The sequence below is a fragment of the Streptomyces tamarix genome, assembly GCF_032423885.1.
GTDB lineage: Bacteria > Actinomycetota > Actinomycetes > Streptomycetales > Streptomycetaceae > Streptomyces > Streptomyces tamarix.
In genome coordinates this window covers 114,922-172,592 of sequence record NZ_JAWCTQ010000011.1, presented here as the reverse complement: position 1 = coordinate 172,592, position 57,671 = coordinate 114,922, and the positions used below count along the sequence as shown (strand labels likewise).

At 72.6% G+C, this 57,671-nt stretch carries 43 protein-coding genes and 1 pseudogene (2 of these 44 only partly in view); 24 read left to right on the top strand and 20 right to left on the bottom strand.

Annotated features, from left to right (window positions below; genetic code table 11):
- A protein-coding gene (locus RND61_RS12025; RefSeq protein ID WP_315877867.1) for a magnesium and cobalt transport protein CorA crosses the window boundary here: on the bottom strand, positions 1–879 show its 5' portion. Its footprint begins 237 nt before the window's first position; the window shows 879 of its 1,116 coding nt (coding positions 1–879); the start codon lies at positions 877–879; its stop codon lies off the left edge, out of view.
- Between the two features lie 350 nt (positions 880–1,229).
- Positions 1,230–2,117 carry a helix-turn-helix transcriptional regulator gene (locus tag RND61_RS12020; protein ID WP_391653313.1) on the bottom strand — a complete coding sequence of 296 codons (888 nt, stop codon included), beginning with the start codon at positions 2,115–2,117 and terminating at the stop codon, positions 1,230–1,232.
- A gap of 155 nt (positions 2,118–2,272) precedes the next feature.
- On the opposite strand from RND61_RS12020, the gene RND61_RS12015 reads away from it, so the two are divergent.
- Both RND61_RS12015 and RND61_RS12010 read left to right on the top strand, forming a co-directional pair.
- The gene (locus RND61_RS12015) at positions 2,273–3,976 is read left to right on the top strand and encodes an AMP-binding protein (protein WP_315877865.1); all 1,704 of its coding nucleotides are present in this window, start codon (positions 2,273–2,275) and stop codon (positions 3,974–3,976) included.
- Positions 3,973–5,595: an AMP-binding protein gene (locus tag RND61_RS12010; protein WP_315877864.1), complete on the top strand. Its 1,623-nt coding sequence runs from the start codon at positions 3,973–3,975 to the stop codon at positions 5,593–5,595. Before RND61_RS12015 ends, RND61_RS12010 begins: the two co-directional genes overlap by 4 nt.
- Positions 5,596–5,706: 111 nt before the next feature.
- On the opposite strand, the gene RND61_RS12005 is transcribed toward RND61_RS12010, so the two are convergent.
- On the bottom strand, positions 5,707–6,576 hold the full coding sequence (locus RND61_RS12005) for a hypothetical protein (protein ID WP_391653311.1): 870 nt from the start codon (positions 6,574–6,576) through the stop codon (positions 5,707–5,709).
- A 182-nt stretch (positions 6,577–6,758) separates the two neighbouring features.
- On the opposite strand from RND61_RS12005, the gene gcl reads away from it, so the two are divergent.
- On the top strand, positions 6,759–8,543 hold the full coding sequence (gene gcl, locus RND61_RS12000; RefSeq protein ID WP_315877863.1) for a glyoxylate carboligase: 1,785 nt from the start codon (positions 6,759–6,761) through the stop codon (positions 8,541–8,543).
- 120 nt (positions 8,544–8,663) lie between these two features.
- The gene (locus RND61_RS11995) at positions 8,664–8,834 is read left to right on the top strand and encodes a hypothetical protein (RefSeq protein WP_315877862.1); all 171 of its coding nucleotides are present in this window, start codon (positions 8,664–8,666) and stop codon (positions 8,832–8,834) included.
- 542 nt (positions 8,835–9,376) lie between these two features.
- On the opposite strand, the gene RND61_RS11990 is transcribed toward RND61_RS11995, so the two are convergent.
- The 3 genes from RND61_RS11990 to RND61_RS11980 all read right to left on the bottom strand — a co-directional run bounded on the left by RND61_RS11990 (position 9,377) and on the right by RND61_RS11980 (position 12,850).
- Positions 9,377–10,834 (bottom strand): catalase, encoded by a 1,458-nt coding sequence (locus RND61_RS11990; protein WP_315877861.1) that lies wholly within the window; start codon positions 10,832–10,834, stop codon positions 9,377–9,379.
- Positions 10,835–11,069: 235 nt separating this feature from the next.
- Positions 11,070–11,960 (bottom strand): 2-hydroxy-3-oxopropionate reductase, encoded by an 891-nt coding sequence (locus RND61_RS11985; protein WP_315877860.1) that lies wholly within the window; start codon positions 11,958–11,960, stop codon positions 11,070–11,072.
- A 32-nt stretch (positions 11,961–11,992) separates the two neighbouring features.
- Positions 11,993–12,850, bottom strand: coding sequence for a TIM barrel protein (locus RND61_RS11980; protein WP_315877859.1), 858 nt, complete (start codon positions 12,848–12,850; stop codon positions 11,993–11,995).
- 127 nt (positions 12,851–12,977) lie between these two features.
- On the opposite strand from RND61_RS11980, the gene RND61_RS11975 reads away from it, so the two are divergent.
- The 7 genes from RND61_RS11975 to RND61_RS11945 all read left to right on the top strand — a co-directional run bounded on the left by RND61_RS11975 (position 12,978) and on the right by RND61_RS11945 (position 18,875).
- Positions 12,978–13,229, top strand: a complete 252-nt coding sequence (locus RND61_RS11975; RefSeq protein ID WP_315877858.1) for a hypothetical protein — start codon at positions 12,978–12,980, stop codon at positions 13,227–13,229.
- On the top strand, positions 13,226–13,603 hold the full coding sequence (locus tag RND61_RS11970) for a helix-turn-helix domain-containing protein (protein ID WP_315877857.1): 378 nt from the start codon (positions 13,226–13,228) through the stop codon (positions 13,601–13,603). The genes RND61_RS11975 and RND61_RS11970 overlap by 4 nt, the downstream gene beginning before the upstream one ends.
- A 142-nt stretch (positions 13,604–13,745) precedes the next feature.
- Entirely contained in the window at positions 13,746–14,261 is a 516-nt protein-coding gene (gene uraD / locus RND61_RS11965; protein ID WP_315877856.1) for a 2-oxo-4-hydroxy-4-carboxy-5-ureidoimidazoline decarboxylase, read from the top strand.
- On the top strand, positions 14,258–14,647 hold the full coding sequence (uraH, locus tag RND61_RS11960) for a hydroxyisourate hydrolase (RefSeq protein ID WP_315877855.1): 390 nt from the start codon (positions 14,258–14,260) through the stop codon (positions 14,645–14,647). Before uraD ends, uraH begins: the two co-directional genes overlap by 4 nt.
- Positions 14,648–14,654: 7 nt before the next feature.
- The gene (gene pucL / locus RND61_RS11955; RefSeq protein WP_315877854.1) at positions 14,655–15,578 is read left to right on the top strand and encodes a factor-independent urate hydroxylase; all 924 of its coding nucleotides are present in this window, start codon (positions 14,655–14,657) and stop codon (positions 15,576–15,578) included.
- A 159-nt stretch (positions 15,579–15,737) separates the two neighbouring features.
- Entirely contained in the window at positions 15,738–17,123 is a 1,386-nt protein-coding gene (locus tag RND61_RS11950; RefSeq protein WP_315877853.1) for an 8-oxoguanine deaminase, read from the top strand.
- Positions 17,124–17,396: 273 nt separating this feature from the next.
- Positions 17,397–18,875 (top strand): nucleobase:cation symporter-2 family protein, encoded by a 1,479-nt coding sequence (locus tag RND61_RS11945; protein ID WP_391653303.1) that lies wholly within the window; start codon positions 17,397–17,399, stop codon positions 18,873–18,875.
- Between the two features lie 63 nt (positions 18,876–18,938).
- Here RND61_RS11945 and RND61_RS11940 read toward each other — a convergent pair whose 3' ends face one another.
- From RND61_RS11940 to RND61_RS11930, 3 genes are all read right to left on the bottom strand, one after another.
- On the bottom strand, positions 18,939–19,196 hold the full coding sequence (locus tag RND61_RS11940) for a hypothetical protein (protein WP_315877852.1): 258 nt from the start codon (positions 19,194–19,196) through the stop codon (positions 18,939–18,941).
- Positions 19,197–19,338: 142 nt separating this feature from the next.
- Positions 19,339–19,935, bottom strand: coding sequence for a 3'-5' exonuclease (locus tag RND61_RS11935; protein WP_315877851.1), 597 nt, complete (start codon positions 19,933–19,935; stop codon positions 19,339–19,341).
- A gap of 148 nt (positions 19,936–20,083) precedes the next feature.
- Entirely contained in the window at positions 20,084–20,665 is a 582-nt protein-coding gene (locus tag RND61_RS11930) for a hypothetical protein (protein ID WP_315877850.1), read from the bottom strand.
- 156 nt (positions 20,666–20,821) lie between these two features.
- On the opposite strand from RND61_RS11930, the gene RND61_RS11925 reads away from it, so the two are divergent.
- The 3 genes from RND61_RS11925 to RND61_RS11915 all read left to right on the top strand — a co-directional run bounded on the left by RND61_RS11925 (position 20,822) and on the right by RND61_RS11915 (position 24,100).
- Positions 20,822–21,202, top strand: coding sequence for a hypothetical protein (locus RND61_RS11925; RefSeq protein WP_315877849.1), 381 nt, complete (start codon positions 20,822–20,824; stop codon positions 21,200–21,202).
- Positions 21,203–21,344: 142 nt separating this feature from the next.
- Positions 21,345–22,919: an NnrS multi-domain protein gene (locus RND61_RS11920; protein ID WP_315877848.1), complete on the top strand. Its 1,575-nt coding sequence runs from the start codon at positions 21,345–21,347 to the stop codon at positions 22,917–22,919.
- Positions 22,920–23,095: 176 nt separating this feature from the next.
- The gene (locus RND61_RS11915; RefSeq protein ID WP_315877847.1) at positions 23,096–24,100 is read left to right on the top strand and encodes a hypothetical protein; all 1,005 of its coding nucleotides are present in this window, start codon (positions 23,096–23,098) and stop codon (positions 24,098–24,100) included.
- Between the two features lie 97 nt (positions 24,101–24,197).
- Here the strand turns inward: RND61_RS11915 and aceB are convergent, their stop codons facing one another.
- Both aceB and RND61_RS11905 read right to left on the bottom strand, forming a co-directional pair.
- Complete coding sequence (aceB, locus tag RND61_RS11910; protein WP_315877846.1) at positions 24,198–25,820, bottom strand: malate synthase A; 1,623 nt, start codon at positions 25,818–25,820, stop codon at positions 24,198–24,200.
- A 249-nt stretch (positions 25,821–26,069) separates the two neighbouring features.
- Positions 26,070–26,720: a nucleotidyltransferase family protein gene (locus RND61_RS11905; RefSeq protein ID WP_315877845.1), complete on the bottom strand. Its 651-nt coding sequence runs from the start codon at positions 26,718–26,720 to the stop codon at positions 26,070–26,072.
- A gap of 133 nt (positions 26,721–26,853) precedes the next feature.
- Here RND61_RS11905 and RND61_RS11900 point away from each other — a divergent pair, with 133 nt between their 5' ends.
- On the top strand, positions 26,854–28,761 hold the full coding sequence (locus RND61_RS11900) for a serine/threonine-protein kinase (RefSeq protein WP_315877844.1): 1,908 nt from the start codon (positions 26,854–26,856) through the stop codon (positions 28,759–28,761).
- A gap of 374 nt (positions 28,762–29,135) precedes the next feature.
- Here RND61_RS11900 and RND61_RS11895 read toward each other — a convergent pair whose 3' ends face one another.
- Entirely contained in the window at positions 29,136–29,942 is an 807-nt protein-coding gene (locus RND61_RS11895; protein ID WP_315877843.1) for an IclR family transcriptional regulator, read from the bottom strand.
- A 320-nt stretch (positions 29,943–30,262) separates the two neighbouring features.
- Between RND61_RS11895 and allB the strand changes: the two genes are divergently transcribed.
- The 3 genes from allB (at position 30,263) to RND61_RS11880 (ending at position 33,647) form a co-directional block, all read left to right on the top strand.
- A complete protein-coding gene (allB, locus tag RND61_RS11890; RefSeq protein WP_315877871.1) occupies positions 30,263–31,603 on the top strand; it encodes an allantoinase AllB in 1,341 nt (446 codons plus the stop codon).
- Between the two features lie 5 nt (positions 31,604–31,608).
- The gene (gene alc, locus RND61_RS11885) at positions 31,609–32,745 is read left to right on the top strand and encodes an allantoicase (RefSeq protein WP_315877842.1); all 1,137 of its coding nucleotides are present in this window, start codon (positions 31,609–31,611) and stop codon (positions 32,743–32,745) included.
- 281 nt (positions 32,746–33,026) lie between these two features.
- Positions 33,027–33,647, top strand: coding sequence for a dihydrofolate reductase family protein (locus RND61_RS11880; RefSeq protein WP_315877841.1), 621 nt, complete (start codon positions 33,027–33,029; stop codon positions 33,645–33,647).
- A gap of 48 nt (positions 33,648–33,695) precedes the next feature.
- Here RND61_RS11880 and RND61_RS11875 read toward each other — a convergent pair whose 3' ends face one another.
- Positions 33,696–33,917 carry a hypothetical protein gene (locus RND61_RS11875; RefSeq protein ID WP_315877840.1) on the bottom strand — a complete coding sequence of 74 codons (222 nt, stop codon included), beginning with the start codon at positions 33,915–33,917 and terminating at the stop codon, positions 33,696–33,698.
- 642 nt (positions 33,918–34,559) lie between these two features.
- Between RND61_RS11875 and RND61_RS11870 the strand changes: the two genes are divergently transcribed.
- Genes RND61_RS11870 through RND61_RS11850 form a run of 5 tightly spaced genes read left to right on the top strand, consistent with a single transcriptional unit; the run spans position 34,560 to position 39,262 of the window.
- Positions 34,560–35,579 carry a sugar ABC transporter substrate-binding protein gene (locus RND61_RS11870; RefSeq protein ID WP_315877839.1) on the top strand — a complete coding sequence of 340 codons (1,020 nt, stop codon included), beginning with the start codon at positions 34,560–34,562 and terminating at the stop codon, positions 35,577–35,579.
- On the top strand, positions 35,576–36,631 hold the full coding sequence (locus RND61_RS11865; RefSeq protein WP_315877838.1) for an ABC transporter permease: 1,056 nt from the start codon (positions 35,576–35,578) through the stop codon (positions 36,629–36,631). Before RND61_RS11870 ends, RND61_RS11865 begins: the two co-directional genes overlap by 4 nt.
- Complete coding sequence (locus RND61_RS11860) at positions 36,628–37,497, top strand: ATP-binding cassette domain-containing protein (RefSeq protein ID WP_315877837.1); 870 nt, start codon at positions 36,628–36,630, stop codon at positions 37,495–37,497. The genes RND61_RS11865 and RND61_RS11860 overlap by 4 nt, the downstream gene beginning before the upstream one ends.
- Positions 37,494–38,663 carry an ROK family glucokinase gene (locus tag RND61_RS11855; RefSeq protein WP_315877836.1) on the top strand — a complete coding sequence of 390 codons (1,170 nt, stop codon included), beginning with the start codon at positions 37,494–37,496 and terminating at the stop codon, positions 38,661–38,663. The genes RND61_RS11860 and RND61_RS11855 overlap by 4 nt, the downstream gene beginning before the upstream one ends.
- Positions 38,660–39,262 (top strand): hypothetical protein, encoded by a 603-nt coding sequence (locus tag RND61_RS11850; RefSeq protein WP_315877835.1) that lies wholly within the window; start codon positions 38,660–38,662, stop codon positions 39,260–39,262. The genes RND61_RS11855 and RND61_RS11850 overlap by 4 nt, the downstream gene beginning before the upstream one ends.
- A gap of 209 nt (positions 39,263–39,471) precedes the next feature.
- On the opposite strand, the gene RND61_RS11845 is transcribed toward RND61_RS11850, so the two are convergent.
- The 5 genes from RND61_RS11845 to RND61_RS11825 all read right to left on the bottom strand — a co-directional run bounded on the left by RND61_RS11845 (position 39,472) and on the right by RND61_RS11825 (position 46,975).
- Entirely contained in the window at positions 39,472–40,497 is a 1,026-nt protein-coding gene (locus tag RND61_RS11845) for an arabinan endo-1,5-alpha-L-arabinosidase (RefSeq protein ID WP_315877834.1), read from the bottom strand.
- 693 nt (positions 40,498–41,190) lie between these two features.
- Entirely contained in the window at positions 41,191–44,310 is a 3,120-nt protein-coding gene (locus RND61_RS11840) for an AfsR/SARP family transcriptional regulator (RefSeq protein ID WP_315877833.1), read from the bottom strand.
- A 537-nt stretch (positions 44,311–44,847) separates the two neighbouring features.
- Positions 44,848–45,063 (bottom strand): ferredoxin, encoded by a 216-nt coding sequence (locus tag RND61_RS11835; protein ID WP_315877832.1) that lies wholly within the window; start codon positions 45,061–45,063, stop codon positions 44,848–44,850.
- Positions 45,064–45,067: 4 nt separating this feature from the next.
- Positions 45,068–46,294, bottom strand: a complete 1,227-nt coding sequence (locus tag RND61_RS11830) for a cytochrome P450 (RefSeq protein WP_315877831.1) — start codon at positions 46,292–46,294, stop codon at positions 45,068–45,070.
- 141 nt (positions 46,295–46,435) lie between these two features.
- Complete coding sequence (locus RND61_RS11825; protein WP_315877830.1) at positions 46,436–46,975, bottom strand: hypothetical protein; 540 nt, start codon at positions 46,973–46,975, stop codon at positions 46,436–46,438.
- A 347-nt stretch (positions 46,976–47,322) separates the two neighbouring features.
- Between RND61_RS11825 and RND61_RS11820 the strand changes: the two genes are divergently transcribed.
- Positions 47,323–52,077 carry a glycosyl hydrolase family 18 protein gene (locus tag RND61_RS11820; protein WP_315877829.1) on the top strand — a complete coding sequence of 1,585 codons (4,755 nt, stop codon included), beginning with the start codon at positions 47,323–47,325 and terminating at the stop codon, positions 52,075–52,077.
- Between the two features lie 255 nt (positions 52,078–52,332).
- On the opposite strand, the pseudogene RND61_RS32685 reads toward RND61_RS11820, so the two are convergent.
- Positions 52,333–52,440: pseudogene (locus RND61_RS32685) on the bottom strand (hypothetical protein); the annotation flags it as partial.
- A 360-nt stretch (positions 52,441–52,800) separates the two neighbouring features.
- On the bottom strand, positions 52,801–57,671 hold the 3' portion of the coding sequence (locus tag RND61_RS11810) for a DNRLRE domain-containing protein (RefSeq protein WP_315877870.1). It continues 1,348 nt past the right edge of the window; only the last 4,871 of its 6,219 coding nucleotides appear in the window; its start codon lies off the right edge, out of view; its stop codon occupies positions 52,801–52,803.

The window sequence follows — 57,671 nt, the reverse complement described above, 5'->3', positions numbered from 1 at the left end:
CTGCTGCTGGGTGACCAGGGTCGCGTTGACCGTGAGGATCTCCGTCAGGGCCTGGCGGAAGCCGTCGACGCGTTCGCTGATGTGGGTCACGTGGTCGGCGACGTCGCGGAGGTAGCGCTGGAGTTCCTCGTCCGTGCCGTACTTGGTGAAGCCCGCCATCAGGTTGTGCAGCATGCCGACCAGGGGGCGGGTGGCGCGCTGGAACTCGACCATCTCGCGGGACAGTTCGTAGATGCGGCGGGACACCGCCGGGTCGCCGCGGAACACCTCGGTCTCGATCTCGTCGATGTCGTTCTGCACGCCCGCCACGACCGGGGCGTACCCGTCGACCACCGCGTCCAGGATCGCGTACAGCACCGCCTCCGGGCCCAGGGCCAGCAGGTCCGGGGTGTCCTCCATGCGGCGGCGGACCGCCGAGAGGTCCGGGGCGGGGCCGTGCCGGACGGTGATGAGGAAGTCGGGGCCGACGAAGACGTGCAGCTCGCCGAAGTCGACCTCCTCCTGCGCGTCCATGTAGCGGGCGGCGCGCAGGACGACGAACAGCGTGTCGCCGTACCGCTCCAGCTTCGGCCGCTGGTGGGCCTCCAGGGCGTCCTCGACGGCCAGTTCGTGGAGGTCGAACTCCGCGGCGAGCGACAGCAGTTCCTCCGCGGACGGCCGGTGCAGGCCGATCCACGCCATGCCGTCCGGCTCCTCGCGCAGCCGGCGGAACGTGTCGGAGAGGGACGCCGGGGACGACACCTTGCGGCCGTCCCGGTACAGGGACGCCGCGACGACGCTGCTCCCGGTCTCGCGGGCGGCCGCCGTCGGGGAGGAGGGGTGCGGCGGGACCGGCTCCTGGCCGCGGCGCCGGCTGTGCTTCCTGGAGGGCAGGCTCATCTTCCGGTACTCACCTCCTGCGTGCGGGCCCGTGTGCTGCCGTGGAGCGTGCCGTACGTGCCTCCGCGCACACCCCGTGCAGGATATACGCCCTGGTTTGCCCCGGCATGGCCGGGCTCTTGCGGTCGTGCGGACAGGAGGTGTCCGCACGGCTCGGCAGCGTGCCGCCACGGCGTCGACGGCGCCACCCGTGCGCTCCGCCCGCGCCCTCGACGGTGCCGTCCGCGCCCGGCGGCTCCTCCTCCGGCGTGCTCCGACGGACGCGGAGGGGACCGCGTGCACGCTCGGCGTCCTGGGTGGCGGCACCCCGTACGGCGTCCGGTTCGGCGCCTTCGCCGGGTGGCCCGGCCCTACGGGAGGAGCCCCGCCCGCCGGGCAGCCACCACCGCCTCCAGCCGGGTGTGCGCGTCCAGCTTGCGCATCGCCGACCGCAGGTACCCCTTCACCGTCTCGGGCCGCACTCCCAGGCGCCGGGCCGCGTCGGCGTTGGTCGCGCCCGCCGCCACCGCCGCCAGCACGTCCACCTCCCGGGGCGCCAGCCCCACCCTCGGCGCGCCCGGACCCGTGGCACCCGGACCCGTGGCACCCGGACCCGAAGCCCCCCGGCCCGAAGCCCTCGGATCCGAAACGCCCGGGCCCGAGGCGCCCGCCGCCGTGCCGGAAGCGCCCGCCGACGCGAGCCGCCCGCACACCGCCAGCAGCTCGGCGCGCACCGCCGGGTCCGCGATGCGCGGCGCCAGCGCGCGCAGCTCCCCGTGCGCCTCCCGCACGGCCTCCCACGCCGCCGCGCCTGCACCGGGCACGGGCACCGGCACCGGGGCCGCGAGGCGCCGCACCTCGTCCCGTACCGCCAGCGCCTGCTCCATGTCCCGCGCCGCCGCCACCGCCGCGTCCAGCACCCGGTCGCCCAGCGGCTGCGGGGTGCGCAGCGCCCCGTACAGCACCGCCCGCACCCGGCGGCGCACCACCACCGGCACGGCCAGCACCGACCGCAGGCCCTCGGCGGCGACCGGCTCGTCGTACTCGTGGCTGATGTGCCGCGCCACCGGGTAGTCCGTCACCGCGCACGGCCGGGCCAGCGCCATCGACCGGCCGCCCAGACCGCTCCCGGGGCTGATCGCCAGCCCGCGCAGCACGTCGGACGACGCGCCCGACAGCTCCTCGATCCGCAGCGGGGCCCGGGGCCGCTCGTCGAGCAGCCCGCCGAACGCCACGGGAAGCCCCGTGGCCCGGCGCATCCGGAGCAGCGCCGTCCGCAGTTCGGCCGTGTCACTCCGCCGTTCGCCCACGCGTACCGCTCCCGCCCGCCGCTTCACCCCCGTACGGGGGTAGTGAGACCTGGGTCACTGATTACACGATGGCGCGGACGGGTCCCGCAACGAGGAGGACACAGATGTCGGGTAGCGGCGCGACCGAGCAGTTCCGGGCCGCCCGGGACTTCCTGCTACGGCACCGGGAGGACTACGAGGCGGCGTACGCGGGGTTCGCCTGGCCCCGCCCCGCCCGGTTCAACTGGGCGCTGGACTGGTTCGACGCGATCGCGGACGGCAACCACCGGACGGCGCTGCACATCGTCGAGGAGGACGGCGCCGAGACGCGACTGTCCTTCGCGGAGATGTCCGCCCGCTCCGCCCGCGTCGCCAACTGGCTGCGCGACGCGCACGGCGTACGGGCCGGGGACCGGATCGTCGTGATGCTCGGCAACCAGGCGGAGCTGTGGGAGACCGCTCTCGCCGCGATGAAGCTCCGTGCCGTCGTCATCCCCGCCACGCCGCTCCTGGGCCCGGCCGACCTGCGGGACCGGGTCGAGCGCGGCCGGGCCCGCCACGTGATCGTCCGCGCCGCCGACACGGCGAAGTTCGACGACGTACCGGGGGAGTACACCCGCATCGCCGTCGGCGCCCCGGTGGGGTGCGCCCCGGGCGGGGCGGCGGGCGGCTGGGCGCCGTACGAGGAGGCGTACACGGCCGACCCCGCCTTCGTCCCGGACGGCCCCACCGACGCCTCCGACCCCCTGATGCTGTACTTCACCTCCGGCACCACCGCCCGCCCCAAACTCGTCGAGCACACCCACACCTCGTACCCCGTGGGTCATCTGGCGACGATGTACTGGATCGGCCTGCGCCCCGGCGACGTGCACCTCAACATCTCCTCACCCGGCTGGGCGAAGCACGCCTGGTCCAACCTCTTCGCCCCCTGGAACGCCGAGGCGACCGTCTTCATCCACCACTACACGCGCTTCGACGCCGCCCGCCTCATGGCGGAGATGGACCGGCACGGCGTCACCAGCTTCTGCGCGCCGCCGACCGTCTGGCGGATGCTCATCCAGGCCGACCTGACCGCGCTGCGCACCCCGCCCCGCGAGGTCGTCGCGGCCGGCGAGCCGCTGAACCCGGAGGTCATCGCGGCCGTGCGGCGCGCCTGGGGCGTCACCGTCCGGGACGGCTTCGGGCAGACGGAGACGGCCGTGCAGATCGCCAACAGCCCCGGCCAGCCGCTGAAGCCGGGCTCCATGGGACGGCCCAGCCCCGGCTTCCGCGTCGAACTGCTCGACCCGGTGACGGGGGAGCCCGGCGCCGACGAGGGCGAGATCGCCCTGGACCTGTCGGACGCCCCCGTCGGGGTGATGGCCGGCTACCACGGCGACCCGGAGCGCACCGCCGGGGCCATGGCGGGCGGGTACTACCGCACCGGCGACATCGGCGCCCGCGACGCCGACGGGTACCTCACCTACGTGGGCCGCCGCGACGACGTCTTCAAGAGCTCCGACTACAAGATCTCCCCCTTCGAGCTGGAGAGCGCCCTCCTCGAACACGAGGCCGTCGCCGAGGCCGCCGTCGTGCCCGCACCCGACCCGGTGCGGCTGGCCGTGCCGAAGGCGTACGTCGTCCTCGCCGCGGGCTGGGAGCCGGGACCCGACACCGCGAAGGCGCTGTTCGCGCACGCCCGGGCGGTCCTCGCCCCGTACAAGAGGATCCGGCGCATCGAGTTCGCCGAGCTGCCCAAGACCGTCTCCGGCAAGATCCGCCGCATCGAGCTGCGCGAGCGCACGGCGGAGGGCTCGGCCGACGAGTACCGCGAGGAGGACTTCCGGTGACCCGCGCGAAGCAGCTCTCGTACGCGCACGGCACGGGCGGCACACCGCTCCTCGGCGACACGATCGGCGCCAACCTGGCGCGCGCCGTCGAACGGTTCCCCGACCGGGAGGCGCTCGTCGACGTGGCGTCCGGGCGCCGCTGGACGTACGCCGGGTTCGGCGCCGCCGTCGACGAACTGGCGCGGGCGCTCCTCGCGTCGGGCGTGGAGCGGGGCGACCGGGTCGGCATCTGGGCGGTCAACTGCCCGGAGTGGGTCCTCGTCCAGTACGCCACCGCCCGCGTCGGCGCGATCATGGTGAACATCAACCCCGCCTACCGTGCCCAGGAACTCGCCTACGTCCTCGACCAGGCCGGCGTCAGCCTGCTCGTCGCGTCCCTCGCCCACAAGGCGAGCGACTACCGCGCGCTGGTCGAAGAGGTGCGCGCCCGGTGCCCGGCGCTGCGCGAGACCGTGTACATCGGCGACGCGAGCTGGGACGCGCTGGTCGCCCGCGCCACCCCGGAGCTCTCGGCGGACCTGGCCGCCCGCGAGGCGCTGCTGTCCTGCGACGACCCGGTCAACATCCAGTACACCTCCGGCACGACCGGCTTCCCCAAGGGCGCCACCCTCTCCCACCACAACATCCTCAACAACGGCTTCTCCGTGGGGGAGACGCTCGCCTACACCGAGCGGGACCGGATCTGCCTGCCCGTGCCGTTCTACCACTGCTTCGGCATGGTCATGGGCAACCTGGCGGCCACCTCCCACGGGGCGTGCGTCGTCATCCCCGCGCCCTCCTTCGACCCGGCCGCCACCCTGCGCGCCGTCCAGCAGGAGCGCTGCACCTCCCTGTACGGCGTGCCGACGATGTTCATCGCCGAACTGAACCTGCCGGACTTCGCCGCCCACGACCTCTCCTCCCTGCGCACCGGGATCATGGCCGGGTCGCCGTGCCCGGTGGAGGTGATGAAGCGGGTCGTCGCCGAGATGAACATGGCGGAGGTGTCCATCTGCTACGGCATGACGGAGACCTCGCCCGTCTCCACGCAGACCCGCCGCGACGACGACCTGGAGCGCCGCACCGGCACGGTCGGCCGCGCCCTGCCGCACGTCGAGGTCAAGGTCGTCGACCCGGTGAGCGGGGTGACCCTGCCGCGCGGCGAGGCGGGCGAGCTGCACACCCGCGGGTACGGGGTGATGCTCGGCTACTGGAACGACCCGGAGAGGACCGCCGAGGTGATCGACGCGGCCCGCTGGATGCGCACCGGCGACCTGGCGGTGATGCGCGAGGACGGGTACGTGCGGATCGTCGGCCGGATCAAGGACATGATCATCCGGGGCGGGGAGAACGTCTACCCGAGGGAGATCGAGGAGTTCCTGTACGGCCACCCCAAGATCGCCGACGTGCAGGTGGTGGGCGTGCCCGACGAGCGGTACGGGGAGGAGGTGCTCGCCTGCGTGGTCCCGCGCGACCCGGCCGACCCGCCGACGTACGAGGAGATCGCCGCGTACTGCCGCGACCGGCTGGCGCACTACAAGGTCCCGCGCCGGGTGGAGGTCCTGGACGCCTTCCCGATGACGGTGAGCGGCAAGGTGCGCAAGGTCGAGCTGCGGGAGCGGTACGGGCGCCCCGACTGATCCTCCGGCGCCCCGGGGCCCGTCGGCGCCGGGGCGCCGCGGACGGCCGCGCGCCCGGGGTCCCGGGGGAGCGGCGGGCGCGCGGCACCGGCGGGAGCGTACGCGAACCGCTCACGCCCCGCGCGCGAGGAGGTCGTCGGCGGGGGTGTTCACGGGCTGCGGGGTGCCGGTGAGGTCCATGACGAACAGCGGAAGGCCGACGCCGTCCGCGCGGGCGCGGGAGGTCTCCTCGTACCCGGCGAGCGAGAAGTACACGGCGGCCGACGACGAGGCGAGCCCCTCCAGCCACAGGCACTCGACGGCGCGCAGCGGTACGGGCCGGGTCGTCGGGTCGACCTGGGCGACCAGCCCGGGGCCGCGCAGTTCGACGGCCGGGGTCACGGACGAGCGGCGCTCCTCGGGCTGCACCACCTCCCGGAAGCCCAGCCAGCGCAGGTAGAGCGCGGCGGCGGTCACCACGTCGCGGGCGGTGCGGATGGTGACGGGGTTGAAGGAGGGGCGGGCGGCGGCGGGCGGCTGGGAGGCGTCCCGCACGGTGGAGACGCCCGTGGTGGAGGAGGTGGCGTCGGTGCCCTGGGGGATGCCCGGTCCCGCGGGGCCGTCCGGCGCGCCCGCGGGGCCCGCGGCTTTGGCGCCCGTTCCGGCCGGACCGCCCGGCGCGGGCGGGCGGGGCGGCGACGCGGCCGCCGTCACCGGGCGGACCGGCACGCGCAGCACCGTGCCGCACGGGCAGCCCAGCTCCGGCTGCGGCCACTGGTCCTGGCGCCCGCACGCCCCGCACCGCACCGTCACCCACTCGTCCGTCCAGGTGCGGTGCGTGATCGGCTCGGCGGGGGCGCCGCGCATCAGGGGAGGGACGACGGGCGCTCCGCACGCGCACGGGTAGACGGGCGGCACGTACATGTGCGCACGGCGGCAGGCCGGGCAGCGCACCGGCACGTTCTCTCCCACGGCGATCGCCCCCTTCGTTCCGCCGCCCATCGTCCACCAAGGGCGGACGGATGGGGAGGGCATTCGGCCATCCCTTGACGGGTTCCGGCACACCCGCCTACATTGCTTCCGTATAACAGAAAGAGACTTCCGTATAGCGGAAATTCCATACGGATCGATGCTCTCAGGTGGCGCGACAGAGCCGGATCCGCCAGGCCGAAGCAGGAGCACCCATGCCTCGAATGACCGCCGCCCGAGCGGCAGTGGAGATCCTCAAGCGCGAAGGCGTCACCCACGCGTTCGGTGTGCCGGGCGCGGCGATCAACCCGTTCTACAAGGCCCTCAAGGAGGGGGGCGGCATCGACCACACCCTCGCCCGCCACGTCGAGGGCGCCTCGCACATGGCCGAGGGCTACACCCGTACGCACCCGGGCAACATCGGCGTCTGCATCGGCACGTCGGGCCCGGCCGGCACCGACATGATCACCGGCCTGTACTCGGCCATCGGTGACTCGATCCCGATCCTCTGCATCACCGGCCAGGCGCCGACCCACGTGATCCACAAGGAGGACTTCCAGGCGGTCGACATCGCGTCGATCGCCAAGCCGGTCACCAAGGCGGCCACCACCGTCCTGGAGGCCGCCCAGGTCCCCGGCGTCTTCCAGCAGGCGTTCCACCTGATGCGCTCCGGCCGTCCCGGCCCGGTCCTCATCGACCTGCCCATCGACGTCCAGCTCACCGAGATCGACTTCGACCCGGAGACGTACGAGCCGCTGCCCGTCTACAAGCCGGCCGCGACCCGCGCCCAGATCGAGAAGGCGCTCTCCTTCCTGCTGGAGTCCGAGCGCCCGCTCATCGTCGCCGGCGGCGGCGTCATCGGCGCCGACGCCTCCGGCCTGCTGGCCGAGTTCGCCGAGCTGACCGGCACCCCGGTGATCCCGACCCTGATGGGCTGGGGCGTCATCCCCGACGACCACGAGCTGAACGCCGGCATGGTCGGCGTCCAGACCTCGCACCGCTACGGCAACGCGAACTTCCTGGAGTCCGACTTCGTCCTCGGCATCGGCAACCGCTGGGCCAACCGGCACACCGGTTACAAGCTGGACGTGTACACGAAGGGCCGGAAGTTCGTCCACGTCGACATCGAGCCCACCCAGATCGGCAAGATCTTCGCCCCGGACTACGGCATCGCCTCGGACGCCAAGGCGGCCCTGGAGCTGTTCGTCGAGGTCGCGCGGGAACTGAAGGCCGCCGGCCGGCTCCCGGACCGCTCCGCCTGGATCGCCTCCACGCAGGAGCGCAAGGCCACGCTGCTGCGCCGGACGCACTTCGACGACGTGCCCATGAAGCCGCAGCGCGTGTACGAGGAGATGAACCGGGCGTTCGGGCCCGAGACCCGGTACGTCACCACCATCGGCCTCTCACAGATCGCGGGCGCGCAGATGCTGCACGTCTACAAGCCGCGCCACTGGATCAACTGCGGCCAGGCCGGCCCGCTCGGCTGGACCATCCCGGCCGCGCTCGGCGTCGCCAAGGCCGACCCGGAGGCACAGGTCGTGGCCCTCTCCGGCGACTACGACTTCCAGTTCATGATCGAGGAGCTGGCGGTCGGCGCGCAGCACCGCATCCCGTACGTCCACGTCCTGGTGAACAACTCGTACCTGGGCCTGATCCGCCAGGCGCAGGCCGGCCTGGACATCAACTTCCAGGTCAACCTGGAGTTCGAGAACATCAACTCCCCCGAGCTCGGCGTCTACGGCGTCGACCACGTGAAGGTGGCCGAGGGCCTCGGCTGCAAGGCCATCCGCGTCACCGAGCCCGACCAGCTGCTGCCGGCCTTCGAGGAGGCCAAGAAGCTGGCCGCCGAGCACCGGGTGCCGGTCGTCGTCGAGGCGATCCTGGAGCGGGTCACGAACATCTCGATGAGCCGCACCATGGACATCAGCGACATCACGGAGTGGGAGGAGCTCGCGACCGAGCCCGCCCACGCCCCGACGGCCGTCCGCCCGCTCTCCTGACCCGCCCGCGAAGGAGCTGACCCGCCCGCGGGGGAGCCGAGAAGGCCCCCGCCCCGGACATTCCGGGGCGGGGGCCGTTTTTCGTGCCATGGCCGCGCGAAGGCGGGGTAGCCGTATCGCATGAGTGAGATCGTGGACGCGGACGAACTCCTCCGCCGGCTGCGGGCCGCCCGCGACTGGGCCAGGGTGGAGGAGGAGAACGCCGCCGACGAGACGAAGGCGACGGCCTACCGGGCGGTGCGCACGGTCCTCGACAGACTGGTGGACCCCACTCGCCGGACCGACCACTGACCCCCTCCCCGGCCCGCCGCCGGGGTCACCCCTCCTCCGGCGGCGGGCCCCACGCGGCCGGGCCGGACCGGCGCCACCGGCCTCCGGCACCGGCACGGTCAGCGCGCGTGCCGGCGCCGGGGACCGCCGGACCGGCACGGTCGACGCGCGTGCCGGCGCCAACGGCCGCCGGTGGACATGCGAAAGGGCGCGGAGCCGGGACCGTGGGACCGGCTCCGCGCCCTGGCTCTCGCGGTGGACGCGACAGGGGGAACGGCGAGTGGAAACCGTCCGACGGCGCGAGGCTGGCGCGACAGGGCGTTCGCGCCGCCGGACGGGGCTCATGGGGCGGGAGGTTCGGGGGACCGCGGCGGTGACGCGGAGCCTCCGGGACCCTCCTTCAGGTCAGGAAGGCGAACCGGGGCTCCTTCACCACCGCACTGGCGCGCACACCGCCGCGGTCCTCGCTGTCCGTACCCGCGACCACCCCTCATCCGGGTCGCGGTCCGGACCGCGCACGGCGACGGACCTCCCGTCGGCCGCCGTGCGCAGCTTCACGCCCCTCAGTCCTCGCGCAGGGCGCGGACCGCCTCCTCGACGCGCCGGCCGTACTCCGGGTCGGCGGCGTGGAAGTGGGCGAGGTTCTTCTCGATGACGTCCTCGCGGGAGACCTGCGACAGGCTGCCCGCGATGTTCGCGACGAGCCGGCCCTTCTCCTCCTCCGTCATCAGCCGGTACAACTCGCCGGCCTGGAAGAAGTCGTCGTCCTTGACGTGCGCCGGGGCCGGGTGGGTGCCTGTGTGGCCGCTGACGGCGAGGGCGGCCGACAGGGCCTGGTCGGTCTGGGACGGGCCGCCGTACGAGTTGGGCTCGTAGTTCTTGTCGTGGCGCGAGCCGTTGCGGGTGGCCATGAGGCCGTCCCGGCCGTAGTTGTCGGCGACGGTCGCCCTGGGCGCGTTCACCGGGAGCTGCGTGTGGTTGACGCCGAGGCGGTAGCGGTGGGCGTCCGCGTAGGCGAAGAGGCGGCCCTGGAGCATCTTGTCCGGGGACGGGCCGATGCCGGGCACGAAGTTGTTCGGGGAGAACGCCGCCTGCTCGACCTCGGCGAAGATGTTCTCCGGGTTGCGGTCGAGGACCATCCGGCCGACGCGGCGCAGCGGGTAGTCGGCGTGCGGCCACACCTTCGTCAGGTCGAACGGGTTGAAGCGGTAGTCGGCCGCCTCCGCCACCGGCATGATCTGCACGTACAGCGTCCACGAGGGGTGCACCCCGCGCTCGATCGCCTGGAGCAGGTCCGTCTGGTGGGAGGTGGCGTCGGTGCCGGCGACCTCGGCGGCCTGCTCGGCGGAGAGGCAGCGGATGCCCTGGTTCGTCTTGAAGTGGTACTTGACGAAGAAGGCCTCGCCCTCGGCGTTCGTCCACAGGTAGGTGTGCGAGCCGAAGCCGTCCATGTGGCGGTACGACGCGGGGATGCCGCGGTCGCCGAACAGCCAGGTGACCTGGTGGGTGGCCTCGGGGGAGTGGGCCCAGAAGTCCCAGACGTTGTCCGGCTCCTGCTTGCCCGTGAACGGGTCGCGCTTCTGCGAGTGGATGAAGTCGGGGAACTTGATCGGGTCCTTGATGAAGAACACCGGGGTGTTGTTGCCGACGAGGTCGTAGTTGCCCTCCTCGGTGTAGAACTTCAGCGCGAAGCCGCGGGGGTCGCGCACCGCGTCGGCGCCGCCGAGCGAGTCGGCCACCGTCGAGAACCGCGCGAACAGCTCGGTCCGCTTGCCGACCTCGGAGAGGAAGGCCGCCTTCGTGTACGCGGTGACGTCGTCGGTCACCTCGAAGTGGCCGTACGCGCCGGAGCCGCGGGCGTGCACCACGCGCTCCGGGATGCGCTCCCGGTTGAAGCGGGCGAGCTTCTCGATCAGGTGCTGGTCCTGGATGAGCAGCGGCCCGCCGATGCCGGCGGTGGCGGAGTTCTGGTTGTCGGCGACCGGTGCGCCGGACTCGGTCGTAAGCACGCGCTTCTCCATCGTGACCTGGTGACCTTCCGTACGGGGAGCTGCTGGCGGTGCTCAGGAGCGTAGGTACGCCCCGAGGTGGCGTCAACAGTTTGTTGAAATTGGAGAAAGGGGTTCCGGACGGCGCCGGCGCCTGGGCGCGACAGGACAGGTTGTCAGCGCCGGCGCCGCCGGAAGTCTGGGCCGGCCCGGGACGGGTCAGGAGCGCAAGCCCCGGGCCGGGGGCGCGAGGGCGGGTGAGGGACCGTCAGACCTGCTGGCCGGAGAGGCGCTCCACGGCGCGCAGCAGCGCCGAGTGGTCCAGGCCGCCGTCGCCCTGCGCGCGCAGGGACGCGACCAGTTGGGCGACCACGGCGCCGACGGGCAGGGCGGCGCCGACCGCGCGGGCCGCGTCGGTCACGATGCCCATGTCCTTGTGGTGCAGGTCGATCCGGAAGCCCGGGGCGAAGTCGCGCTGGAGGAAGTTGTCCTTCTTGCGGGTCAGCACGGTGGAGCCGGCCAGACCGCCGTTGAGGACGTCCAGGGCCGCCTTGAGGTCCACGCCGGACTTCTCCAGGAAGACCACGGCCTCGGCGCACGCCTGGATGTTGACGGCGACGATCAGTTGGTTGGCGGCCTTCACCGTCTGGCCGGAGCCGTGCGGGCCGCACAGGACGATGGTCTTGCCGAGTGCCTGGAAGATCGGCAGCGCGCTGTCGAAGTCGGCCTGCTCGCCGCCGACCATGATGGACAGCACGGCCTCGACGGCGCCGGCCTCGCCGCCGGACACGGGGGCGTCCAGGACGCGGATGCCCTTGGCCGCGGCGGCCTTCGCGAGGTCGACCGAGGTCCGCGGGGTGATCGACGACATGTCGATCAGCAGCGCGCCCTCCTTCGCGTTCTCCAGGATGCCGTCGGGGCCGTACGCGATCGCCTCGACCTGCGGGGACGCCGGGACCATCGTGATGACGACGTCCGCGTCGCGGACCGCGTCGGCGAGGGACGCGGCGGCGGTGCCGCCGGCCCGGGCGAGCCGGTCCAGCTTCTCCTGCTCCAGCGTGTAGCCGGTGACCTGGTATCCGGCCTTCAGCAGGTTCTCGGACATGGGGGAGCCCATGATGCCGAGCCCGATCCACGCGATCTTCGGGAGGGTGCTCATGTCGGTCCTCTTTCGGAAGCTCGTACGTAAGGTCAGTCGGCGGCGCGCAGTTCCCGGGGGAGCCAGTCGAAGCCGTCCGCGCCGGGGCGGTCGCCGGCCTTGTACTCCAGGCCGACCCAGCCGTCGTAGCCGCGGTCGCGGAGCCGCAGCAGCAGCGCGGAGAGGTCGAGGTCGCCGGTGCCGGGCGCGCCGCGGCCCGGGTTGTCGGCGATCTGGACGTGACCGGTCTTCGCGGCGTACGCGTCGATCACCGCCTCCAGGTCCTCGCCGTTCATCGACAGGTGGTACAGGTCCAGCAGGAACGCGGCGTTGCCCAGGCCGGTGGCCTCGTTGACCCGGTCGACGACCTCGACCGCGGCCGGGGCGCTCACCAGCGGGTAGCGGGGCGACTCGGGCTCGTTGAGGGCCTCGACCAGCAGGGTCGCGCCGATCCGGTCGGCGGCCCGGGCGGCGAGGACCAGGTTCTCCAGGGCCAGCGCGTCCTGGGCGGCAGGCTCGACGCCGTCGACGCGGTTGCCGTAGAGGGCGTTCAGTGCGGTGCAGCCGACGGAGGCGGCGAAATCGGCGGCCACGTCGATGTTGGCCCGGAAGCGGTCCGACTCCTCACCGGGGACGGACAGGGCGCCGCGGTCCGGGCCGGGGAGCTGCCCGGCGTAGAAGTTCAGCCCCACCAGCCGCGTCCCGGCGTCCTCCAGCGCCTTCTTGAGCGCGTCGAGCTCGCTCTGCGGCGGCGTGGGCGCCTCGGGCCAGGGCCACCACAGCTCCACCGCGGTGAAGCCCGCCGCGGCGGCGGCCGCGGGGCGCTCCAGCAGCGGGAGCTCGGTGAAGAGGATCGACAGGTTCACATCGAAGCGCTGGGCCTTGCCTGCGTCTTCTGAAAAGCGGGCCATGAGGCGGCGCTCCTTCCGTATTGCGGAAGTTCATTTCTGCGTGATGGAAGACTGCAAGTGGAGTGCCCACCTTGTCAAGAGCCACCCGCCGGACGGGCGCCCGCCGCGGCGGCGCTACGGTGAGGTCATGGAGCGATTGAGGGTCGAGTTCACGACCGAACCGTTCGACCTCGACGAGGCGCCGGCCCACGCGGTCGTGGCCCGCGAGGTCATCCAGGGCGCCGAGTTGGACGCCGTCGACGTGGGACCGTTCGGCAACACCGCGGAGGGGCGCGCCGACGCCGTGCTCGCCGCCGTGGACGCCCTGCTGCGCCGCGCGTTGGAGGCCGGCGCGACCCGGGTCTCCCTCCAGGTGAACGTCATCGGGGACAGTCGGTGACCGCGCCGGGAGACCACCCCCTGGTCGCGGCGGTGAAACCGCTCGTGGACGCGATGGGCGGGCGGATGCTCCCGCCCGGCGAGGCGGGGCCCGACGACGTGGTGCTCGCCTGGGAGGGCGAGGACGTGCTCGCCGTACGGCTGCCACAGCTCGCCGACTCCCTGGAGCACATCCTCGCCGCCCTGGAAAGACGGCACGGAATGCCGCTGGCCGAACTCGACCGCAAGAGCAAACAGGAGATCGTCCGCGGCCTTGAGGCACGCGGTGCCTTCTCCGTGCGCCACGGGGTGGAAACCGTGGCCGGCGCCCTCGGCGTCAGCCGGTTCACCGTGTACAACTACCTGAACAGGGAGAACGCCGCCAAGGGCAAGTAGAACCCCAGCCGTCGTCCGGGTGTCCGGGCGGCGGCTTTCGCGTCACCGACTTTTCAACAAAGTGTTGACGCCGTGTTGCCGCAGGGCGTTAGCTATCCGCAGCCCGTCCGACGACAGCGAAAAACAGCCACGGAGGCTCCCCGTGACTTCGAGTACTTCGACACCGGGCCTCACCCGGTTCAACACCTCGGCGGACAGCGACGCGCTCGCCGCCCTGCACGAGGTGTGCGCCAGCTCGGCATGGGGGAGCAAGCTGCTCGCCCAACGCCCGTACGCCACCGCCGAAGCCCTCCTCCTCGCCAGCGACGCCGCCACGGCCGAGCTCTCCGCCGAGGACCTGGCCGAGGCCATGGCAGGGCACCCGCCGATCGGCCGCCCGAAGCCCGGGGACCCCACGTCCGCCCGCGAACAGCGGGGCATGGCCGGGGCCTCCGAGGAGCTCAGGGCCGAGATGCTCGAACTGAACCTGGCCTACCAGGAGAAGTTCGGGCACGTCTTCCTCATCTGCGCCACCGGCCGTACCGGCGAGCAGATGCGCGACGCGCTCCGCGAGCGGATCGCGAACACGCCCGAGCGTGAACGCGGGATCGTCCGCGCCGAATTGGGAAAGATCAACCGTATCAGGCTGACCCGTCTAGTGGAGGAAGACCCCGCATGAGCACCGACACGACCGCATCGGTGTCCACGCACATCCTGGACACCAGCGCCGGCCGCCCCGCCGAGGGCGTGGCCGTCTCCCTCGCGGCCCGCGCGGGCCGCGACGCGGAGTGGGTGGTGCTCGGCGCTTCCGCGACCGACGCGGACGGGCGGTGCAAGGACCTGCCGGCGCCGCCGGAAGGAACGACCCACGTACGCCTCGACTTCGAGACCGGGGCGTACTTCGCCAACAAGCAAGCCGAGGCACAGCAGGACGCCCCCGCGACACGGGACAGCGGCGTGTTCTTCCCCGAGGTGGCGATCACCTTCGCCGTCGTACCGGGCGAGCATTACCACGTTCCGCTGCTGCTCAACCCGTTCGGCTACTCCGTTTACCGAGGGAGCTAGCAGCCACATGCCCACGATTCTCGGCCAGAACCAGTACGGGAAAGCAGAGAACCGCGTCGTAAGGATCACGCGGGACGGCGCGACCCACCACATCAAGGACCTCAACGTCTCCGTCGCCCTCTCCGGCGACATGGAGGACGTGCACTACTCCGGCTCGAACGCCCACGTCCTCCCGACGGACACCACCAAGAACACGGTGTACGCGTTCGCCAAGGAGTACGGCATAGACTCCGCCGAGCAGTTCGGCATCCACCTCGCCCGGCACTTCGTCACCAGCCAGGAGCCCATCCACCGGGCCCGGATCCGGATCGAGGAGTACGCCTGGGAGCGCATCGCCACGTCCGACGCCAACTCCAGGTTCATCGGCGCCGACGAGGTCAAGCACTCCTTCGTCCGCAAGGGCCAGGAGACCCGCCTCACCGAGATCACCTACGACGGCGAGAACTGGCAGGTCATCTCCGGCCTCAAGGACCTCGTCGTCATGAACTCCACCAACTCGGAGTTCTGGGGCTACGTCAAGGACCGGTACACCACCCTCCAGGAGGCGTACGACCGCATCCTGGCCACCCAGGTCTCCGCCCGCTGGCGGTTCAACTGGACCGACGACGAGCAGCGGATGCCCCACTGGGAGAGGTCCTACGAGCAGGTGCGCAAGCACATGCTCCAGGCCTTCGCCGAGACGTACTCCCTGTCGCTGCAGCAGACGCTGTACCAGATGGGCGCGCGCATCATCAACAACCGCTCGGAAATCGACGAGGTGCGCTTCAGCCTCCCCAACAAGCACCACTTCCTCGTCGACCTGGAGCCGTTCGGCCTCAAGAACGACAACGAGGTCTACTTCGCGGCGGACCGCCCGTACGGCCTGATCGAGGCCACCGTCCTGCGGGACGGCGTGGAGCCCCGCATCCCGGTCGACCTGACCAACCTCTGACCCGGACCGGCCGTCCGACCCGCCCCGGCGGGCCGGGCCGGACGGCCGGACGGCCCCCCGACCTTCCCCCTCGGCACCCGCGGCCGGCAGACCGCGGCACTCAAATCTCCAGGGTCCTGCCGTGCCCACCCTCGCCATCCGACACCGGAAGGACGCACCATGGCACCTTCGGCAGCCCAGCGCACCGTGATCGAGAACTGCGCGATCGCCACCGTCGACGCCCAGGACACCGAGTACGCCTCGGGCCACGTCGTCATCGCGGACAACCGGATCGAGTCGGTCGGCGCGGGCCGGGCCCCCGAGGGCCTGGCGGACGTGGTCCGCCGCATCGACGGCACCGGCCACCTGGTGACGCCGGGCCTCGTCAACACCCACCACCACTTCTACCAGTGGATCACCCGCGGCCTGGCCACCGACCACAACCTCTTCGACTGGCTCGTCGCCCTCTACCCCACCTGGGCGCGGATCGACGAGCAGATGGTGCACGCGGCCGCCCAGGGCTCCCTGGCAATGATGGCCCGCGGCGGCGTCACCACCGCCATGGACCACCACTACGTCTTCCCCCGCGGCGCCGGCGACCTGTCCGGCGCGATCGTCAAGGCCGCCGCCGACATGGGCGTGCGCTTCACCCTCGCCCGCGGCTCCATGGACCGCAGCGTCAAGGACGGCGGCCTGCCCCCGGACTTCGCGGTCGAGACCCTCGACGGGGCGCTCGCCGCCACCGAGGAGACCGTCCGCACGCACCACGACGCCTCCTTCGACGCGATGACCCAGGTCGCCGTCGCCCCCTGCTCGCCCTTCTCCGTCTCCACCGAACTGCTCAGGCAGGGCGCGGAACTCGCCCGCCGGCTCGGGGTGCGCCTGCACACCCACGGCTCGGAGACCGTCGAGGAGGAGAAGTTCTGCTACGAACTGTTCGGCGTGGGCCCCACCGCGTACTTCGAGTCGACCGGCTGGCTCGGCGAGGACGTGTGGATGGCGCACTGCGTCCACATGAACGACTCCGACATCGAGGCGTTCGCCCGTACGAAGACGGGCGTGGCCCACTGCCCGTCGTCCAACGCCCGCCTCGCCGCCGGCATCGCCCGCGTCCCCGACATGCTGGCCGCCGGCGTCCCGGTCGGCCTCGGCGTCGACGGCACCGCGTCCAACGAGTCCGGCGAACTCCACACCGAACTGCGCAACGCCCTCCTCGTCAACCGGCTCGGCGCCCACCGCGAGGCCGCGCTGGGCGCCCGCCAGGCACTCCGCCTCGGCACGTACGGCGGCGCCCAGGTCCTCGGCCGCGCCGACCAGATCGGCTCCCTGGAAGCCGGCAAGCTCGCCGACCTCGTGCTGTGGAAGCTGGACACCCTCGCCCACGCCTCCATCGCCGACCCCGTCACCGCACTGGTCTTCGGCGCGGCGGCCCCGGTCACCGCGTCGTTCGTCAACGGCCGGCAGATCGTCGAGGACAACCGGCTGCTGACCGCCGACGAGGACGCCATCGCGCGTTCCACCAGGGACGAGGCCCGGCGCCTCGCCCGCATCGCCGCCCAGGGCTGAGCCCGGGCGCGCACCACAGAAGTCCGGCCGGGGGGGACGGCCCCCGGCCGGTCGCCGCGGACCCCAGCGGGGCCCGCGGCAGCCGGACCGGGGGGTGCCGTACCGCAGAGGTACGCCGCCCCCCGGAACGGTACTGGTCGCCCGCACGCGCATGTACCGCCCCTCGCCTCACCTCCGTACCCCCACCCCCACCCTCCGACCTCCCGGATCACCAGCAGCACCTCCCTGAAACCCGTGTCACCGCCGACGCGTCAACCGACCGGAGGAACCGCCGTGGCCGCCATGCCCAGGTCCCACAACGATGCAGGCAACCAGAACCCCGCCCCCGCCCCCGACACCCCTTCCGCCCCCGCGGGCGGGAAGCATCCGGTCGACGAGACGCTCCCGCCCGTCCGCATGCTCACCAGCGGCCTCCAGCACGTGGCCGCCATGTACGCGGGCGTGGTCGCCCCGCCGCTGATCGTCGGAGCGGCCGTCGGCCTCTCCGCCACCGAACTGACCTTCCTCACCGGCGCCAGCCTCTTCACCGCCGGCCTGGCCACCTTCCTCCAGACCCTCGGCGTCTGGAAGATCGGCGCCCGGCTGCCGTTCGTCAACGGCGTCACCTTCGCCGGCGTCGCCCCCATGCTCGCCATCGTCGACACGACGGACGACAAGGCCGACGCCCTCCCCGTCATCTTCGGCGCGATCATCGTCGCCGGCGCCCTCGGTTTCCTGGCGGCGCCCTGGTTCAGCAAACTCGTCCGCTTCTTCCCGCCCGTCGTCACCGGCACGGTCATCACCCTGATCGGCGTCTCCCTGCTGCCCGTCGCCTTCGGCTGGGCGCAGGGGCCGAACCCCGCCGCCGACGACTACGGCTCCACGACGTACCTGACGCTGGCGGCCGTGACCCTGGTGGTCGTACTGCTGCTGCGCCGCTTCACCCGCGGCTTCGTCAAGCAGATCGCGGTCCTCATCGGCCTCGTCCTCGGCACCCTGATCGCCATACCGTTCGGCGTCACGGACTTCAGCCCGGTCGTCGAGGCGGACCTCGTGGGCTTCCCCACGCCGTTCCACTTCGGCGCCCCGCAGTTCGCCGTCGCCGCGATCATCTCCATGTGCGTGGTCATGCTCGTGTCGATGACCGAGTCCACCGCGGACATGCTGGCGCTCGGCGAGATCGTCGGCAGGCCCGCGGACGAGAGGACCATCGCGGGGGGTCTGCGCGCCGACACCCTCGGCTCGGCGATCAGCCCCTTCTTCAACGGCTTCATGTGCAGCGCCTTCGCCCAGAACATCGGCCTCGTCGCGATGACCCGCATCCGCAGCCGCTTCGTCGTGGCCGTGGGCGGCGGCTTCCTGGTCCTCATGGGCCTGTGTCCCATGGCGGCGTCGCTCATCGCGGTCGTGCCGCGCCCGGTCCTCGGCGGCGCCGGTGTCGTCCTCTTCGGGTCGGTCGCCGCGAGCGGCATCCAGACCCTCGTCCGGGCGGGCCTGGAGAAGGACAACAACGTCCTCATCGTCGCCGTGTCGCTGGCCGTCGGGATCATCCCGATCACCGCGCCGGAGTTCTACCACGCCTTCCCGGAGACCGCGAAGATCATCCTGGACTCCGGCATCTCCACCGGCTGTGTCGCGGCCGTCCTCCTCAACCTCGTCTTCAACCACATCGGTGCCGCGGCCCGCCGCGACTCCGACGACGTGACGGCCCCCATGGAGCCGGGCGACGAGATCACCGAGGTCCGTACGGCGAAACCCGCCCCGGCCCACTGACCCGCGGGTCGGCAGCCGCCACGGCCCCGCGCGACGACGTGCGCGCGGGGCCGGAGCCGTCGGTCACCGGGCCCTGTCGAGCTGCTCCGTCAGCACCGCGACCCGCTGCCGCAGCGCCGCCGTCTCCTCCGACCGCCCGGCCGTGGCGGGCCCCTCCGGTCCCAGGGCCTCCACCAGGACGGCCACCTCCGCCTCGGCCTCGGCGGACCGCCCGGCGTGGAGGAGGTTCAGCACCAGGCCGTACCGGGCGTTCAGCACCATCGGCGCGCCCGGCGGCACGACCGGGGCGAAATCGGCCATGAGCGCGCGCAGTTGCTCCACGACCTCGTCGTGCCGGCACAGCCGGTACAGGAGGTGGGCGCGGCGGTCGAGGAGCCGCAGCCGTTCGTCGTGGGCGCGTTCGCGGGCCGGACCGACCGCCCGCCGTCCCGCTCCCGCACCTCACCGCGGGGGCGGGCCGGTCTCAGCCGGGCGGCGTCCCCTTCCACGCCATGAGGTTGCTGAACAGCTCCGCCTGCTCGATCGCGTCGTCCAGCGCGTGGTGGGTGTGCCGGCGGGTCGACAGCAGCTCGCGCGGCATCGTCCGCTTGGCGACGGCGCGCAGCGGAATGCGCGCCTTGGTGGCGTACAGCGTCTTCATGTCCAGGCACCCCGAGTGCCCGAACGGGCTCTCGCCGGTGAACCGGATCAGGTACCAGTACAGGAACGTCCAGTCGAACGAGGCGGGGTAGCCGCACATCACCGGCTGGGCGCCCCGGCCCACCTCCCGCACCCACGCGGTGAACTCCCGCAGCGCCACCGCCGGTTCGGCGCCCTCGGCGCGCAGCCGCTCCCGGTCCAGGCCGCTGACCGCGAGCGCCTCGGGGACGAAGTCGTCGCTGATCGGCCGCAGTTCCCGGTAGAACGTCGCCGCCTCGGGATCGGCCGGTGCGTACCCGTCGGCGCCCTGCCGACCGGCGACGGCGGCGCCGACGCTGAGCATCGAGTACGGGCCGGGGATGGGCCCGTCGGCCTCGATGTCGACGGAGATGTACAGGCTGGGGCGGGGACGCTGGACCATGCCGCGGAGCATGCCACGGCGCGGGCCCGGGTCCCAGCGGATATCCGGAGCCCGCACCGGCCGGGAGCCGTCGGCTCACTCCCCGCAGGCCGTACCGGCGCCGCCGGACCCCGGGGCGCGGGCGGACCGCCGCCGCGCCCGGCACCCGTCACCGTCCCCCCTCCGCCCGCCGCCGGCACTCCTGGGCGAGCCACGGGTAGGCCTGCGCGATCGCCGCGTAGACCCGCCGCCGCAGCAGCCGCTCCGCCTCCGCCCGCCTCGAGGCGGCGAACAGCCCGTCCAGCAGCGCGTCGTACGACCGCAGCGCGCTCCGCAGGTACCCGACCTGCCACCGGGCCAGGCCCCCGGCCGCCCCGTCGTCCGCCCCGGCCCCGCCGACCTCCCGCCGGTACCGCACCGCCCGCCGCTCCAGCTCCGCGGGCGGCAGGATCGGCACCCGGATCGGCTCGGCCCGCAGCGTCGCCAGCACGGCCCGCCGCCTCCGCTCGGCCGCCACCCGCGGCCCCACCAGCCCCGCGGTCCCGCCGGCCCGCGCGCACACCCCGAACTCCCGCGCCCGCTCGACGGCCTCCACCCGCGCCAGCAGGTACAGCCGCACGGGCGCCCCCGCCCCCTGCCGCGGGCTGCGCCCCTGCACGTCCGGCAGTCCCAGGAAGTCCCGCACCATCCCGTCGGTCCACCCCCGCGACCGCAACCCCTCCAGCGACACGAAGATCGTACGATCTGTCACGACTCCCCCTGATTCGACTACTCACGGTGACGAATCCAGTGAAGCGCACCCCACTGACAACGCCCCCGACGGCCCGCCCGGCTCATACGGGACGCCACCGCCACCCGTCCCCGGAGGAGCGAACCCACCGGACACCCCACCGCGAAGGACCACCACATGACCCTCACCCGCCTCACCCGGAAGGCTCTCACCGCCGCCGTCGGCGCCCTCACCGCGGCGTCCGCCGTCCTCGCCACCGCCGGCAGCGCCACCGCGACCGCCCAGGCGGCGCCCTGCTGGCCCAAGAGCGGCAGCTACTTCTACTGGTGCAACAACATCCCCGGCGCGCCCGTGTACTCGCCGAAGGACTTCAAGACGGTCGTCGGCTACATGCACTCCAACCCGTCGTGGTTCCAGTGCCGCTACGAGTACGGCCCGAACCACGGCGGCCCCCACCCCACGCGCTGGCTCTACACGCAGGCCGACAACGGCGCGTGGGGCCACATGAACGACAACCACATCGCCAGCGAGACCGACCCGGTCCCCGTCTGCCCCTGACCCCGCCCGTCCCCCGGAAGGCCCCGCCCCGCACGGGCGGTACGGGGCGGGGCCTCCCGGCCGTGCGCGCCCGCCGGATAACCTCGTGGCCGCGAGCGGACGGTCTGGGGGAGAGCTGCAGAGGGCGCGGTACGACCAGCGGGTGCTGACCCTGGTGGAGGTGAGGGGCCCCGAGCGGGACCACGACGAGGCGCAGGAGTGGTTCGGGCAGCGCGGCTGGCCCGTGCTGGGCCGCTGGCCCTGCGGCGAGGGCCCCACGGCCGGGGTCCTGCGGGCGCGCTCCGACAGCGTCGTGTTCCTGGTGGAGGTGCGTTTCTTTGGCGCGCGCAACAAGCGGACCGGCCAGGCCGCCGCCTGGCGCGTCGACGGCCTGGCCAGGACCGCCAGGCTCCAGATGTACGTACGCCGCACCGAACTCGTCGACCCGGACCGCGAACACCTGCCGCACTGGCGGGTCGTCACGACCGGCCACCGGCCCGCGCCGCCCCCGGCGCCCCGACCCCGCGCGGCGGCAGTCCGCTTCCGCCTCCTCGCGCACCGGACCCGGCTCATGGAGGCACTCGGCCGCCACGACACCGGCGAGTTCGCCTCCGGGACGCCCTCCGAGGCCCGCCGGCTCGCCCGGACGGCACTGGAACCGGGCGCGCCGCCGCCGACCGGTGTGGACGCCCGCCCGACGGACCGCCGGGGGCGCGGTGGCCGCCCCCTCGACAGGGAGGAGCAGGTCGAGCGCGGCGTGCTGCGCCTCGCCCCCTGGCTGGGCCTGCTGTCCTTCGCCACGGTGGTCGCGCGCGCGGCGCGCGGCGGGGCGGTGGCGTTCTGGGTGCTCGTGGCCGCCGCCTCCCTCCTCGCGGCCCTGCGCGCGGCCGACCGCGTCTCACCGCACCGGAAGGCGGAGGGCCGCGCGGCCTGCCTGGTCGCGGCCGCCGTCCTGGTGACGCTGCTCCACACCGACTACCTGTCCGGCACCTCCGTCGCGCTCACCCCGCTCCAGGCGCTGGTCACCTGCGTGACGCTGTTCACCGTCGCCGGGTGCTACCTGCTGGTGCGGCAGTGGACCTGGGGGGACTGGCTGACCTGGGGCGCCCCCCTGGCCGGCTCGCTCGTCGTCTCCGGTGTCGTCGCGTCCGGCTCGGTGCTCCACGCCTTCTACGCGGACGCCCTGGACCTGAACCCGCAGGACCTCGACGTACCCGGACTGTGGCAGGCGGCCTCGGCCGTGAAGCTCCTCAGCTTCCTCGCCCTCGTCCTCCTGGCCCCGGCGGCGTGGGGCACGCTGAAGCACCTCCACCGCATCCGCCCGCGCGACGGGTCCAACGTCGCGCTGTACGCCCTGCTCCTCGTCGCGATCGTCGTGAGCGTCGGCGGCCTGGCGGCCCAGTCGGCGGCGAGCGCCGCCGAAGCCACCAAGGCGGCCGCCCGCGACCGCCGCACACCGCCCCCGTACTTCGGGGTGAAGCCCAAGTGGACCTGCGTCCGCCCCGTCGTCCCGGCGGACCGCCTCCCCTCCGACGGCGGCGCCCTCGCCTCCCCGGCGGCCCGCCCCTACCTCCTGATCTCCGTCGCCGGCGGCAACGCGGTCCTGTGGGACGCCGACGCCACCCCGGACCCGGGCGCCTTCAAACTCCCCGCGAACCGCCTCCAACTCCTCCCGGCCCCCTCCCCGAACACCGACTGCCGTACCACAGCGGCGAAACCACGCACCGCGCCCCGGTGACGCGACCAGCGGGGCCCGTGCCGGTCCAGGACCGCCCACTTCATGGGCCGTTCGCTGCTTCCGGACACGTGCTCTCCACCATGCACCAGGGCAGGGCCGTCGAGATGTCAGACACCTGTTGCAGAATCGTTCGCACACGCGGTGCGACACTCGGACTCCGAAGAGGTTCACGTCAGATGCTCAAGGTGCTTGTATCCCCCTCGTACGGCAGCGCTGAGGCGCGGAAGCACTGGCACGACACCCTTGACCAAGAGGTCGACTACCGGGACCGCCACCGGCGGCGTCTCCTGACGGAAGCCGTATTGGCGGACTTGGACCGGTCGCATCCGCACGGCAAGGCGCGCTTCTGGGGTGCCAGACCCGCTCACGACAAGAAGATGGCGACGGTCACCTCCGGCGACGTGGTGCTTTTCACCGGTGACAACCAAGTACGGGCGATCGGCGAAGTGGGAGTCATCTTCCGCAACGCCGACTTCGCCGCCTGCCTGTGGCCCCCCAAGGACGGGGCCGAGGGGTGGCACACGGTCTACAGCCTCACCGCGTTCGAGAGGACGGACATTCCGTACGAGGAGCTCAACGAAGTGGTCGGCTACAAGAGCAACCACACCTACCCGGGGCAGCTCCTGCTCACCGGAACACGGGCCCGAGCCGTCTGCGACGCCTTCCTGATCGCTCCGCGGCGTGTGCCGGGTCCCCGGGACGCGGCTCCGGCCGAGCGGTCCGTCCGCATCGCCGCGGCGGAGGAGATGCGCATGGCCCACACCACCTACGAACGACCGCGCGCCAGGCAGTTCGTCCGCCGCAGGGAGGGAGCCCTGGTCCGGGCATACCGTGCGGCCCTCGGGCTGACCGAGGGGAGGCGGTACTACTGCCCTTCGGGGGTCACCGACCTGTACCTGGAGTCACCGGTCGCCGAGTTGGTCGAGGCGAAGGGGGACACGACGCGTTCCCACGTCCGGCAGGCGCTGGCCCAGCTCCTCGACTACGCGCCGTACTGCCCCCGGCCGGACGCGCGGCTGACCGCCCTGTTCCCGTCGCCGCTCGACGCGGCGAACGCGGCGTTCCTGCACCGGTACGGAATCGACTGCGTCCATCAGACCGCCGAAGGGTCTTTCGAGCGTCTGCCCGCGCCGGAGGAGTCGCGGCGGGCGATCGGCGCCTTGATCCGCGGAGGCGTGTGAGAGGACCGGCGAGTCGTACGGACGCCACCGCCCCCGGCGCTGTGCGGCGGCGGGGGGCGGTGGTGGCCCCGGGTGGGGCCGTCGGCCGTCGTGCGGGTCAGCCGACGAGTTGTTCGTAGGCGGGGAGGGTGAGGAAGTCGGCGTAGTCCTCGTCCAGGGAGACCTTCAGGAGGAGGTCGTGGGCCTGCTGCCACCGGCCGGCCGCGAAGGCCTCCTCGCCGAGTTCGGCGCGGATCGCGGCCAGTTCCTCCGCGGCGACCTGACGGGCCAGCTCCGGGGTGGCCTTCTCGCCGTTCTCGAAGACGACGCCGGCGTTGATCCACTGCCAGATCTGGGAGCGGGAGATCTCCGCCGTCGCCGCGTCCTCCATCAGGTTGAAGATGGCGACCGCGCCGAGCCCGCGGAGCCACGCCTCGATGTAGCGGATGCCGACCTGCACCGCGTTGACCAGACCGGCGTACGTCGGGCGGGCGTCCAGGGAGTCGACGGCGATCAGGTCGGCGGCCCGGACGTCGACGTCCTCGCGCAGGCGGTCCTTCTGGTTCGGCCTGTCGCCGAGGACCGCGTCGAAGGAGGCCATGGCGATCGGCACCAGGTCGGGGTGGGCCACCCACGAGCCGTCGAAGCCGTCCGCGGCCTCGCGGTCCTTGTCGGCCTTGACCTTCTCGAACGCGACCCTGTTGACCTCGGGGTCCTTGCGGGACGGGATGAACGCCGCCATGCCGCCGATCGCGTGCGCGCCCCGCTTGTGGCAGGTGCGGACGAGGAGTTCGGTGTACGCCCGCATGAACGGGGCCGTCATGGTGACCGCGTTGCGGTCCGGGAGGACGAACTTGGCGCCGCCGTCGCGGAAGTTCTTGACGATGGAGAAGAGGTAGTCCCAGCGGCCCGCGTTCAGCCCGGAGGCGTGGTCGCGCAGCTCGTACAGGATCTCCTCCATCTCGTACGCGGCCGTGATCGTCTCGATGAGGACGGTCGCGCGGACGGTGCCCCGGTCGATGCCCAGGTGGTCCTGGGCGAAGACGAACACGTCGTTCCAGAGGCGGGCCTCCAGGTGCGACTCGGTCTTCGGGAGGTAGAAGTACGGGCCCTTGCCGAGGCCCTGCAGCCGCCGCGCGTTGTGGAAGAAGTACAGGCCGAAGTCGACCAGGGCGCCCGGCACCGGGCGGCCGTCGCAGACCAGGTGGCGCTCCTCCAGGTGCCAGCCGCGCGGGCGCATGACGACGGTCGCCAGCTCCTCGGCGGGGCGCAGCGCGTACGACTTGCCGGTGCGCGGGTCGGTGAAGTCGATCCTCCGCTCGTAGGCGTCGATCAGGTTGAGCTGGCCGAGGACGACGTTCTCCCAGGTGGGGGCGGACGCGTCCTCGAAGTCGGCGAGCCAGACCTTCGCGCCGGAGTTGAGCGCGTTGATGGTCATCTTGCGATCGGTCGGGCCGGTGATCTCGACCCGGCGGTCGTCGAGGGCGGCCGGGGCCGGGGCGACCTTCCAGCTGTCGTCCTCCCGGATGTGCGCGGTCTCCGGGAGGAAGTCGAGCGTGCTGGTGCGGGCGATCTCGGCGCGGCGCTCGGCGCGGCGGGCGAGGAGCTCGTCACGCCGGGGCGTGAACCGCCGGTGCAGCTCCGCCAGGAAGGCCAGGGCGGCGTCGGTGAGGACCTCCTCCTGCCGGGGCAGGGGCTCGGCATCGACGATGGCCAGCGGAGACGGCGCTGGTGCGGACATGAGCTGTCACTTCCTTCAGCGGGCTTGGCGGTGGCGGCGGTGCGGTGCGGTGCGGCCGCCGGGGCCCATGCGCGCGTGGCACGGGGTGCCGCATGAGCCGCGGGGCGGTCGCGGGCGCCAGTGGACTGACTGGTCCTTCTGATCAGTGGATAATAGTTTCCTCATGGTGGAAGTTCAATGGTTTGTTGATGTCGAGATTCTTCGGGTCGACACAACGTGGCGCTCGGTGCCGCGCCGTGTACGCCCCGTTCACCCCGCCCCTTCAAGGTGCGCCAGATCCGCCGCCGTGTCGATGTCGTACGGCTCCGCCACGTCCCCGCACGGCACGAGCACGACCTCCGCCTCGTGCGCCCGCAGATAGGCCCGTGCCCCCTGGTCGCCCTCCGCGCCCGCCGCGACGTCCGCCCACCGGTCCGCGCCCAGCAGCACCGGGTGCCCGCGCCTCCCGCCGTACGAGGCCGAGGCCAGCGAGCCGCGCCCCCGGTACGCCCCCGCCACCCGCGCCATCGCCTCCGCGCCGATCCCCGGCTGGTCCACCAGCACCACCAGCGCCGCGTCCACCCCGCCGCCCGGCGCCCCCTCCAGCGACGCCAGGCCCGCCCGCAGCGACGAGCCCATGCCCCGCTCCCACTCCGGGTTCTCCACCACCACGCACCCCGCGAGGTCCGCCCGCTCCCGCACGGTCCGGGCTGCGGCGCCCAGCACCACGTGGACCACCCCGCACCCGGCCGCCCGCAGCGCGGCCACCGCGTGCTCCACCAGCGGTCGCCCGCGGTGCTCCAACAGCGCCTTCGGCCGCCCCCCGAGCCGTCTGCCGCCGCCCGCCGCGAGCAGCAGGCCGGCGACCGGCGGTGGGGCGGGAGGGGCCGCTTCGGCGTCGTTCGTTCTCGTACCGTCCATGGGGAGTGCATACCGCACCCGTTCGCGCGTGGAGCCGGGGCACCTCGCTTGGATAGGGTGCGGATCTCCGGCACCGCAGTGCCGTTCCCACACGCACCGCGCGCGGTGAGTCCTTTTCAGGAGACATGGATCGATGAGTGGTGGTCAGCACCATGGGGGGACCGTCTTCCAGCCGCTGGAGGAGGACGACCCGCGCTCCGTCGCGGGGTACCGGCTCGCGGCCCGCCTCGGCGCGGGCGGCATGGGCAAGGTCTATCTGTCGTACACGCCGGGCGGTCGCCCCGTCGCCATCAAGGTGATCCGGCCCGACTTCGCGCAGGACGCCGAGTTCCGGCGCCGCTTCGCCCAGGAGGTCCAGGCCGCGCAGCGCGTCCAGGGCCTCTACACCGCGCCGGTCATCGACGCCGACACCGACGCCCGCGAGCCGTGGCTCGCCACCGCGTACGTCCCCGGGCCCTCCCTCGCCGACGCCGTCCAGAAGCACGGCCCGATGCCCGTCGACACGGTACTGCTGCTCGTCGCCGGCATCGCCGAGGCCCTCCAGGTCATCCACGGCGCGGGCATCGTCCACCGCGACCTGAAGCCCGGCAACGTCCTCCTCGCCTCCGACGGGCCGCGCGTCATCGACTTCGGCATCGCCCGCGCCGCCGACGCCACGTCGCTCACCAGCAGCGGCGTCACCATCGGCACGCCGTCGTTCATGGCCCCCGAGCAGGCCGCCGGCAGCCAGGTGACGCCCGCGACGGACGTCTTCGCGCTCGGGCAGGTCGCCGCGTACGCCTCGCTGGGCAGCCCCGCGTTCGGCGAGGGCACGTCGCACGGCGTGCTCTACCGCATCGTGCACGAGGAGCCCTCGCTGGACGGGCTCCCCGAGCAGTTGCGCGAACTGGTCGGCCGCTGCCTGGCGAAGGACCCGGCCGAACGGCCCTCCGTCGCCGAGGTGCTGACGATGTGTCAGCGGGCCAGCGACCAGACCGCGCTGCGCCGCCCCGACGAGTGGCTGCCCGGCGCGGTCGCGGCCGACATCACCACCCGCGCCGCCGCCCCGGCCCCGGCCGCCGCCACGACGCCGCCCCCGCCGCCCCCGCCGGCCGCGCCGCCCGCGGAGCAGCCCCCGTCCGTCGCCCCGGCCGCCGGTCACGCGACCCCCGCCCCCACGCACCCGGCCACCGCCCACGCCGCGCCCTCCGCGCCGCCGCAGGGCTTCGGCCCCCCGCCGACCACGGGCCCCGGCCACGCCCACACGCCCCCGCCGCACGCCCAGGGGTACCAGACCCCCGCGCCGCACCCGTACGCCCACCCTGTCGTCGGCGCCGCGCCGTACGGCCCGGGCGCCCCCGGTGCGCCCGCCCCGGGCGCGCCGGCCCCCGCGCCGAAGCGCAGGTCCCGTGCCGCGCTGATCGCCGCCGCCGCGGTCGTCGCCTTCGCCGTCGCGGGCGGCGTCACGGCGTACACGCTCCTCAAGGACAACGGGAAGGACGGGCGCGGCGACCAGGCGCAGGGCGCGACCTCCGGCACGCCCGGCACCCCGGCCGCCAGCGCCGACACCACCGGCCAGGACGAGGGCGACCAGGCCGGCGAAGGGACCGGCACGGGCGCCGACGCGGGCGCCGGCGGCGGCACCCCGTCACAGGACGGCGCCACCGCCGCCCCGCCCCAGCCCGTCGACTACAAGGGCATCGACCTCACGGAGGGGTACGAACTGTCCCTCGCGGACGACCCGGTGAAGCCGAAGGAGGACGACGGCGACGTCCGCTACGGCATCTCCGGCATCTCCACGCCCAGCAGCAGCGGCCGCATGGTGCTCCTGCGCAACGGGCAGGCCGGCACGCTGGAGACCTGCCTCGACGAGACGCGCTTCACCACCTCCATCAGCACGTCGCAGATGACCAAGGGTTCCCGCGTGTGCCTGCAGAACGGCGCCGGGGACGTGGCCCTGCTGACCGTCGGCGGCTTCTCGCCCGAGTCCGACCCCAGCGACTACATCACCCTCGACGTGACGGTGTGGCGCGGCGCGATGGACGTGGAGCAGACGAACTGAGCGAGCCGGGCGGCGCCCGGTCCGGCCCCTGCGGCCGACCGCCGCCGCCCGCTCCACGAGGGCCGTCGCCACCGTGGCGGTGGCCCGGGGTCGCGCTCGGTGGCGGCCCGGTGAGGGTTCCCGGGGGCGAGGGGCGTCCCGCGGGCCGCGTACGTGGGGACCGCCGTGCCCCGGCCGCCGGGGTCAGGACGAGGAGGGCGGCGTGTCGGCCAGGGCGGTCGCCACGGCCGCGACCGCGCCCGGCGGTGGCCCGCCACGGCTGCGCCCGGCGGTGGCCCGGGGCCGCGCCCGGTGGCGGCCCGGTGAGGGCTCCCAGGACGAGGGACGCCCCGGGAGCCGCGTACGCGGGGACCGCCGTGCCCCGGCCGCCGGGGTCAGGACGCGGGGGCCGACGTGTTGGCCAGGGCCGTCGACAGGTCGCGGGCCACCTCCTGGAGGACGGGGACGATCCTGTCCGTCGCCGCCTCCGTCACCCGCCCCGCCGGGCCCGAGATGGAGATCGCCGCCGGGGTCGGCGCGTCGGGCACCGACACGGCGAGGCACCGGACCCCTATCTCCTGCTCGTTGTCGTCCACGGCGTACCCCGCCGCCCGCACCTGCTCCAGCGCCGAGAGGAACCCCTCGGGCGTGGTGATGGTCTTCTCCGTCGCCGCCGGCATCCCCGTGCGGGCGAGCAGCGCCCGCACCTCCTCGGGCGGGGTGTGCGCGAGCAGCGCCTTGCCGACGCCCGTGGAGTGCGGCAGCACCCGCCGCCCCACCTCGGTGAACATCCGCATCGAGTGCTTGGACGGGACCTGCGCGACGTACACGATCTCGTCCCCGTCGAGCAGGGCCATGTTCGCCGTCTCGCCCGTCTCCTCGACGAGCCGCGCCAGGTACGGCCGTGCCCAGGTGCCCAGGAGGCGGGAGGCGGACTCGCCGAGGCGGATCAGGCGGGGGCCGAGCGCGTACCGCCGGTTGGCCTGCTGGCGCACGTACCCGCAGGCGACGAGGGTGCGCATCAGCCGGTGGATGGTGGGCAGCGGCAGCCCGCTGCTGGCGGAGAGCTCGCTCAGCCCGACCTCGCCCCCCGCGTCGGCCATCCGCTCCAGGAGGTCGAAGGCACGCTCAAGGGACTGCACGCCGCCCGTGCCGGTGGCGGGCTTGGCGGCGTCGGTGGTGCTGGCGTTGGACGACGGCACGTCAACGGTCCTTTCGAGGCGGATGGACAAGGCAGCAGCCTACCGGGCCGCCCCGCCGGGCACATCGCCCGCGACGGGGCGTCCCGGCCGGTCAGGGCCTGTTTGTCCGTGTGTCCGCGGCGTCGCCCCCCGGGTTTTGGGCGCCTCCCCCGTACGGAGCTACGTTCTTCTGTGCGAAATTCTATTTCCACTTTGTGGAATCTGCCAAGTGGGTCTCCCCGCTCCGGACCCCCCTTGACGCCGCTCGGCGGGCGGGTGAAGACTCCTTCAACAGTTCGTTGAATTTTCGCGGAGGGGAGAGCGTGGACGTGAGCGTGGACGTGAGCGGCGACGTGGATCTGGTACTGCGCTCGACGCGCGTCGTCACCCCGGACGGCACGCGCCCCGCGTCCGTCGCCGTGGCCGGCGGCACCATCGCCGCGGTCCTGCCGCACGATGCCGAAGTGCCCGCCGGGGCCCGGCTGGAGGACGTGGGCGACCACGTCGTCCTCCCCGGCCTGGTCGACACCCACGTCCACGTGAACGACCCCGGCCGCACCGAGTGGGAGGGCTTCTGGACCGCCACCCGCGCCGCGGCCGCCGGCGGCATCACCACCCTCGTCGACATGCCGCTCAACTCGCTGCCCCCCACGACCACCGTGGAACACCTGCGGACCAAGCAGGACGTCGCCCGCTCCAAGGCCCACGTCGACGTGGGCTTCTGGGGCGGCGCCCTCCCGGACAACGTCAAGGACCTGCGTCCGCTGCACGAGGCCGGCGTCTTCGGCTTCAAGTGCTTCCTCTCGCCGTCCGGCGTCGACGAGTTCCCCCAGCTCGACCAGGACCAACTGGCCGTCTCCCTCGCCGAGATAGCCGGCTTCGGCGGCCTGATGATCGTGCACGCCGAGGACCCGCACCACCTCGACGCCGCCCCCAGCAGGAGCTCGGCCAAGTACGCCGACTTCCTCGCCTCCCGCCCCCGCGACGCGGAGAACGCCGCCGTCGAGAACCTCATCGCCCAGGCCCGCCGCCTCGACGCGCGCGTCCACGTCCTGCACCTGTCGTCCGCCGACGCGCTGCCGCTCATCGCCGCCGCCAGGAGCGAGGGCGTCAAGGTCACCGTCGAGACGTGCCCGCACTTCCTCACCCTGACCGCCGAGGAGGTGCCGGACGGGGCGACCGAGTTCAAGTGCTGCCCGCCCATCCGCGAGGCCGCCAACCAGGACGCGCTGTGGCGGGGACTCGCGGACGGCGTCATCGACTGCGTCGTCTCCGACCACTCCCCGTCCACCGCTGACCTCAAGACCCCCGACTTCTCCACCGCCTGGGGCGGCATCTCCTCCCTCCAACTGGGCCTCCCCGCCGTCTGGACCGAGGCCCGCCGGCGCGGCCACACCCTCGACGACGTGGCCCGCTGGATGTCCACCGCCCCCGCCTCCCTCGCGGGACTCGACCGCAAGGGCGCCATCGAGGCCGGCCGCGACGCCGACTTCGCCGTCCTCGCCCCCGACGAGACCTTCACCGTCGACCCGGCGCTGCTGCACCACCGCAACCGGGTCACCGCCTACGCGGGCCGCACCCTGTACGGCGTCGTCACCTCCACCTGGCTGCGCGGCGTACGCATCGCCGACCGCGGCCACCCCGCCGCACCCAGCGGGCGACTGCTCGAAAGGAACAAGTGAATCCCGTGACCGACACCGGAGCCGGCTCCACCGGCATACCGCGCTTCACCGGCGACGCCAGCCCGTACGGCGGCGGCGACCCGTACGCCGACTACCGCACCGCGGACTTCCCCTTCACCGGCCTCGCCGACCTCGCCGACCGGCGCCTCGGCGGCGGTGTCGTCGCCGCCAACGACGAGTTCTTCGCCGAGCGGGAGAACCTCCTCAAGCCGGAGCCCGCGGAGTTCGACCCCGAGCACTTCGGCCACAAGGGCAAGGTCATGGACGGCTGGGAGACCCGCCGGCGGCGCGGCGCCTCCGCCGACCGGCCGCACCCCACCGCCGACGACCACGACTGGGCGCTCGTACGGCTCGGCGCGCCCGGCGTGATCCGCGGCATCGTCGTCGACACCGCCCACTTCCGCGGCAACTACCCGCAGGCCGTCTCCGTCGAGGGCGCGTCCGTGCCCGGCTCGCCCTCGCCCGAGGAACTGCTCGGCCCCGACGTCGAGTGGACCGCCCTCGTCCCGCGCACCGCCGTCGGCGGGCACGCGGCGAACGGCTTCGCCGTCGACGTGGAGCGCCGCTTCACCCACTTGCGCCTCAACCAGCACCCCGACGGCGGCGTCGCCCGCCTCCGCGTGTACGGCGAGGTCGCCCCCGACCCGGCCTGGCTGGGCACGCTCGGCACCTTCGACCTGGTCGCCCTGGAGAACGGCGGCGGCGTCGAGGACGCCTCCGACCGCTTCTACTCGCCCGCCACCAACACCATCCAGCCGGGCCGCTCCCGCAAGATGGACGACGGCTGGGAGACCCGGCGCCGCCGCGACCAGGGCAACGACTGGATCCGCTACCGGCTCGCCGAGCACGCCGAGATCCGCGCCGTCGAGATCGACACCGCCTACCTGAAGGGCAACAGCGCCGGCTGGGCCGCCCTGTCCGTACGCGACGGCGAGGACGGCGCGTGGACCGAGTTCCTGCCCCGGACCCGGCTCCAGCCCGACACCAACCACCGCTTCGTGCTGCCCGCCCCGGCCGTCGGCACCCACGTCCGGATCGACATCTACCCCGACGGCGGCATCTCCCGCCTGCGCCTCTTCGGCTCCCTGACGGAGGAAGGGGCCAAGCGCCTCACCTCCCGCCACCAGGAGCTGGGCGGCTGACCCACCCCCGGCCCGGGCGGCGGACGACACCCGCCCGGGCCGGCGGGCGGGGCGCACGGCCCGACAGCACCGCGCGCCCCGGCCGCCCGGTGGCAGGCCCGCCCGGCGGCGCGGCCTCACCCGCCCGGAGACACGGCCCCGGCCGTCCCCCGCGCCGGGCCGGACCGGCGGGGGTGTTGCTCCTGCGGAGGGACACCCCCGCCGCGTCGCCGCGCGGCGACGGGTTCCGCGGCGCGCGAGGGTCTGAGCTGGTGACGGAACACCGGCGAAAGGCGCGTGCCATGGCTCAGCTCACCCTCACCACCTTCCTCTCCCTCGACGGCGTCATGCAGGCCCCCGGCGGTCGCGACGAGGACCGCAGCGGCGGCTTCGACTACGGCGGCTGGCTCGTCCCCTTCGCGGACGAGGACATGGGCCGCTTCGTCAACGAGGTCTTCGGCCGCGCCGACGCCTTCCTCCTCGGCCGCCGCACGTACGAGATCTTCGCCTCGTACTGGCCGCGGGTCACCGACCCGGACGACCCGGTCGCGAGCCGCCTCAACAACCTGCCCAAGCACGTCGTGTCGCGCACCCTGCAGAAGGCCGAGTGGAACAACTCGCACCTCGTCGAGGGCGACCTCGTCCAGGCGGTCGCCCGGCTGAAGGAGGGCCCCGGCCGAGAGGTCCAGGTCCACGGCAGCGCCCGCCTCGCGCAGGGCCTCATCGCCCACGGCCTGGTCGACGCGCTCAACCTGCTGGTCTTCCCCGTCTTCCTCGGCAGGGGCCGCCGGCTCTTCCCCGACGGCGGCACCCCGATCGCGTTCGAGCTCACCGACCACCGCACCACGTCCACCGGGGCGACCGTCCAGACGTACCGGCCGACCGGCCCGGCCCGGTTCGGCACCTTCGCCCCGGGGGAGTGACCGCCCGGTGCCCGGTGCCCGGTGCCCGGTGCCCGGTGCCCGGGTGCTCTACGCCCGGCCCCGCCGCCCGGCGAGCGCCCAGAGCGCGACACCGGCCGCGGCGAGCACCACGTGCGCGAACAACGGATGGTCCCGCAGCAGCGGCACACCCCCCACCAGGTGGCGCGTGAAGCCCATGAACGCGAACCAGCCGCCGGTCAGTTCGCGCAGGACCCCGCACCCACCCACGACGACCAGGACCGTGCCGAGCAGTTCGATGATCTTCTTCATGCCGTCGATCCTCGGGCACGCGCGGCCGGCGGCGCCTCCACCCCCGGGATGAGCCTCCCGGTGATGAGCCTCTCGGTCCGGAAGTCCGCGCCTCCCCGACTTCGGTAGCCGGCCGCGGAGACCGGGCGGTTCCCCCCCGCCCGGCCGCGTGGCGCGGAGCGCGTGACCGTCGCCCCGGCCGGCCCCGTGCCCGACCCCGCCCGGAACACCCGGCAGCCGGCCCCCAGCCGCCTCGCGGCGCCCGCGCCACCGCCTCCGGCGACGGGGAGGCCGTCCCGGGGCGGCACCGGCCCGTGCCGCGCCGGCGGAACGGCTTCCTCCACGGCGGGACCCCGCCGTACGCGGCGGACCGCGCCGCCACCTCCGCGGCGGGCACCGCACCCGGCACGGCCGTGCCGCCCGCCGTGCCGGGCGCGGTACCGATCGCCGTGCCGCCCGCCGGTCCCTCCCGGGGCTGAGCAGCCGCGCCCGGCCGCGCGGACGAGGGGGTCGCGGCGGCACGCCGCCCCCCGGACCGGGCCCCGGCACACCCGGTGGCCGCCCGCCGGAGCCCCATGACCGATACTTGGGCGGTCGGGAAGGGACGAAACGCCCACCCCCGCAGCGGCAGGACCACAACGGACAGCAGGAGGGCACGGACTCGTGGCAACGGTTCGGACAGGAGTACGCGCGGTCGCCGCCGTGCTGGCGGTGGCACTCGGAGTGACCCTGACCGCCTGCAGCGCCACCGGTGGCAAGCGCGCCGAGGACGCCAGGAAGGCCGCCGCGGCGGCCGCCGAGGGCCGGGCCAACGTCACCACGCCCCGCTGGACCTTCGCCATGGTCACGCACTCGGGCGACGGCGACACGTTCTGGGACATCGTGCAGAAGGGCGCCCGCCAGGCCGCCGCCAAGGACAACATCAACTTCCTGTACGCCCACAGCGACGAGGGCCAGCAGCAGGCGCAGCTCGTCGACTCGTACGTCGACAAGAAGGTCGACGGGCTGATCGTCACCCTGGCCAAGCCCGACGCGCTCAAGGCGTCCGTCGCCCGGGCCGTCGCCGCCGGGATCCCCGTCATCACGGTCAACTCCGGCTCCGCCCAGTCCAAGGCGTTCGGCGCCCTGGTCCACATCGGCCAGGACGAGACCGTCGCCGGCCAGGCCGTCGGAGACGAGCTCGACAAGCGCGGTCGCAAGAAGGCCCTGTGCGTCCTGCACGAGCAGGGCAACGTCGGCCACGAGCAGCGCTGCGCCGGGGTGCGCGAGACCTTCGACGGCACCCTGGAGAACCTGTACGTCGACGGCACCAACATGCCCGACGTCCAGGCGTCCATCGAGGCCAAGCTGCAGAGCGACCCGGCCCTCGACGCCGTCGTCACCCTCGGCGCGCCCTTCGCGGACGCCGCCGCCCAGGCCAAGCGCACCGCCGGCTCGAAGGCCGAGATCGACACCTTCGACCTCAACGCCAAGGTCGCCGCCGGCCTCGACAGCGGCACCCTCGGCTTCGCCGTCGACCAGCAGCCCTACCTCCAGGGCTACGAGGCCGTCGACCTGCTCTGGCTCCACCGCTACAACGCCGACGTCCTCGGCGGAGGCCGTCCCGTCCTCACCGGCCCGCAGATCATCACGCGCGAGGACGCGCCCGCCCTCACCGAGTACACCCGGCGGGGGACGCGATGACCGCGACCGCCCCGCCCGCCGAGCGCGGCCCCGCCCGCGACGAGCGGCTGCTGCCCGCCTCCCCCCTGAAGAAGCTCCTCGCCCGCCCCGAGCTCGGCTCGGTCGTCGGCGCCGCCGCCGTCTTCGTCTTCTTCGCGCTCGTCGCGGACGGCTTCCTGCGCCCGGCCAGCCTCGGCACCGTGCTCTACGCGGCGTCCACCATCGGCATCATGGCCGTACCCGTCGCCCTCCTCATGATCGGCGGCGAGTTCGACCTGTCGGCCGGCGTCCTCGTGACCTCGTCCGCGCTGGTCTCGTCGATGTTCAGCTACCAGATGACCGCCAACGCCTGGGTCGGCGTCGCCGTGTCCCTGTTGGTCACCCTCGGCATCGGGTTCTTCAACGGCTTCGTGCTCACCCGCACCCGGCTGCCCAGCTTCATCGTCACGCTCGGCACGTTCCTGATGCTGACCGGCCTCAACCTCGGCCTGACCAAGCTCATCAGCGGCACCGTCTCCACCAAGACCATCGCCGACATGGAGGGCTTCGCCTCCGCCCGCGCCCTCTTCGCCTCCGAGGCCACCCTCGGCGGCGCCACCCTCAAGGTCACCGTCCTGTGGTGGCTCGGCCTCGTCGCCGTCGCCACCTGGATCCTCCTGCGCACCCGCTTCGGCAACTGGGTCTTCGCCGTCGGCGGCAACGCCGACGCCGCCCGCGCCGTCGGCGTCCCCGTGCGCCGCACCAAGACGCTCCTCTACATGGGCGTCGGCTTCTGCGCCTGGGTCTCCGGACAGCACCTGCTGTTCTCCTTCGACGTCGTCCAGTCCGGCGAGGGCGTCGGCAACGAGCTGATCTACATCATCGCCGCCGTCATCGGCGGCTGCCTGATCACCGGCGGCTACGGCTCCGCGATCGGCGCCGCCGTGGGCGCGGTCATCTTCGGCATGACCAGCAAGGGCATCGTCTACGCCGAGTGGAACCCCGACTGGTTCAAGTTCTTCCTCGGAGCGATGCTCCTCCTCGCGACCCTCCTCAACGCCTGGGTCCGCAAGCGGGCGGAGGCCACCTCATGACGACCCCCCTCGTCGAACTCGACGGCGTCAGCAAGCACTACGGCACCGTCCGCGCCCTCCAGGACGTCTCCCTCCAGGTCCACGCCGGACAGATCACCTGCGTCCTCGGCGACAACGGCGCCGGCAAGTCCACCCTCATCAAGATCATCTCCGGGCTGCACGCCCACGACGCCGGAACGCTCCGCGTCGACGGGGAGGAGACCACCCTCTCCTCCCCGCGCGAAGCCCTCGACCGGGGCATCGCCACCGTCTACCAGGACCTCGCCGTCGTCCCCCTCATGCCGGTCTGGCGGAACTTCTTCCTCGGCTCGGAGCCCACCACCGGAAAGGGCCCCTTCAAGCGCCTCGACGTGGCCCGCATGCGCGCCACCACCCGCGCCGAGCTCCTCCGCATGGGCATCGACCTGCGCGACGTCGACCAGCCCATCGGCACCCTCTCCGGCGGCGAGCGCCAGTGCGTCGCCATCGCCCGCGCCGTCCACTTCGGCGCCAAGGTCCTCGTCCTCGACGAGCCCACCGCCGCCCTCGGCGTCAAGCAGTCCGGCGTCGTCCTCACGTACGTGGCCGCCGCCCGCGACGCCGGCCTCGGCGTGGTCCTCATCACCCACAACCCGCACCACGCGCACCTCGTCGGCGACCGCTTCGTCCTGCTCAAGCGCGGCGCCATGGCCGGCAGCCACACGAAGGACTCCGTCACCCTCGACGAGCTCACCCGGCAGATGGCCGGCGGCAGCGAGCTGGAGGCCCTGCGCCACGAACTGGAACGGGCACCGGCTCCTGGCAGAATCGACGACGGCGGGCACCGTCCGCCGCCGGACCCGCAGCGCGCCCGGCCCACCGACCGGCAGGGACGACAGGACCCGTGAGCACGCACCGCGACACCCACCGCGTCACGGAACGCGGCACCGTCCTGCGCACCGTCGGCAGCCGCGAGCGGCGCTCCCACCTGACCGCCCCCCGCGTCCCCACGGTCGGCATCGACATCGGCGGTACGAAGGTGATGGCGGGCGTGGTCGACGCGGACGGCTCCATCCTGGAGAAGATCCGCGCCGAGACCCCCGACAAGTCCAAGAGCCCCAAGGTCGTCGAGGACACGATCGTCGAACTCGTCCTCGACCTGTCCGACCGGCACGACGTCCACGCCGTCGGCATCGGCGCCGCCGGCTGGGTCGACGCCGACCGCAGCCGCGTCCTGTTCGCCCCCCACCTCGCCTGGCGCAACGAACCCCTGCGCGACTCCCTCCAGGCCCGGCTCGCCGTCCCCGTCATGGTCGACAACGACGCCAACACCGCCGCCTGGGCCGAGTGGCGCTTCGGCGCCGGCCGGGGCGAGGACCACCTCGTCATGATCACGCTCGGCACCGGCATCGGCGGCGCCATCCTGGAGGACGGCCGCGTCAAGCGCGGCAAGTACGGCGTCGCCGGCGAGTTCGGCCACATGCAGGTCGTCCCCGGCGGCCACCGCTGCCCGTGCGGCAACCGCGGCTGTTGGGAGCAGTACAGCTCCGGCAACGCCCTCGTCCGCGAGGCCCGCGAGCTCGCCGCCGCCGACTCCCCGGTCGCGTACAACATCATCGAACGCGTCAAGGGGAACGTCCCCGACATCACCGGCCCCCTCATCACCGAGCTGGCCCGCGAGGGCGACGCCATGTGCGTCGAGCTGTTCCAGGACATCGGCCAGTGGCTCGGCGTCGGCCTCGCCGGCCTCGCCGCCGCCCTCGACCCGTCCTGCTTCGTCATCGGCGGCGGCGTCAGCGCCGCCGACGACCTGCTCATCGGTCCCGCCCGGGACGCCTTCCGCCGCAACCTCACCGGCCGCGGCTACCGCCCCGAGGCCCGCATCGCCAAGGCGGAGCTGGGCCCCGAGGCCGGCATGGTCGGGGCCGCCGACCTCGCCCGGCTGGTCGCCCGCCGCTTCCGCCGCGCCAACCGGCGCCGCGTCGAGCGGTACGAGCGGTACGAGCGGTACGCGCAGGCCCTGCGGGCCGGAGGCGCCCGCACCAGGAGCACCACCGAGGAACCAGGAGCATGAGCCACACCGACACCCGCACCGACCCCGCCACCCCCGCGCCCACCCCGGCCCGGACCCCTCCGGGCCCCGCGGGCGAGACCCGCGGCCAGACGGTCCGCCGCCGTTGGTTCACCGCCCTCGTCATCGTCCTGCTCATCGGCATCCCCGCCGGCTACCTGGCGATCTCCGCCGAGCAGAGCCGCTCCAGCGGACGCGACAAGGAGGCCGAGTCCTCCGTCACCGGCCTCCAGGACAGCTGGCCGTCCAAGATGAAGCGCCGCGTCTTCGAGGTGCCGATCCCCGCCCGTTCCCGGGACGTGGCCTACTTCGAGACGAGCAACTGGAAGTCGAGCCGGCTGTACGTCCAGTTCACCACCACCGGCGCCGGGCTCGACGCGTTCCTCGCCGACAGCGGCACCAGCCGCGCCGCACTCCGGGCCGGCGGCGTCACCGTCAGCGACCGCGACGCCGGCGTCGTCGGCTGGACGTTCCCGCCCGACCGCCACTGGTCCGGCACCACCCACCGCCAGGACCGGCCCCGGCCCACGCGGGACATCACCGTCGACCTGACCGACCCGGCCGTGCCCCGCGTGTACGTCGTCTCCACCGCGACCCCCTGACCCCGCCGTCCGGCCCCCGGTCCCCGGTCCCGTCGGCCGGGACGCTCCGGCGGGGCCCACCGCCGTACCCCGGACCTGCGCTTCCGCGCACGCGGAAGGGCGGACGCGGCGGCGGGCCCGGGGCGTGGTCCCCGCCGAGCAGGGCACGGGGCCGTCGGCGTGCCCGGCCCGGGCGGGGTGCCCGGGCCGGACCGGGGTGGTCGGCGGGCTCAGTGGACGTAGGGCCAGCCCGCCGAGTCGTAGGCCAGCCAGTTGATGCCCAGCAGGGACGCCCCGCTGTCGGCGTAGTAGTGGTACGCGAGGATGTCGCTGTCGGTGTCGGTGAACACGTCCTGGTGGCCGGGGCCGTGGACGCTGCCCTGCCCGGCCAGCACTTCGGTGCCGCCGCCGGAGGTCATCGGGACGCCGTTGCGGTCGTGGTAGGGGCCGGTGACGCTGGTGGAGCGGCCGACCATGACCCGGTAGGTGCTGGCTGCGCCCCGGCAGCACAGGTCGAACGAGACGTAGAGGTAGTAGTACGCGCCGCGTTTGACGATGGTCGGGGCCTCGATCGCGCCGCCCCCGCGTCCGGCGAGGGAGTGCAGGGCGGTGCCGGTCCGCTTCCCGGTGGACGGATCGATCTGGATCATCTTGATGCCGGACCAGAAGGAGCCGAACGACAGCCACCAGCGGCCCCGGTCGTCGACGACGAGGTGGGGGTCGATGGCGTTGAAGTCGTCCGACTGCCGCGACTCGATCACCAGGCCGTGGTTGGTCCAGGTGCCGGCGTTGCCGCTGGGGCTGGTGGCCAGGAAGATCCCCGACCGGTTGGACCCGAAGGTGGAGGCCGAGTAGTACATGTAGTACCGGCCGTTCTGGTACGACAGGTCCGGTGCCCAGAGGTTGCGTCCGCCGGCGGTGTACGTGGTGGTCCAGGGCGCTCCGCCGGGGAAGGCGGCTCCGGCGTTGCGGAAGGCCGTCCGGTCGGTGGAGGTCTTCAGCGTGATGTTGTCGCCGGTGTGGGCGACCAGGTAGCTCCCGTCGGGACGCTTGACGAAGCTGGGGTCGTGCACCCCGATGTCCCCGGTGACGTGGCCGGGGTAGGGGTAGGCGGCGGCGGCCGGGACGTCGGCGGCGGCTCGCTGCCCGGTCGTACCGATGAGGGACGTGAGGGTCAGTGCTCCTGCGGTCGCGAGGACGCCCAGGAACCGGCGCCGGGGCGGTCGCGCGGGCCGGTTCACAGATCGCTCTGTCACGGGTGTGTCTCCTTCTTCCGCGGTGGGGGGGAGGGGATGGGGGCATCGCACGAGCTGCTCCGATGCCGGTGCCGAGGCCGGTTCCGGCGGTGGGGACCGCCGAGCTCACGCCGGGGCGTGACCGGACGGGGCTGGTGGTTCGCGGAGGGCAAGGCCGTCCCACGCCGGGTGGTGGGGCAAGTGAGCGGCCCGGCGCCGCGGCTTTCCCGAGGGCTCGAACGACCGCGGGGTGCAGCGGTTCGTTCGATATATCGAATGAGAGTCGACTTCTCGGACGTGAAGATAGGGAGCGGGCCCGGGGGCGTCAATGCTCCGCGCACGGAAAACCTCGAAGGGCGCGGGAGTGGCACCTGCACGTGAGCGGCCCCTGACGCGGAGGCCGATCGGCCTGCCACGTCCTTCGGCACCGCGGCGGCGCCACCCCGCAGGGACCCGCGAGGGAGCTGCTTGCGGCGGACGGAGCCGCCGGCGGTGGGGCCGGAGGACCCACGGATGGAGGGCTTCAGCCGGTTGCCGGACGGGCGCAGACCGCGTGCCGGCTTCCAGGCCCAGCGGGCGCATCCCGCACATCCCGCACCTGCATTCGCACCCCGTGCCCCGCGTCCCCCGACCGGCGACCCGTCGCCGGACGAGCCGACGACCGCCCCGGCGGCCCCGGGCGCCTCCGCGTCCCCGGCGTGGCCGCACCGGCCCCTACGGCACCACCGGCCCGCTCCCGGAAGGCGGGTCGAGGAGGTCCTCGGGCGTGGGGATCCCGAGGGCCGCCAGGAGTTCCCGGGCCTGGTCCCCGTACCGCCGGGCTTCCCGGTGCCTGCCGGCCGCGCGCAGGGCGCGGTGGGCCTCGACGGCCGCCCGCATGTGCCCGTAGCGGTCGGAGCAGGAGCGGGCGAGCTCGGCGGCGGTGGTGGAGTGGTCGATCGCCGCATCGAGGTCGCCGTTGGCCCGGCACGTCTCGGCGAGGTCGGTCAGGGCGGTGCAGCGCAGGCTCGGTTCCCCGATGTGCTCGGCGGTCTCCAGGGCCCGCCGGTGGTGTTCCACGGCTTCGCGGTGGCGGCCCCCGTGCCGGAGCACGACGCCCAGGCCGGTCAGGGCTTCGGCCTCGCCCCGGCGGTAACCGATCTCCCGGTGAAGGGCCACGGCCCGCTCCAGGTGTTCGCCGGCCGCGGCGGGGTTGCCGAGTCCGAGGTGGACCCTGCCCAGGTGTTCCAGGGTGTGGGCCTCGCCCCGCCGGTCGCCCACCTTCTCGAAGAGCCTCAGGGAGTGGCCGAAGTCGGCCAGCGCCTCAAGGTGGCTGCCGAGCCTGAGGTGGCACAGGGCGAGGTTGCCGAGCGCGTTGGCTTCGCCGCGCTGGTTGCCGAACTCACGCTGGAGGGACAGGGCCAGTTCGAAGAGGCGTTTCGCCTCCGCGTACCGGCCCCTCCAGATCTGGGTCGCACCGAGGTTGGTGAGCGTGCTGGCCTCTCCGAACCGGTTGCCCACCTCTCGGTGGAGGGGGAGGGCCCGCTCGTTGTGGCCGACGGATTCCTCGTACCGCCCCGCCAGGTGGAGGGCGACGGCCAGGCTGGTCAGCGTCTCGGCGTGCCCGTACCGCTCGGCGCGGCCGGCGGTGGCGGCGAGGGCCGCCTCATGGGTGGCGATCCAGTCGTCGAGGTGGCCGCGCAGGTAGAAGAAGCGCCACAGCGTGTGGCTCAGTCGCCAGGCGTGTCCGGGGAAGCCGTGCGCGGCGGCGTGGAGGACGGCGGCGCGGAGGTTGGCGCGTTCCTTCTCCAGCCAGCGCAGCGCGTCGTCGTACCCGCTCGGCTCGGGCAGCGCGAGGCCGGGGCTCGCGGGGTCGAGCGGGGTGGGGCGGCGGTTCGGGTCCAGCAGGTGCATGGCCCTGGTGGCCCCGTGCAGATACCAGTCCAGCAGCCGCACCAGGGCCGTTCGGCGCGTTTCCTCCGCGCCTTGGGCCGCGCGCTCCGCGGCGTAGTCGCGCAGGAGGTCGTGCAACTGCCAGCGGCCCGCGGCGTTCCGGCCGATCAGGTACGTGTGTTCCAGCCGGGCGAGCAGTCTCTCGGCCTCCCGCGGGGTGTCGCCGGACAGGGCCGCGGCGGCGGAGGTGTCGAGATCGGGCCCCGGGTGGAGGCCGAGTAATCGGAACATGCGGCCGGTCGGCCCGTCGAGCGCCTCGTACGACAGGGTGAACGCGGCCCGCATGGCGGCCGTGGGGTCACCGGGGATCTCCAGGGCCGTCAGTCGGTCGCGACGCAGCTCGGCGCAGTACTCGGCGAGGGCTTCGTGCGGCCGGGCGGCCAGATGGGCCGCGGCGAGGCGCAGCGCGAGGGGGAGGTGCCCGCACAACGCGGCGACCTCGGCCAAGGCGTCGCGGTCCTGCCCCGCCGCGTGCCGCACGCGGTCGCGGCCCAGGAGTTCGGTCAGCAGCGTGCGGGACTCGGGCTCCGACAGCAGGCCGACCTGGACGATGTGCGCGTCATGCGACGCGGCGAGGCCGTAGAGGGCGGTGCGGCTGGTGATGACGACGTGGCACGTGTCCGTCCCGGGCAGCAGGGGGCGCACGTGGTCGGCCCCGGTCGCGTTGTCGAGCACCATCAGCAGCCGCTTGCCCGCCACCAGCGAACGGAACAGGGCCACCCGCTCGTCCAGTTCCCGGGGGATCCGCTCGGCCGGCGTGCCCAACGCGCGCAGGAACCGGTGGAGCGTCTCGGCCGCGGACAGGGGGTCCGCGGAGTACCCGCGCAGATCGGTGAACAACTGCCCGTCGGGGAAGGCCGCCGCCGACCGGTGCGCCCACCGCACCGCCAGGGCGGTCTTGCCCGCCCCCGCCGGTCCGCACAGCGCGGTGAGGGCCGCGGTGTCGAGCCGGGCCAGTACGTCCTGTCTGCCCACGAAGACGGTGAGATCGCGCGGTAGCTGCCGCGGCAGCGGACCGGCCGGGAGGGAAGGGGCGGGCGGGGCGGGCGGAGCCGATGGGGCGGCGGGCGCCGTCGCGGACACGCGCTCGGGAGAGGGCGGCATGAGGCCGGGGTCGGCCCGCAGCATCCGCCGGTGCAGCTCCCGCAGGTCTCGTCCCGGTTCGACCCCCAGCTCGGCACGAACGCGTTTGCGTACGGTGTCGAAGTGGGCGAGGGCCTCGGCGCCGCGCCCGCACCGGTACAGCGCGAGCATGAGCTGGGCCGCCTGGCGCTCCGCGAGCGGGTGTTCGGCCGCCACCTTCGCCAGTTCGGGGACGATCTCCTCGTGGTGGCCGAGCCGCAGCTCCGCGTCGTGGAGCCCGCCCCACAGGCCGAGCCGTTCCTGCCCGAGGGCGGACCGCATCCGGTTCGCCCAGTCGCCTCCCACGCCGGCCAGTGCCTCCCCGCGCCAGAGGGCCGCTGCCTCCCGGTAGAGGCGTACGGCGCGCGCGTGGTCCGACCGCTTGGCGGCGTCGGCCGCGTCCGCGCACAGGCGGCGCACGGAGTGGACGTCGATGTGCTCGGGGTCGACTTCGAGGAGGTAACCGCCCGACCGGCTCAGAAGCCTGCCGCGCGGGTCGGAGGACCCGGTCTTCTCCAGGAGCCTCCGCAGTCGGGCGACGTAGCTGTGCAGACCGGCCCGGGCCGCCGGCGGGGGACCGTCCCCCCACACCCGGTCGATCAGGCTCTCCACGCTGACCGGCTGGTTGGGGTGGAGGGCGAGGACCGCGAGGACGCACGACTGCTTGGCGGGGCCGGCCGGTGTGCTCGCGCCGTCGGCCAGGCCGATGTCGACCCGGCCGAGCAGCCTCACCACATGGGGGGACCCGGAGGGCCCCGTGGGATTCCGTCCATCGACCATGGGGTCATCCGACAGGAGGGTGACGGCGCTCACAAGGCCGTTTTGAGCAACGGTACGGAGTCGTCCGCTCCACCGCGCGGGGACGGCGGCCACCCCGCCCGCGGCGGGCGCGGGCACGGCGGGGCCGGGCCGGGGAAGCGCCCGGTGGTGCCCTGCTCCCGGCTGCGGCGGACCCGGAGGCCGCGACCGTGTCTCCCCCGGCGCCGGGAGCGGTCCCGGTCGGACGCCCCGCGGCCGGCGGCCACGGCGTACGGCGCCTTCCCGCGAGGGCGCGCCCGCGCGGACGGCGGGACCGCCCGCACGGGCGCCGGGGAGGCCCGGGGAAGGAGGCCGAGCGCCTCCCGCGACTTCGTGCCCGGCATCGAGAAGGCGCCGGTGGGCGGCGCGGCGGCCGTTGAGGTGGCGGAACCGGTGCCGCCGAGGGGCGCCCGCGCGGGGGCGGTCGCCGGCTCCGCGCCCCCGGACGACCCGCCGACCAGGGGGAGCCGCCCGCGCGGGGTGGCCGCCGGAGGCGGCGGGGCGGAGGGGCCGCCTCGGTCACGGGGCGGGGGAGGAGCCCTGCCCCGTGACGGTGAGGGCCGCGGCCGGGCAGACCCCGGCGGCGAGGCGGACGGCCGCGTGCTGCTCCCGCGGCGGCCGGGCGTCCAGCAGGAGGACCAGGCCCTCCTCCTCGTCCTGGTCGAAGACCTGGGGGGCGGTCAGGGCGCACATCCCGGCGCCGAGGCAGCGGTCGCGGTCGGCGTGGACGTCCACGGGATCAGCCCTCGTCCCAGGTGACCGGCAGCCGGTGCACGCCGTAGACGTTCATGTTCGTCCGCAGGGGCACCTCCTCGGCCGGCACGTCCAGCCGCAGCGTGGGGAACCGCCTCAGCAGCGCGGGCAGGGCCACCGTCATCTCGACGCGGGCCAGTTGCTGGCCCAGGCACTGGTGGATGCCGTGTCCGAAGCCCAGGTGCCCCGTGGCCCTGCGGCGCAGGTCCAGGACGTCGGGGTCGGAAAACCGCCCCGGGTCCCGGTTGGCGGCTTCCAGCGAGAGGGTGACGCTCTCGCCCGCCCTGATGAGCCGCCCCTCCAACTCGACGTCCTCCAGCGCGGACTTCACGTTCGTGTGGGCGACGGTCAGATAGCGCATCAGCTCCTCGACGGCCTGGGGGGCGAGGTCAGGGTCCGTGCGCAGGGCGTCGGCCTGGGCCGGGTCGGTGAGGAGCGCGAACGTCCCGTGGGCGATCATGTTGGCGGTGGTGTCGAGCCCGGCGGCGAGCAGGAAGCCCCCGACGCCGACCAACTCCTCGTCGGTGAGGTCGGAGTCCTGGGCCAGGTCGCCGAGCAGGTCGTCGGAGGGGGCGGCGCGCTTGGCGGCGACCAGCCCGGCCATGTACTCCTGGAGCCCGACGGAGGCGGCGTACCGGTCCTCGGGCGTCGCGTCCATGGACATGAGCGTGTGGGCGTGCTCCTGGAACCGGTCGCGGTCGGCGTAGGGCACGCCGAGCAGTTCGCAGATCACCAGCGCGGGGAGGGGACGGGCGAACGCCTCGACCAGGTCGGCGCCCGGGCCGCGGCGCTCCATCGCGTCCAGGTGCTCGGCGGTGATCTCCGTGACCCGCTCGGAGAGCCGCCGCATCCGACGGACGGTGAACTTGCCCGTCAGGAGCCGTCGGAAGCGGGTGTGCTCGGGCGCGTCCATCCCGGTCATGTCACCGACCGGGGCGGGCGGCAGCGGGCCCTCGGGGCCCCCGGGAAAGGGGTGGTGCATCAGCTCGTACCGCGAGCTGAAACGCGGGTCCCCCAGGATCGAGCGGACCGTGGAGTAGCCGGTGGCCAGCCAGCCGACGTGCCCGTCGGGGTACGTCATGCGGGCGAGCGGCCTCTCCTCGCGCAGCTTCGCCAGTCCGGCGGGCGGGTCGAAGGGGCAGCCGGCGGCGCGCTGCGTGGGGAGCGTGACGGGCTCGGCGGTCCCGGGGCGGGCCGACGGTTCGTGCTGCATGGTGTCCTCCGTGGAGAGCGACGTGCGGTGAACTGTGAGGTGCGGTGCGCAGGAGTTCGCGGTACGCAGGTGGAGCGGTACGCAAGGGTTCGCGGTACGCAGGTGGAGCGGTGGCGCGTGGCGCGGGAGCGAGGACCGCGGCTAGCAGGCCCAGCCCCGGTGGCTCCGGCCGTGACGGGACGCCCGGCCGGCCGGTCGGGCCGGTCCGCAGCCCGGCTCCAGGGCGACGGCCACCGCCCGTAGGAGCCAGGCGTTGACGGACAGGCCCTCCTGGCCGGCCGCGTCCTCCACCCGGGCCTTGAGGGGCGCCGGGAGCCGGAAGTTGACGCGGGCCGTGCTGTCTTCGTCGCCGTCCGCCAAGGATGGCGCCATAGATATCGACGGTGGCGCCATTGATGGCGCCATGGAGGGTGCGACCTCGTCGGGAGCCTCCGGAGCGGGCGGCGCCGTCACCGCGAACTCGGGATCGAGCCCCCGCAGCCGCACCTCCACCGAGCCCGGGGCCAGCTCGCGGGTGATCTCCCGCGAGGCGGTGGAGAGCGCGTTGAGGAGGGTCAGCCGGGCCGTCGACTCCAGAGGAACGGCCAGCCGTTCGGCCAGTGCCCGCACTTCGTCCCCGCCGATGCTCGCGGCGACCAGCAGCTCGCGGCGGAGGTGGTCGACGTAGGGGGTCAGGTCCATGGAGAGAGAGTGGCACCACTGTGGTGCCATTGCAAGTCCGTTTGGCGTCGAATGGCGTCTTGTGGTGCCATCAGTGTCATCGCTGGGAGCCGGGGATGCCGTCGCACCCGCCGCCCCTCGGCCGGCGCCCTCGGCGGCCGGTCGGTCCCGTTCCCGGGGCGGGTCACGGCGGATCCGCCCGGACGGCGCTCGCGCGAGCCGCTTCCCGCACGCCGCGAACGGCGCGGCGCCGGAGGTGGGGAAAGGTCGCCGATGCCATGCTGCAAGCGCTTACAGTTGAGGAACCATCCAGTTTCCAACGATCCGGTCGCTCCCGATCCGTTGGATGTGAGAAGAGGGGGGAGCTCTTGCTCCGCCGATTAGTCTCCGCGGCGCTGGTGATAGCCGCTCTGGCAACGTCACTCGTCGCCCCGGCCGCCGCCACCGATTTCCCCGCGGCCTCCACGCCCTTGATCTCCTGGAACATGCAGGGGGCCGGCAACAGAGACGAGGACGGCAGCAAGTGGTCCAACACGGTCCATCAGCTGGCCTTGCAGGCACCGATCCTGATGCTCCAGGAGGTCGGCCCGCACCCGCCTCTGAACAGCGCCCAACAGCCCAACCAGACCTTCACCACGGTCGACAGCCAGGGCGGCACGCACCAGTACACCGTGCTGCACCGCACCTGGACCGTCGGCAGCGGTTACCGCAATGCCATCCCGACCCGTGAGGTCTACTTCCTGCAGTCCGAGGACGACGCGACCAACCCGCGCCGGATCGGCGGCCGGGTCAACAACGCGCTCGTCCTGACCGAGGCGCCCGACGAGCTGATCGTCGTCGGCAATCCGATCGACGCCGGCCGGAACGCGCTCGGCGCGCGGTTCGGCAACGAGTGGTACTTCACCATGCACGGCCTGTCCAACGGTGGCGGTGACTCCGGGACGATGCTGAACGCCATCGACGACCAGATCGAGGCCCTCGGGAACCAGCGCGGCGTCACCTACCACGCGACGATCGGCGGCGACTTCAACGTCGACCCGCAGGTCCTCGCCGGCCGGGACAGCTTCCCGCCGACCATGCGGATCCACCGCTCGGGTCAGGCGACCCACCAGAACGGCGGTGAGCTGGACTACTTCGTCACCACCCACTTCGACCACACGCCGCCGGTCACGGTCCGGTCCGAGGGCAACTCCGACCACCGGCCGGTCCAGTCCGGCCAGCTCAACGCGGCCGGCACCAGCCCGTCGCCCAGCCCCAGCCCGTCACCCAGCGCCAGCCCGACGATCGACGAGCTCCGGGTGATGCCGACCGGCGACGGGATCACGGCCGGTGTGCACAGCACCGACGGCGACGGCTACCGGGACGAGCTGGGCACCCAAGCGAAGGGCATGACCCTCGCTACGCTGTTCGTTGGCGCACTGGTCACCGCCATCTTCAAGCGCACGGATTTCGTCGGTGAGCTGAAGAGCGGCGACAGCGGCGACCCCGACCACATGGGGTTCGACGGCAAGGGCATCGACGACATCAAGGCCGAGGCGATCCCCGCGCTGCGGACACTGCGGCCGAACATGATGACCCTGGTCGCGGGCACGGCCGACCTGGCCGGCGGTGCCGACGGCGCGGCGACGGCCGAGAAGATGGAGAGCTTCCTGGACGAGATCCACCGGACCTCGCCGACGACCACGGTCCTGCTCGGGACCCTGCCGCCGTCGACGAACCCGACGTACCAGGCCCGCATTGACGCCTACAACAGCGCGCTCCGCACGATCGCCCACGCCAAGATCGAGGGCGGCGCACGGCTGGTGCTGGTCGAGCTGGGCTCGGTCACCCCGCAGGACATCACCCACGAGATCTACCCGACCGACGCCGGCCACCAGAAGATCGCGGACGCCTTCGCCGCAGGCATCCGGATCGCGTTCCTGCAGAACATGATCAGCGGCCGCTCGTACGCCTGGAAGCCGATCGGCAAGATCAGGGACGCCGCCGCGACCGGCTCGAAGATCGCCTTCCCCGACCTGAACGGCGACGGCAAGGCCGACTACGCGGTGGTCGGTACGGACGGCACGGTCACCGGCTGGCGCAACGACGACCCGACCAAGGAAGCGGTCTCACTGGGCGACATCAGTCCGGCCGACCGCGGGAACAACCCGGATGAGGTCTATTTCGCCGACCTGGACGGTGACGGCAAGGACGACTACATCCGGATCCTGCCGCCGGCCGACTCGCCGACCGGCATCGTCGCGATGCGGATGTCGCGCAACACCAGCAGCGGCGACGGGGTCAGCTGGGGCACCGCGACGATCGTCGCGAACAACCTCGGCTACCCGCCGCAGATGTACTTCACCGACCTCGACGGTGACCACCGCGACGACCTGATCACGGTGGACCGGATGAGCTTCCCGACCGCCTGGCAGAACAAGGGCGAGGAAATGCCGACCCCGGGCGGCTGGGACAAGGTCGAGGGTTTCGCCACTCCGGGTGAGTCACGCGCCGCGCAGGTCGCCTTCGCCGACATCACCGGTGACGGCAGGGCCGACACGGTCCGGGTCGAGTTCACCACCGGTGACGTCCGGGCCTGGGAGAACACCGGCGCTCCGTGGAGCGTCACCACCGGCTGGAAGTCGCTGGGCGTGATCCGCGCCGGCGACCCGTTCCAGGGCACCACCGGGACCTTCGCCGACCTCAATGGTGACGGGATCCAGGACTTCACCCTGACCCGCTCCGGGGCTACGACTACGGCTACGACGGCGAAGACCGCCCTCAAGGCAGCCAAGGCGGCCCAGGCGGCCGCGGCGAGTGAGGCCGGTGACATCGAGGGGTGGCTGGTGCCGAGCTACGGCGACGGCAGCCGCACCCCCGGCGGCGCCGGTGACCTCGGTGTCAACGGCGGCGTCGGCGACCCGATGGAGTCGCACCCCGGTGGCGACGACGGCGGTCCGCGACCGGCCGCGTCCGGCGACTGCCGGCCGGCCGGTCTGGCGCCCACGCCGGGCGTGGCGACGCCGTACTGCAAGGTCTATCAGAGCGACGGCCGGGAATGGCTCGGTCAGGGCCGGGACCGCCGGGTCGTCGGCTACTTCAACGGTGGCCGCACGGGCGCCGACGGCACGCCGCACTACCTGGTGAAGAACATCCCGTGGTCGAAGGTGACCCACCTCAACTACGCCTTCGCGACGGTGGAGAACAACCGGATCAAGGTCGACTCGAACGCCACCCAGATGGAGTGGCCCGGCGAGGTCGGTGCCGAGATGGACCCCTCGCTGCCCTACAAGGGGCACTTCAACCTGCTGACGAAGTACAAGCGCCTGCACCCGCGGGTGAAGACGCTGATCTCGGTCGGCGGCTGGGCCGGTTCCGGTGGCTTCTACGCGATGACCACCAACGCCGACGGCTCGGTCAACCAGGCCGGGATCGACACGTTCTCGAACTCGGTCGTGGACTTCCTGCGGACCTACGGGTTCGACGGCGTCGACATCGACTTCGAGTACCCCACGGTCCTCGAGGACACCGGCAATCCGACCGACTGGGCGGTGGCGAACCCGCGCCGCAAGGGTCTGCCCACGACGTACGCCGCGTTGATGAAGACGCTGCGGGACTCGCTGAACCGGGCTTCGGTCGCGGACGACAAGTACTACCTGCTCACCTCGGCGTCGTCGGCCTCCGGCTACCTGGTCCGCGGGATGGCGAACCAGACCGCGCTGGACCACCAGGACTTCACCAACCTGATGGCCTACGACTACCACGGCACCTGGAACGACGTCGTGGGACCGAACGCGGCGCTGTTCGACGACGGCAAGGACCCGGAACTGGCCGACCAGTACGCCACTCCGGAGTACGGGAAGATCGGGTACTTCAACACCAGTTGGGCGATGACGTACATGCGTGGCGCGATGCAGGCCGGGCGCGTCAACATCGGTGTGCCCTACTACACGCGCGGCTGGCAGAACGTCACCGGCGGTACGAACGGCCTGTGGGGCACGTCGCGGAAGCCGAGCGGCTGCGAGCCGGGCACGGGACTCAAGCGGCCGTGTGGGGACGGTGCCTTCGGCATCGACAACATCTGGCACGACGAGACCAACAACGGCAGCGAGCTCGGCTCCGGGACGAACCCGCTGTGGCACGCCAAGAACCTGGAGAAGAACATCACGCCGGTCTACGCACGCAGCGTCGGGCTGACGCCGGAGACCGACATCACCGACCGGCGCACGGGCCGGTACACCCGGTACTGGGACGACACCACGAAGACGTCGTGGCTGTGGAACGCCGAGAAGAAGGTGTTCCTGTCGACCGAGGACGAGCAGGGCATCGACGCGGTCACCGACCTGGTCAAGTCGACCGGTGCGGGCGGCGTGATGATGTGGGAGCTCGGCGGCGACTACTCCTGCCCGGCGGACGTCCAGCCGGACACCCCGTGCGGGATGGGGTACACGCTGACCACCCGGCTGAACGAGAAGCTGGGCAATATCGGCGCCTATGACAACAATCTGCGCACCGGCAGCGTCGGTGTCGCGCCGGCGGTGACCGCCAACCTGAGCGTCGAGATGGTCAACTACCCGACCGCCACGGCGAACCTGTGGCCGCTGCAGCCGACCGTCCGGATCACCAACAACACCGGGCGCACGCTCGGCGGTGGCAAGGACACGAAGCTGTCGTTCGACATCCCGGCCTCGACGTCACCGCTGGTCAAGGACGCCAACTGGCAGACCGGTGCCCAAGGCGGCCAGTGGCAGCTGACGCCCGGTACGACGTTCCACCGGGTCAGCACGACACTGGACTACTGCCAGATCATCCCGGCCGGGAAGTCGCTCGACCTGCCGATCATCTACTTCCTCCCGATCACCGGTCCGGTCAACACGAGTCTGTCGATCGGCGGTACGGCGTACGCGCCGGCGACCGACAACCTCAAGGGACTCGGTACGGCGACCCCGCCGGCCGGTGGCTGCAATGCCGCGAACTGGGACGCGACCAAGATCTACTCCCCGGCCAGCCAGCCGATCGAGCAGACCACGGTCAAGTACAACGGCAAGGTCTGGAAGGCCAAGTGGGAGACGAGGGGCAGTGCCCCGGGCACCGGGGTCGACGCCGACCACGAGCCCTGGAAGCTGATCGGCAGCGCCAGCTGACCGCTCCCAGCCACCCGGCCTGACGCACCACGTCTTGATCAAATAACCGGAGAGTGCTTCTGACCTGCAACGGCGGGACTTGTCTCAGGTCCTGTTGGCTGCACGGGAAGAAGCACTCTCCAGTTGAGCGAGCGCATCGGGTCGTACCCGCGTGTTCGTGTCGAGGGCGGTGGCAGTGGGGTGGTCTCGCAGGCCGGGGCGGTGCTGTTGGGGGGGCAACCGGTTGCGCTGACCGGACCGACCGCACTCAGCCACGACCTGGTCCACCAACTCCGGCGGAAACGACCTCGTCAGCAGCCCGACCGCAATGCGGTCCGACAGACGCTCATCCGTTTTCGGCCTGACCTGCCCCGGCCGCGGCATCCCAGCACCTCTCGACTGGGCACCCTACCGGCCCGGAGCCTTAAATCACTGGTATTGAGGCTAGGCTCGGACAAACCAGCGAGACGAAGGGGGCCCGACGCCCCCTTCGTCGAGTTGCGGAACAGCCCTTAGTCAGCCCTCACGTGCCGTACGCCAGATACAGCAAGCCCAACCCCTACCATGATCACCGCGATCGAGTAGGGAACCGTGGCGACGATGTCAAGTAAATAAAGGCTGAGGAGGGCCAGCCCTGCCGCGATTTCTGCGACTCCAGCAAGTGTCTTACTCATTGATGTCTCGTTTCAGGTCAGCTGTCAGCGGGGGCGGGCGGCAGCCGGCCCCCGCTGTGTGTGAAATGATTTAGCTCATGGTTCTCCAGAAGCGCATGTTCCTGAAGGACCGCCAGCCGGAATAGACCTTGTGTCTCCGGTACCTGGCTCCGGAGAACTTACCGGATCTGCCTACTTTGATGGCGTTAGTCCAGGTTCGCCCAAAGAATCCGCCGGCTGCACCCCACCCAGCCGCCGATGCCGTGCCTCTCCATGTTTTTCTCCCCTTTGAGCCCCAATATCCCATTGCGCCGACCGCAGCGCCGGCGGCCACTCCGCAAACGATGGACACGCCACAGCCAAGCGCTGCTGCGACAGTTACCCCGATCGCGCCGACCTTCCACACGGTGCGCCAGCCGCGCCACCTCACGAACTTACTCTTACGGAAGCTCTTCCACTTGCTCTTGGCCTTGTTTTTTACCTTGCCCCAGGCACAACTCCAGCAGATTTTCCCGTCAAGGTCGTATTGATTCAGCGGGTCTGCGTAGACGTAGTCATAGGCATTTGCGTTTCCGCTGTATACGGGGTCGGCAGAGAGGAAACGCCCAGTCGAAGGGTTATATAGGCGGGCACCCATGAGTGTAAGGCCGGTGAGAGTCTCGGTGGAGCGCTGCTTGGCACCGAGCCAGTTGTAGCGGGTCGCCGCCTGGCCCTCGCGGGGGTTGCCGTATTCGTCGCTGTCCAGAATCGTCGGAGCTTTGCTTGCGGTCAGCGGGAGTTGGAGGGCCACGTCGCCATGGATGGTGGTCATCTGGAGGACGGTGTCGCCCGTCTTGCCGGTGGTCGCCGCCAGGTCGCCGGAGGCCGATTCCACGTTACGGGTGAGGACACCCGTTGCCGTGTTCTCTACGATCCAGCGGGGGTTGTCGCCGTCGCTGTCGTAGTGGTTGAGCTTGGATTCGGTCTGCGTCCACGTAGTGCCGCTGCCGGTCTCGACCGTCCAGGAGCGGAAGCGATGGGTCGCGTCGAGTTGCCAGGTCTGGCGCTTGCCGTCGGCGGTCTGCTGGTGGACCAGGTCGCTGGTGTAGTAGCCGATCGTGCCGTTGTCCGGAACGGTGGTGGTGCGACCGAAGGCGTCGTAGACGTAGCCGGTGTCGACGAGGCGGTCCGCGGTGTCGTAGGTGTGATTGGTGGTGGTGCCTCCTGTGGTCGGGCAATCCGCGCCGGGAGCGCCGGTCGCGGTAGTCAGCGACTTGCGGTTGGTGCGGTTGTCGAAGGTGTAGGTGCGCTTCGTGCAGACCGTGTCGTAGGTGTCCTCGACGACGGTCAGGCGGCCGGTGGTGTCGTAGCGGTAGGTCTGGTCGGACCAGCCGGTGTGGCTGGTGACCTGGCCGTGGATGGACTCGGTGACGGTGTCGGAGTAGACGACCGTGCCGTCGCTGTCACGGGTGTACGTGCGCTCCACCGGTGAACCGGTGGTGTCTTCGGTCTGCTTGAGCGTGTATCCGCCGGGCAGTTTCTCGCTCGTCACGGAGCCGTCCGCGTCGTAGGTCGCCTCGAAGGCGCCGGCGACGGAGTCGATGGTCTTCGTGGCGAGGCCGCGCGGCTCGACGGTGTGGTCGTAGGTGTAGGTGACGGTGGACGGGGCTGTGTCGGTGGTCTTGACCGGGCGGTCGAGCAGGTCGTACTCGGTCGTGGTCGTGCCGCCGTCGGCGTCGGTGTAGGAGATCTGACGGCCGAGCTTGTCGAACTGCTTGGTGATCGTGCCGCCGGTCGGCGAGACCGTCTTGACGGCATGGCCGGTGGCCGGGTCGTACTCGGTGGTGGTCTCCGGGACGGCCTGGCCGACGCCGCCGGTCACAGTGGTCTTCACCGCGCGGCCCGCGTCGTCGTACGTCGTCGTGGTCGTGCGGGTGACGCCGTTGGCGGTCTCGGTGACCTTGGCGGGGTTGCCGAACCAGTCGTACTCGGTGGTCGATGTGGGGAGCTGTGCCGGGTTGGTGCCGCCGCCGGTGATGGCTCCGGCGGGCCCGGTGGAGCAGACCAGGTCGGCCCACTCGGGGCGTCCCTGGCAGGCGCCGGTACCGGTGGCGGACCAGTACGTCGTCACCCGCGTGGCGGCGTCGGTGCCGACGGCGCCGGGCAGGAGCTGCTTGGTCACACGGCCCTGGGTGTCGTACTCGGTGGTCTCGGTGATCGCCAGACCGCCCGGGTCCTTGACCGTCTTGACCGGCAGGCCCTTGACCCAGTCGTAGACCGTCTGGACGACACGGACCTCACCCATGACCGACGGGTGCTCGCGCACCTCCGCGCCGGCGGTGACTTTGGTGATCTGGTCCTTCACCTTGGCCGTGCCGTCGGTCGGGCGACCCGCGTCGTACTCGTTGACCGTCCACGAGCGGGCGGTCACCGATGTGGCGGCCGGAACGAGGGTCGTGGTGCCCGACTTCAGGTCCGCGGTCAGCTCCACGCGGCGCAGCGGGCCGAACTCTTCCAGCTCGCGGGTGCCGGTCTCGTTGTAGAGGGACTCAGTGGAGAGCGCATCGGCGCGCTCGGCGGCGGTCATCTGGCCGATGCCGAGGTCCGCCTGGGTGGCCTTGTCGTCGGCGGTCAGGCCGAGCGCGACGGCCCGATTGGCGGCCGACAGTTCGCGGACGGTGTTGCCGAAGCGGTCGTACTCCGTGGTGGAGATGTGCCCGCCGGGCGCTGCCGTGTTGACGCTGCGGCCGGAGACACCCAGGTAGGTGATGTCCGCCCGCTCGTAGTCGGTGGCGGCGAGGGAGGTGCCGGTGTGCGAGGCGGGAACGGCGTCGGCGGGGAATATGGCAGTCGCGTCCGTGGGCGCGTCCGTCTGGCCCCACGTCTTCACATCGGCGGCGCCCATCTTGTGCGGGGCGGCGGTGCCGGTCAGTGGGACGTCGTAGACGACGCTGGTGGCGGCGGTGCCGGACTCGGTGCCGGTCGTACCCTGCTGGAGGCTGGGGCGGGATGCCTTGAGGAGCATGCCGTCACTGGCGGTGGCGGCGTTGCCCGCCTTTCCGTAGGTGAACGACCAGGGCAGCTCCCCCGGCGGGGTCAGGCCGGTGACCCGGCCCGCCGCGTCGTAGCCGTAGGTGGTCAGAACGTTGTAGCCGATCTGCGGGTTCCACGTCTCGCGCAGGCGGCCGGCCGAGTCGTACAGGTATGCCTGCACAGCCTTGGAGGTCGCCGCGGTGGCGCCGGGGGCGGTGGCCCACAGGCGGACCTCCTTGACCTGGCCCGCGTAGTCGCCGAAGGCGCTCGCGGTGGCCGTGGTCGTGGCCGCGTAGACGAACTCCATCACCCGGCAGCCCCGGGTGGCCGGGTTGGTGGTGCAGGCGGCGGCGGTGGCGGCGGAGGTGGGGGCGATGATCCGCTTGGGACGGGCGAGCTTCTTGCCGTCCACGGTCACCGTCTCGGACACCACGGTGGTGGTGGAGTTCGACAGGCCGTCCAGCAGCGTGCTGGAGACCTGCCAGGTGGTGGCCGCCGCGTCCGGCTTGGTGAACTCGGTGACCGTGCCCTCGGTGTCGGACAGCGTGAACGACCCCGTGGTGGCCCCCTTCAGGGTCAGGTCCTCGGCACCAGGCTCGGGGATCCACCCCGTCTTGGCCGCGTTCGCGGTGAAATGGGTCTCCTCGCCCTCGGAGTCGACGAGCGCGACGGCGGTGTCGGAGACCTTGCGGATGTGGGAGAAATCGGACTCCGTCAATTCGGCGGCGGTGCCGGCGACCCACTCCTTGCCGAAGATCGGCGCCTGGCCTTCCTGCTTGGCGCCCTTGTCCGGGGTGCGGGAGGAGGCGGTGCGGGACACCGACAGGTCGAAGCCGGAGGCGTCGGTGGCGGACAGGGTGTAGTCACCCGTCAGCAGGTTGACCGATCCCGGACCGACCTCGCTCGTGGCGGCGCCGGAGGCGTTGCGGTCCACGACCACGGACAAAGGCACCGTGCTTCCGCTGGCGCCGTTGGGACCGGTGAAGTCCGCCTTGATCTGGACACTGCCGTCGGGGTCGACGGTGTCGGTGACATTCCAGGCCAGCGGCGTGTTCTTGCCGCTGGTCATCGGTACGGGCCACGCGGTCAGTGGGGTGCCGCCGGAGGTGACGTCTCCTGCGGGAATCTGCACCCAGGGGTCGGCTTCGGAGCGGCGCCAGGAGAAGGACACCGCGTCGTACTTGCCGGACTCCGCCTCCGCGACGAGGGGCAGACGACGGGCGGTGCGCTCGCCGTCGGTGGGCTGGATGAATCCGCCGGGGCCGGTGTGGAAGGTGTAGTCGATGGCCTCGGACTTGTTGTCGGCCTTGTCGACCTGGCGGACCTGGAGGGTGTGGGTGCCGTCCTTGGGCGGGGTGACGCTGATGGCCTTGGCGGCGGTGGAGCCGCCGGTGGCGGTCTTGGTCCAGGTCACGCCGTCCAGGGACCACTCCAGCCAGTGGTGGTCGGTGCCGTTCGGGGTGACCGTGAAGGTGCCCGCCTGACCGGCGCCCTTGACCCACTGGTTCGTCGGGTAGTCCGTGGAGACGATCTTCGTGGGGGCGGAGGGGTTGGTGGTGTCGACGGTGAACGTCTTCCACTCCGACCAGCCCAGGTTGTAGTGGGCTCCGTCATACGGTGACGTGCGGAACTTGTAGGTCTTGCCGTTGGTCAGGACGCCGGTGGGCACGGTGACCGAGGCGACCTGGCCGGAGGCGACCCAGGGGGAGACCAGGACGTTGCCGACCTGGGTGTCGGTGGCGTTGTCGAAGATCTGGAAGGTGCCGTTGACCTTGTCGCCGTTGGCGTCGACGAACGTGTCGCGCAGGGTCGGGGTCGTGGTGTTGACCGTGTAGGCGCCGCCGTAGGAGAAGTACGGTGGGCCGGCCTCCTGCTTGGTGCCGGTGCGCGGCCGGTAGTTGTAGGTGACGACCAGTTTGGGCGGGTTCGCCGCGGCGTTGGCGGAGTTGA

What these genes read in the sequence shown, in the direction of transcription:
- RND61_RS11925 (WP_315877849.1), top strand. Translation starts at nt 20,822, where the DNA reads ATGACCCTCACCCGCCTCACCCGGAAGGCTCTCACCGCCGCCGTCGGC.
- RND61_RS12015 (WP_315877865.1), top strand. Translation starts at nt 2,273, where the DNA reads ATGTCGGGTAGCGGCGCGACCGAGCAGTTCCGGGCCGCCCGGGACTTC.
- RND61_RS11900 (WP_315877844.1), top strand. Translation starts at nt 26,854, where the DNA reads ATGAGTGGTGGTCAGCACCATGGGGGGACCGTCTTCCAGCCGCTGGAG.
- aceB (WP_315877846.1), bottom strand. Translation starts at nt 25,820, where the DNA reads ATGTCCGCACCAGCGCCGTCTCCGCTGGCCATCGTCGATGCCGAGCCC.
- RND61_RS11995 (WP_315877862.1), top strand. Translation starts at nt 8,664, where the DNA reads ATGAGTGAGATCGTGGACGCGGACGAACTCCTCCGCCGGCTGCGGGCC.
- RND61_RS12005 (WP_391653311.1), bottom strand. Translation starts at nt 6,576, where the DNA reads ATGGGCGGCGGAACGAAGGGGGCGATCGCCGTGGGAGAGAACGTGCCG.
- RND61_RS11990 (WP_315877861.1), bottom strand. Translation starts at nt 10,834, where the DNA reads ATGGAGAAGCGCGTGCTTACGACCGAGTCCGGCGCACCGGTCGCCGAC.
- RND61_RS11830 (WP_315877831.1), bottom strand. Translation starts at nt 46,294, where the DNA reads ATGCAGCACGAACCGTCGGCCCGCCCCGGGACCGCCGAGCCCGTCACG.
- gcl (WP_315877863.1), top strand. Translation starts at nt 6,759, where the DNA reads ATGCCTCGAATGACCGCCGCCCGAGCGGCAGTGGAGATCCTCAAGCGC.
- RND61_RS11850 (WP_315877835.1), top strand. Translation starts at nt 38,660, where the DNA reads ATGAGCCACACCGACACCCGCACCGACCCCGCCACCCCCGCGCCCACC.
- pucL (WP_315877854.1), top strand. Translation starts at nt 14,655, where the DNA reads ATGCCCACGATTCTCGGCCAGAACCAGTACGGGAAAGCAGAGAACCGC.
- RND61_RS12020 (WP_391653313.1), bottom strand. Translation starts at nt 2,117, where the DNA reads ATGCGCCGGGCCACGGGGCTTCCCGTGGCGTTCGGCGGGCTGCTCGAC.
- RND61_RS11825 (WP_315877830.1), bottom strand. Translation starts at nt 46,975, where the DNA reads ATGGACCTGACCCCCTACGTCGACCACCTCCGCCGCGAGCTGCTGGTC.
- RND61_RS11840 (WP_315877833.1), bottom strand. Translation starts at nt 44,310, where the DNA reads ATGGTCGATGGACGGAATCCCACGGGGCCCTCCGGGTCCCCCCATGTG.
- RND61_RS11935 (WP_315877851.1), bottom strand. Translation starts at nt 19,935, where the DNA reads ATGGTCCAGCGTCCCCGCCCCAGCCTGTACATCTCCGTCGACATCGAG.
- RND61_RS11905 (WP_315877845.1), bottom strand. Translation starts at nt 26,720, where the DNA reads ATGGACGGTACGAGAACGAACGACGCCGAAGCGGCCCCTCCCGCCCCA.
- RND61_RS11875 (WP_315877840.1), bottom strand. Translation starts at nt 33,917, where the DNA reads ATGAAGAAGATCATCGAACTGCTCGGCACGGTCCTGGTCGTCGTGGGT.
- RND61_RS11880 (WP_315877841.1), top strand. Translation starts at nt 33,027, where the DNA reads ATGGCTCAGCTCACCCTCACCACCTTCCTCTCCCTCGACGGCGTCATG.
- RND61_RS11950 (WP_315877853.1), top strand. Translation starts at nt 15,738, where the DNA reads ATGGCACCTTCGGCAGCCCAGCGCACCGTGATCGAGAACTGCGCGATC.
- RND61_RS11865 (WP_315877838.1), top strand. Translation starts at nt 35,576, where the DNA reads ATGACCGCGACCGCCCCGCCCGCCGAGCGCGGCCCCGCCCGCGACGAG.
- uraH (WP_315877855.1), top strand. Translation starts at nt 14,258, where the DNA reads ATGAGCACCGACACGACCGCATCGGTGTCCACGCACATCCTGGACACC.
- RND61_RS11985 (WP_315877860.1), bottom strand. Translation starts at nt 11,960, where the DNA reads ATGAGCACCCTCCCGAAGATCGCGTGGATCGGGCTCGGCATCATGGGC.
- RND61_RS11860 (WP_315877837.1), top strand. Translation starts at nt 36,628, where the DNA reads ATGACGACCCCCCTCGTCGAACTCGACGGCGTCAGCAAGCACTACGGC.
- RND61_RS11980 (WP_315877859.1), bottom strand. Translation starts at nt 12,850, where the DNA reads ATGGCCCGCTTTTCAGAAGACGCAGGCAAGGCCCAGCGCTTCGATGTG.
- RND61_RS11975 (WP_315877858.1), top strand. Translation starts at nt 12,978, where the DNA reads ATGGAGCGATTGAGGGTCGAGTTCACGACCGAACCGTTCGACCTCGAC.
- RND61_RS11915 (WP_315877847.1), top strand. Translation starts at nt 23,096, where the DNA reads ATGCTCAAGGTGCTTGTATCCCCCTCGTACGGCAGCGCTGAGGCGCGG.